This is a genomic window from Micromonospora sp. RTBAU3-60 (genome assembly GCF_054963695.1).
This window is the reverse complement of sequence record NZ_JBUEGB010000011.1, coordinates 111,286-167,139: the sequence shown is the minus strand read 5'-3', so window position 1 is coordinate 167,139 and position 55,854 is coordinate 111,286. Positions and strand designations below refer to the sequence as shown.

At 73.9% G+C, this 55,854-nt stretch carries 52 protein-coding genes (2 of these 52 cut by a window edge); 27 read left to right on the top strand and 25 right to left on the bottom strand.

Going from position 1 to position 55,854, the window contains the following annotated elements; genetic code table 11:
- Window positions 1-90 carry the 3' portion of a hypothetical protein gene (locus ACY34I_RS13940; protein ID WP_462755411.1) on the top strand. Its footprint begins 735 nt before the window's first position, so only the last 90 of its 825 coding nucleotides appear in the window; its start codon lies beyond the left edge, outside the window; the stop codon is at window positions 88-90.
- Between the two features lie 61 nt (window positions 91-151).
- Here the strand turns inward: ACY34I_RS13940 and ACY34I_RS13935 are convergent, their stop codons facing one another.
- Window positions 152-724, bottom strand: a complete 573-nt coding sequence (locus ACY34I_RS13935; protein WP_462755409.1) for a DUF3000 domain-containing protein — start codon at window positions 722-724, stop codon at window positions 152-154.
- A 197-nt stretch (window positions 725-921) separates the two neighbouring features.
- Here ACY34I_RS13935 and hemE point away from each other — a divergent pair, with 197 nt between their 5' ends.
- Genes hemE through hemQ form a run of 3 tightly spaced genes read left to right on the top strand, consistent with a single transcriptional unit; the run spans window position 922 to window position 4,131 of the window.
- Window positions 922-2,013 carry a uroporphyrinogen decarboxylase gene (gene hemE / locus ACY34I_RS13930; protein ID WP_462755407.1) on the top strand — a complete coding sequence of 364 codons (1,092 nt, stop codon included), beginning with the start codon at window positions 922-924 and terminating at the stop codon, window positions 2,011-2,013.
- Window positions 2,014-2,023: 10 nt separating this feature from the next.
- Complete coding sequence (gene hemG / locus ACY34I_RS13925; protein WP_462755405.1) at window positions 2,024-3,433, top strand: protoporphyrinogen oxidase; 1,410 nt, start codon at window positions 2,024-2,026, stop codon at window positions 3,431-3,433.
- Complete coding sequence (gene hemQ / locus ACY34I_RS13920; protein ID WP_462755403.1) at window positions 3,430-4,131, top strand: hydrogen peroxide-dependent heme synthase; 702 nt, start codon at window positions 3,430-3,432, stop codon at window positions 4,129-4,131. Before hemG ends, hemQ begins: the two co-directional genes overlap by 4 nt.
- 67 nt (window positions 4,132-4,198) lie before the next feature.
- Here the strand turns inward: hemQ and ACY34I_RS13915 are convergent, their stop codons facing one another.
- The 4 genes from ACY34I_RS13915 to ACY34I_RS13900 form a co-directional block, all read right to left on the bottom strand.
- Window positions 4,199-4,654 (bottom strand): GNAT family N-acetyltransferase, encoded by a 456-nt coding sequence (locus ACY34I_RS13915; RefSeq protein ID WP_462755401.1) that lies wholly within the window; start codon window positions 4,652-4,654, stop codon window positions 4,199-4,201.
- A gap of 9 nt (window positions 4,655-4,663) precedes the next feature.
- Window positions 4,664-5,587: a cytochrome c biogenesis CcdA family protein gene (locus tag ACY34I_RS13910; protein WP_462755399.1), complete on the bottom strand. Its 924-nt coding sequence runs from the start codon at window positions 5,585-5,587 to the stop codon at window positions 4,664-4,666.
- Between the two features lies 1 nt (window position 5,588).
- Complete coding sequence (locus tag ACY34I_RS13905; RefSeq protein WP_462755397.1) at window positions 5,589-6,173, bottom strand: redoxin domain-containing protein; 585 nt, start codon at window positions 6,171-6,173, stop codon at window positions 5,589-5,591.
- Window positions 6,174-6,278: 105 nt separating this feature from the next.
- On the bottom strand, window positions 6,279-6,539 hold the full coding sequence (locus ACY34I_RS13900) for a Prokaryotic metallothionein (RefSeq protein ID WP_073835399.1): 261 nt from the start codon (window positions 6,537-6,539) through the stop codon (window positions 6,279-6,281).
- A 157-nt stretch (window positions 6,540-6,696) separates the two neighbouring features.
- Here ACY34I_RS13900 and ACY34I_RS13895 point away from each other — a divergent pair, with 157 nt between their 5' ends.
- Entirely contained in the window at window positions 6,697-6,972 is a 276-nt protein-coding gene (locus ACY34I_RS13895) for an isoamylase early set domain-containing protein (RefSeq protein WP_462755477.1), read from the top strand.
- Window positions 6,973-6,997: 25 nt separating this feature from the next.
- On the opposite strand, the gene msrB is transcribed toward ACY34I_RS13895, so the two are convergent.
- Window positions 6,998-7,408 carry a peptide-methionine (R)-S-oxide reductase MsrB gene (msrB, locus tag ACY34I_RS13890; RefSeq protein WP_148795280.1) on the bottom strand — a complete coding sequence of 137 codons (411 nt, stop codon included), beginning with the start codon at window positions 7,406-7,408 and terminating at the stop codon, window positions 6,998-7,000.
- Window positions 7,409-7,455: 47 nt separating this feature from the next.
- Here msrB and ligD point away from each other — a divergent pair, with 47 nt between their 5' ends.
- Entirely contained in the window at window positions 7,456-8,484 is a 1,029-nt protein-coding gene (ligD, locus tag ACY34I_RS13885; protein WP_462755394.1) for a non-homologous end-joining DNA ligase, read from the top strand.
- 4 nt (window positions 8,485-8,488) lie between these two features.
- Here the strand turns inward: ligD and ACY34I_RS13880 are convergent, their stop codons facing one another.
- Window positions 8,489-8,776 carry a hypothetical protein gene (locus ACY34I_RS13880; RefSeq protein WP_462755392.1) on the bottom strand — a complete coding sequence of 96 codons (288 nt, stop codon included), beginning with the start codon at window positions 8,774-8,776 and terminating at the stop codon, window positions 8,489-8,491.
- Between the two features lie 136 nt (window positions 8,777-8,912).
- Here ACY34I_RS13880 and ACY34I_RS13875 point away from each other — a divergent pair, with 136 nt between their 5' ends.
- The 4 genes from ACY34I_RS13875 (at window position 8,913) to ACY34I_RS13860 (ending at window position 16,611) form a co-directional block, all read left to right on the top strand.
- The gene (locus tag ACY34I_RS13875; RefSeq protein WP_462755390.1) at window positions 8,913-12,092 is read left to right on the top strand and encodes an FtsX-like permease family protein; all 3,180 of its coding nucleotides are present in this window, start codon (window positions 8,913-8,915) and stop codon (window positions 12,090-12,092) included.
- Entirely contained in the window at window positions 12,089-14,821 is a 2,733-nt protein-coding gene (locus ACY34I_RS13870; RefSeq protein WP_462755388.1) for an FtsX-like permease family protein, read from the top strand. Before ACY34I_RS13875 ends, ACY34I_RS13870 begins: the two co-directional genes overlap by 4 nt.
- 1 nt (window position 14,822) lies before the next feature.
- Window positions 14,823-15,818 (top strand): ABC transporter ATP-binding protein, encoded by a 996-nt coding sequence (locus tag ACY34I_RS13865; protein ID WP_462755386.1) that lies wholly within the window; start codon window positions 14,823-14,825, stop codon window positions 15,816-15,818.
- Between the two features lie 76 nt (window positions 15,819-15,894).
- Complete coding sequence (locus ACY34I_RS13860; protein ID WP_462755383.1) at window positions 15,895-16,611, top strand: ABC transporter ATP-binding protein; 717 nt, start codon at window positions 15,895-15,897, stop codon at window positions 16,609-16,611.
- A gap of 370 nt (window positions 16,612-16,981) precedes the next feature.
- On the opposite strand, the gene ACY34I_RS13855 is transcribed toward ACY34I_RS13860, so the two are convergent.
- The 4 genes from ACY34I_RS13855 to ACY34I_RS13840 all read right to left on the bottom strand — a co-directional run bounded on the left by ACY34I_RS13855 (window position 16,982) and on the right by ACY34I_RS13840 (window position 20,892).
- Window positions 16,982-17,515: a hypothetical protein gene (locus ACY34I_RS13855; RefSeq protein WP_462755381.1), complete on the bottom strand. Its 534-nt coding sequence runs from the start codon at window positions 17,513-17,515 to the stop codon at window positions 16,982-16,984.
- Between the two features lie 128 nt (window positions 17,516-17,643).
- Window positions 17,644-18,096, bottom strand: a complete 453-nt coding sequence (locus ACY34I_RS13850; RefSeq protein WP_148795267.1) for a GNAT family N-acetyltransferase — start codon at window positions 18,094-18,096, stop codon at window positions 17,644-17,646.
- A 41-nt stretch (window positions 18,097-18,137) separates the two neighbouring features.
- A complete protein-coding gene (locus tag ACY34I_RS13845) occupies window positions 18,138-19,718 on the bottom strand; it encodes an alpha/beta hydrolase (RefSeq protein ID WP_462755475.1) in 1,581 nt (526 codons plus the stop codon).
- A 61-nt stretch (window positions 19,719-19,779) separates the two neighbouring features.
- Window positions 19,780-20,892, bottom strand: a complete 1,113-nt coding sequence (locus ACY34I_RS13840; protein WP_462755378.1) for an ATP-dependent DNA ligase — start codon at window positions 20,890-20,892, stop codon at window positions 19,780-19,782.
- Between the two features lie 136 nt (window positions 20,893-21,028).
- Here ACY34I_RS13840 and ACY34I_RS13835 point away from each other — a divergent pair, with 136 nt between their 5' ends.
- Both ACY34I_RS13835 and ACY34I_RS13830 read left to right on the top strand, forming a co-directional pair.
- On the top strand, window positions 21,029-21,241 hold the full coding sequence (locus ACY34I_RS13835) for a hypothetical protein (protein WP_462755376.1): 213 nt from the start codon (window positions 21,029-21,031) through the stop codon (window positions 21,239-21,241).
- Between the two features lie 73 nt (window positions 21,242-21,314).
- A complete protein-coding gene (locus ACY34I_RS13830; protein ID WP_462755374.1) occupies window positions 21,315-21,815 on the top strand; it encodes a DUF1990 family protein in 501 nt (166 codons plus the stop codon).
- Between the two features lie 22 nt (window positions 21,816-21,837).
- Here the strand turns inward: ACY34I_RS13830 and ACY34I_RS13825 are convergent, their stop codons facing one another.
- The 7 genes from ACY34I_RS13825 to iscB all read right to left on the bottom strand — a co-directional run bounded on the left by ACY34I_RS13825 (window position 21,838) and on the right by iscB (window position 31,595).
- Window positions 21,838-22,749 (bottom strand): DNA-3-methyladenine glycosylase family protein, encoded by a 912-nt coding sequence (locus ACY34I_RS13825; RefSeq protein ID WP_462755372.1) that lies wholly within the window; start codon window positions 22,747-22,749, stop codon window positions 21,838-21,840.
- A gap of 115 nt (window positions 22,750-22,864) precedes the next feature.
- Entirely contained in the window at window positions 22,865-23,722 is an 858-nt protein-coding gene (locus ACY34I_RS13820) for a spermidine synthase (RefSeq protein ID WP_462755370.1), read from the bottom strand.
- A complete protein-coding gene (locus tag ACY34I_RS13815) occupies window positions 23,722-24,681 on the bottom strand; it encodes a hypothetical protein (RefSeq protein WP_462755368.1) in 960 nt (319 codons plus the stop codon). The genes ACY34I_RS13820 and ACY34I_RS13815 overlap by 1 nt, the downstream gene beginning before the upstream one ends.
- 127 nt (window positions 24,682-24,808) lie before the next feature.
- Entirely contained in the window at window positions 24,809-27,283 is a 2,475-nt protein-coding gene (locus ACY34I_RS13810) for an AAA family ATPase (RefSeq protein WP_462755366.1), read from the bottom strand.
- On the bottom strand, window positions 27,283-28,431 hold the full coding sequence (locus ACY34I_RS13805) for an exonuclease SbcCD subunit D (protein WP_462755364.1): 1,149 nt from the start codon (window positions 28,429-28,431) through the stop codon (window positions 27,283-27,285). Before ACY34I_RS13805 ends, ACY34I_RS13810 begins: the two co-directional genes overlap by 1 nt.
- 75 nt (window positions 28,432-28,506) lie before the next feature.
- A complete protein-coding gene (locus ACY34I_RS13800; protein ID WP_148795247.1) occupies window positions 28,507-30,255 on the bottom strand; it encodes an ATP-binding protein in 1,749 nt (582 codons plus the stop codon).
- Window positions 30,252-31,595, bottom strand: a complete 1,344-nt coding sequence (iscB, locus tag ACY34I_RS13795; RefSeq protein ID WP_462755361.1) for an RNA-guided endonuclease IscB — start codon at window positions 31,593-31,595, stop codon at window positions 30,252-30,254. The genes ACY34I_RS13800 and iscB overlap by 4 nt, the downstream gene beginning before the upstream one ends.
- 593 nt (window positions 31,596-32,188) lie before the next feature.
- Here iscB and ACY34I_RS13790 point away from each other — a divergent pair.
- On the top strand, window positions 32,189-33,766 hold the full coding sequence (locus tag ACY34I_RS13790) for an alpha/beta fold hydrolase (protein ID WP_462755473.1): 1,578 nt from the start codon (window positions 32,189-32,191) through the stop codon (window positions 33,764-33,766).
- Here ACY34I_RS13790 and ACY34I_RS13785 read toward each other — a convergent pair.
- The gene (locus ACY34I_RS13785; RefSeq protein ID WP_462755359.1) at window positions 33,696-34,175 is read right to left on the bottom strand and encodes a DUF7144 family membrane protein; all 480 of its coding nucleotides are present in this window, start codon (window positions 34,173-34,175) and stop codon (window positions 33,696-33,698) included. The genes ACY34I_RS13790 and ACY34I_RS13785 overlap by 71 nt on opposite strands.
- Window positions 34,176-34,463: 288 nt before the next feature.
- Between ACY34I_RS13785 and ACY34I_RS13780 the strand changes: the two genes are divergently transcribed.
- On the top strand, window positions 34,464-35,996 hold the full coding sequence (locus ACY34I_RS13780) for a M4 family metallopeptidase (RefSeq protein ID WP_462755357.1): 1,533 nt from the start codon (window positions 34,464-34,466) through the stop codon (window positions 35,994-35,996).
- Between the two features lie 189 nt (window positions 35,997-36,185).
- Here the strand turns inward: ACY34I_RS13780 and ACY34I_RS13775 are convergent, their stop codons facing one another.
- Complete coding sequence (locus tag ACY34I_RS13775; protein ID WP_462755355.1) at window positions 36,186-36,971, bottom strand: pyrimidine reductase family protein; 786 nt, start codon at window positions 36,969-36,971, stop codon at window positions 36,186-36,188.
- Between the two features lie 150 nt (window positions 36,972-37,121).
- Between ACY34I_RS13775 and ACY34I_RS13770 the strand changes: the two genes are divergently transcribed.
- From ACY34I_RS13770 to ACY34I_RS13735, 8 genes are all read left to right on the top strand, one after another.
- A complete protein-coding gene (locus tag ACY34I_RS13770; RefSeq protein ID WP_462755353.1) occupies window positions 37,122-37,667 on the top strand; it encodes a plasmid pRiA4b ORF-3 family protein in 546 nt (181 codons plus the stop codon).
- A 323-nt stretch (window positions 37,668-37,990) separates the two neighbouring features.
- The gene (locus ACY34I_RS13765; RefSeq protein WP_462755351.1) at window positions 37,991-39,301 is read left to right on the top strand and encodes an extracellular solute-binding protein; all 1,311 of its coding nucleotides are present in this window, start codon (window positions 37,991-37,993) and stop codon (window positions 39,299-39,301) included.
- Between the two features lie 124 nt (window positions 39,302-39,425).
- A complete protein-coding gene (locus ACY34I_RS13760; protein ID WP_462755349.1) occupies window positions 39,426-40,409 on the top strand; it encodes a carbohydrate ABC transporter permease in 984 nt (327 codons plus the stop codon).
- A gap of 26 nt (window positions 40,410-40,435) precedes the next feature.
- Entirely contained in the window at window positions 40,436-41,308 is an 873-nt protein-coding gene (locus tag ACY34I_RS13755; protein WP_462755471.1) for a carbohydrate ABC transporter permease, read from the top strand.
- On the top strand, window positions 41,305-42,738 hold the full coding sequence (locus ACY34I_RS13750) for a GH1 family beta-glucosidase (protein ID WP_462755347.1): 1,434 nt from the start codon (window positions 41,305-41,307) through the stop codon (window positions 42,736-42,738). The genes ACY34I_RS13755 and ACY34I_RS13750 overlap by 4 nt, the downstream gene beginning before the upstream one ends.
- Before the next feature lie 92 nt (window positions 42,739-42,830).
- On the top strand, window positions 42,831-42,977 hold the full coding sequence (locus ACY34I_RS13745; RefSeq protein ID WP_462755345.1) for a hypothetical protein: 147 nt from the start codon (window positions 42,831-42,833) through the stop codon (window positions 42,975-42,977).
- On the top strand, window positions 42,974-44,392 hold the full coding sequence (locus ACY34I_RS13740; protein ID WP_462755343.1) for an RNA-guided endonuclease TnpB family protein: 1,419 nt from the start codon (window positions 42,974-42,976) through the stop codon (window positions 44,390-44,392). The genes ACY34I_RS13745 and ACY34I_RS13740 overlap by 4 nt, the downstream gene beginning before the upstream one ends.
- Window positions 44,393-44,405: 13 nt before the next feature.
- On the top strand, window positions 44,406-45,449 hold the full coding sequence (locus ACY34I_RS13735) for a LacI family DNA-binding transcriptional regulator (RefSeq protein WP_462755341.1): 1,044 nt from the start codon (window positions 44,406-44,408) through the stop codon (window positions 45,447-45,449).
- A gap of 133 nt (window positions 45,450-45,582) precedes the next feature.
- Here ACY34I_RS13735 and ACY34I_RS13730 read toward each other — a convergent pair whose 3' ends face one another.
- Together ACY34I_RS13730 and ACY34I_RS13725 are read right to left on the bottom strand one after the other, a co-directional pair.
- Complete coding sequence (locus ACY34I_RS13730; RefSeq protein WP_462755339.1) at window positions 45,583-46,794, bottom strand: acyl-CoA dehydrogenase family protein; 1,212 nt, start codon at window positions 46,792-46,794, stop codon at window positions 45,583-45,585.
- Window positions 46,794-47,864, bottom strand: a complete 1,071-nt coding sequence (locus ACY34I_RS13725; protein ID WP_462755337.1) for a phosphotransferase family protein — start codon at window positions 47,862-47,864, stop codon at window positions 46,794-46,796. Before ACY34I_RS13725 ends, ACY34I_RS13730 begins: the two co-directional genes overlap by 1 nt.
- Before the next feature lie 148 nt (window positions 47,865-48,012).
- Between ACY34I_RS13725 and ACY34I_RS13720 the strand changes: the two genes are divergently transcribed.
- Entirely contained in the window at window positions 48,013-48,714 is a 702-nt protein-coding gene (locus ACY34I_RS13720) for an ACT domain-containing protein (RefSeq protein ID WP_462755335.1), read from the top strand.
- A 79-nt stretch (window positions 48,715-48,793) separates the two neighbouring features.
- Window positions 48,794-49,873 carry a GNAT family N-acetyltransferase gene (locus tag ACY34I_RS13715; RefSeq protein WP_462755333.1) on the top strand — a complete coding sequence of 360 codons (1,080 nt, stop codon included), beginning with the start codon at window positions 48,794-48,796 and terminating at the stop codon, window positions 49,871-49,873.
- 166 nt (window positions 49,874-50,039) lie between these two features.
- On the opposite strand, the gene ACY34I_RS13710 is transcribed toward ACY34I_RS13715, so the two are convergent.
- The 3 genes from ACY34I_RS13710 to ACY34I_RS13700 form a co-directional block, all read right to left on the bottom strand.
- Complete coding sequence (locus tag ACY34I_RS13710; RefSeq protein WP_462755331.1) at window positions 50,040-51,605, bottom strand: aldehyde dehydrogenase family protein; 1,566 nt, start codon at window positions 51,603-51,605, stop codon at window positions 50,040-50,042.
- Window positions 51,606-51,872: 267 nt separating this feature from the next.
- Window positions 51,873-52,397, bottom strand: coding sequence for an isochorismatase family protein (locus tag ACY34I_RS13705; RefSeq protein WP_462755329.1), 525 nt, complete (start codon window positions 52,395-52,397; stop codon window positions 51,873-51,875).
- Window positions 52,398-52,523: 126 nt separating this feature from the next.
- Window positions 52,524-53,279 (bottom strand): LPXTG cell wall anchor domain-containing protein, encoded by a 756-nt coding sequence (locus ACY34I_RS13700; RefSeq protein ID WP_462755327.1) that lies wholly within the window; start codon window positions 53,277-53,279, stop codon window positions 52,524-52,526.
- A gap of 373 nt (window positions 53,280-53,652) precedes the next feature.
- Between ACY34I_RS13700 and ACY34I_RS13695 the strand changes: the two genes are divergently transcribed.
- The 3 genes in view from ACY34I_RS13695 to ACY34I_RS13685 are tightly spaced (at most 29 nt apart) and all read left to right on the top strand, a layout consistent with a single transcriptional unit that may run on beyond the window.
- On the top strand, window positions 53,653-54,183 hold the full coding sequence (locus ACY34I_RS13695) for a SigE family RNA polymerase sigma factor (RefSeq protein WP_462755325.1): 531 nt from the start codon (window positions 53,653-53,655) through the stop codon (window positions 54,181-54,183).
- Window positions 54,180-55,721, top strand: coding sequence for a hypothetical protein (locus tag ACY34I_RS13690; RefSeq protein WP_462755323.1), 1,542 nt, complete (start codon window positions 54,180-54,182; stop codon window positions 55,719-55,721). The genes ACY34I_RS13695 and ACY34I_RS13690 overlap by 4 nt, the downstream gene beginning before the upstream one ends.
- Before the next feature lie 29 nt (window positions 55,722-55,750).
- Window positions 55,751-55,854, top strand: partial view of a DUF488 domain-containing protein gene (locus ACY34I_RS13685; protein ID WP_462755321.1) — the beginning only. 436 nt of this gene lie beyond the right edge of the window; 104 of the gene's 540 nt are visible here — the first part of the coding sequence; the start codon lies at window positions 55,751-55,753; its stop codon lies beyond the right edge, outside the window.

The window sequence follows — 55,854 nt, the reverse complement described above, 5'->3', positions numbered from 1 at the left end:
GCGGCGGCGTCGGCCGGCAACAAGGCGGCCTTCGACAAGGCCAACAAGGGCCTGGACAAGGTCTGCGACGAGGCCGAGAACTACCTCTGACGGCGAACCGTACGGGCCGCTCCGGTCACCCCGGGGCGGCCCGTCGGCGTGCTCCGGCTGGTCAGGCGGCGCCGGCGGGGCGGCGGGACGGCAGGGCGGTCACGCCGGGCGGCGGCAGGCCGGCCGTCGAGGCCAGCAGGGCGCACCAGCCGAGCAGGTGCGGGGCCAGGTCGACGCCGAGCGGGGTCCACGAGGCGCGGATCTCGATGTCCCCGGCGGCGGGCGGCCCGGCCAGCTCGCCGAACCGGGTGGAGAGGGTCTGGGTGACCGTGCCGCCGATGGCCCGGTGCCGGGCGTTCTGCGCGTCCAGCGCGTCGGTCAGCCAGGTCCAGCCCACCCCGGGCAGCAGCGGGTCGCTGGCCAGGTCCACCTCCAGCTCCGCGGTCACGTAGGTGACCAGTCGCAGGGTGCCCTGCCACGCCTCGTGCCCGGCCGGGTCGTGCAGCAGGATCAGCCGCCCGGTGGCCACCTCGTCGTCATCGCGCATGACCGCGGCGGAGAGCGCGAACGCGTACGGGGCCAGGCGCTGCGGGGCGCCGACCTCCTCCAGCACGATCTCCGGGCGGGGGGTCACCGATCGCAACCCCACGACCGCGCGGGCGAAGGTTTCCGGGAGCGCGATCGGGGGGGCCATGTCCGGCAGCCTATGCCGCCGCCCGCTCGCACGGCGGGACGGCGCGCCGAGCGGCGAGCCGCGATCATGCGCCGGGCAGATCTGTCGACCGGGGCCGCGCCCCTGTACTGAAGGCGTTGACCGGGGCCCTTCCTTTCACGTCACAAAAGGTGACGGTGGCGGCGGGGGCGGCCCGGGCGCGTGGCACGATTGCCGCGATGAGCACCGACACCACGGGCACCGCCGCCCGACACGGACAATCCCGCCGTGGCGGGCCGGCCGACTCGCCCTTCGTCCGCGCCTGCCGGCGCGAGCCGACCCCGCACACCCCGGTCTGGTTCATGCGGCAGGCCGGCCGGTCGCTGCCGGAGTACCGGGAGATCCGGGCCAACGTGCCGATGCTGGAATCGTGCCGCCGTCCTGACCTGGTCGCCGAGATCACCCTCCAGCCGGTCCGCCGGCACGGGGTCGACGCGGCGATCCTGTTCAGCGACATCGTGGTCCCGGTGGCCGCCGCCGGCGTCGACCTGGACATCGTGGCCGGCACCGGGCCGGTGGTGGCCGAGCCGGTCCGCGCCGCCGCCGACGTCGACCGGATCCGGCCGATCACCCGCGACGACGTGTCCTACGTGGACGAGGCGGTCCGGCTGCTCGTCGCAGAGCTGGGCGACACCCCGCTGATCGGCTTCGCCGGGGCCCCGTTCACCCTGGCCAGCTACCTGGTGGAGGGCGGGCCGTCGCGGACCCACGCGAAGACCAAGGCGCTGATGTACGGCGACCCGGACCTCTGGCACGCCCTCTGCGCCCGGCTGGCCGAGGTCACGCTGTCGTTCCTGCGGGTCCAGGTCGACGCCGGGGTGTCCGCCGTGCAGCTCTTCGACTCCTGGGCCGGCGCGCTGTCCGAGGCCGACTACCGCCGCTACGTGCTGCCGTACTCGACCCACGTGCTCACCGGCCTGGCCGACGCGGGTGTGCCCCGGATCCACTTCGGGGTGGGCACCGCCGAGCTGCTCGGCGCGATGGGCGAGGCCGGCGTCGACGTGGTCGGCGTGGACTGGCGTACCCCGCTGGACGTGGCGACCCGCCGGATCGGGCCGGACAAGGCCGTGCAGGGCAACCTCGACCCGTGCGTGCTGCTCGCCCCGTGGCCGGTGGTGGAGGCCGAGGTGCGCCGGATCCTCGACGAGGGGCGGGCCGCCCCCGGGCACGTGTTCAACCTCGGGCACGGCGTCCTGCCCGAGACGGACCCCGACGTGCTGACCCGGGTGGTCGCGCTGGTGCACGAGCTCAGCGCGGGCCCGGCCGAGTAGGGGAGGGACCATGGCGCGACCGTGGCGGGTGGCGATCGTCGGTGGCGGCGTCACCGGGCTGGCCGCCGCCGTCCGGTTGCGCGACCGCGCCCCCGCCGGCACCGAGGTCACCGTGTACGAGCAGTCCGGCCTGCTCGGTGGCAAGCTGCGCACCGGTGAGCTGGCCGGGCAGCCCGTCGAGTTCGGTGCCGAGTCCTTCCTGATGCGCGACCCGGCCGGCGGGGAGTCGGCCGCGGTCAGCCTGATCCACCGGCTCGGACTGACCGACCGGATCGTGCACCCGACCGTCGGGCAGGCCGCGCTGGTCGTCGACGGCGGGCTGCGCCCGGTCCCCGGCGGGACGCTGGTCGGCGTACCCGGGGACCTGGCGAAGGTGGCGGCGGTGGCGCGGCCGGCGGCGGACGCCGACCGGGACGTCGGCCGCCCGCTGCTCGACCCGGACGTCGACGTCGCGGTCGGCACGCTGGTCCGCGAGCGGTTCGGCGACGAGGTGGTGGACCGGCTGGTCGACCCGATGCTCGGCGGCGTCTACGCGGGCCGGGCCGACGGCCTGTCCCTGGTCACCACCATGCCGGCGCTGGCCCGCGCGGCCCGGGTCGAGCACACCCTGGTCGGCGCGGTCCGGGCCGCGCAGGCGGCCGCACCCCGCATTCCCGGCGCGCCGGTCTTCGGCACCCTGGCCGGCGGGCTGAGCGTGCTGGTCGAGGCGGCGGCGCGGGAGAGCGGCGCGACGATCCGCCGGGACGCGGCGGTGCGCGAGCTGCACCAGACGTCGGCCGGGTGGCGCCTCACCGTCGGCCCCACCCGCGAACCTGAGCACGTCGAGGCGGACGCGGTGCTGCTCGCCGTGCCGGCCCGCCCGGCCGCCCGGCTGCTCGCCGGCCCGGCGCCCGAGGTGGCCGCCACCGTCGGCGGGCTGGACTACGCCAGCGTGGCCCTGGTCACCATGGCCCTGCCCGCGCCGGAGCTGCCGGAGCTCTCCGGCTTCCTGGTGCCGGCCACCGAGGGCCTGCTGATCAAGGCGGCCACCTTCTTCACCACGAAGTGGGGGCACCTGCGCCGACCCGACGGGCTCGCCCTGCTGCGCGCCTCGGTCGGTCGGTACGGGGAGGAGGCCTCGCTCCAGCTCACCGACGACGACCTGGTCACCGCCGTGCACCGGGAGCTGTCGAAGGTGCTGGGCACCCCGCTGCCCGCCCTGGTCGCCCGGCACGTGCAGCGGTGGGGCGGGGCCCTGCCGCAGTACACCCCCGGCCACGGCGCGCGGGTGGCGGAGGTCCGGACGCGCCTGCGCGCCGCCCACCCGAGGCTGGCCCTGGCCGGGGCCGGCTACGACGGCGTCGGCATTCCGGTCTGCGTCCGCTCCGGCGAGACGGCGGCCGAAGAGATCATCACAGCACTGGGAGGATCGGCAGCATGACCGAGCAGACCAACGCGGCGCGGCTGCGGGAGCTCAACGAGAGCATCCGCTACACCATGTGGTCGGTGTACCGGGCGACCAGCCCCCTCCCGTCGCTGCGCGAGAACGTCGTCGACGAGGTCGAGTCCCTCTTCACCGAGCTGGCCGGCAAGGACGTGACCATCCGGGGCACGTACGACGTGGCCGGCCTGCGCGCCGACGCCGACCTGATGATCTGGTGGCACTCCTCGTCCAGCGACGCGCTCCAGGACGCGTACCTGCGGTTCCGCCGGACCACGCTGGGCCGGGCGCTCACCCCGGTCTGGTCGCAGATGGCGCTGCACCGGCCGGCCGAGTTCAACAAGAGCCACATCCCGGCGTTCCTGGCCGGCGAGGAGGCCCGGGCCTACCTCTGCGTCTACCCGTTCGTCCGCTCGTACGAGTGGTACCTGCTGCCCGACGCCGAGCGGCGCGAGATGCTGGCCGAGCACGGCCGGATGGCCCGCGGCTACCCGGACGTGCGGGCCAACACGGTGGCCTCGTTCGCCCTCGGCGACTACGAGTGGATGCTCGCCTTCGAGGCCGACGAGCTGCACCGGATCGTCGACCTGATGCGGGACCTGCGGGCCGCCCGGGCCCGGCGGCACGTGCGCGAGGAGGTCCCCTTCTACACCGGCCGCCGCCGGCCCATCGCCGACATCGTCACCTGCCTGCCCTGACAGGAAGGGGCCCCGGTTAACGCCTCGCGTTGTGCAGGGGCCCCCTACTAACACGTAGGCCGTGGCGTCAGGCGGCCGGCCGGCCCTCCCGGCGCATCGGGGTGTGCGGGATGCCGTCCTCCACGTACCCGGGGCCGCTGACTGCGAAGCCGTGGCCGGCGTAGAAGTCGACCAGGTGGGTCTGCGCCTCCAGCACGCACGGACCTGCGCCGACCAGGGCCAGCGCCTCGGTCATCAGCCGGCCGGCCAGGCCCGTGCCGCGGGCCGCGGGCGCCACCATCACCCGGCCGATCCGCGCCACGCCGTCCTCGTCGGTCAGGATCCGCAGGTACGCCACCACCGCGCCGTCCCGGGTCAGCCAGAGGTGCCGGGTGCCGGGTTCGACGTCCCGGCCGTCCAGCTCCGGGTACGGGCAGTTCTGCTCCACCACGAACACGTCGATGCGCAGCCGGAGCAGGTCGTGGAAGGTGCGGGCGTCCAGTTCGGCGAAGGTGGCGACGTGCGACTCGATCGGTGACGGCATCCCGCGATGTTAGGTCGCGCCCGGCTCGCCGCCGCGCCCGGCCGGGGCGGGGGTGACCTCGGCGGCACCGGCCCGGACAGTGGCCGCCCGCCGGCGGGCCAGGGTGCCAGCGGCCGCCGCGCCGAGCAGCGCGGCGACGATCGCGGCGACGGCCCACGGGCCCAGCCCGGCCAACCAGCCGCTCACCGCGCCCTGCACCCGACCGGCGGCGGCGATCACCGGGTCGTCGGCGTCGCCGCCGGCGAACAGCCGCACCTCGTACCAGCCGTACCAGGCCACGTAACCGCCGGTGAGCACGAGCAGCAGGCCGGCGAGCCGGCCGAGCAGCGGCGCGGCCCGCCGGGTGCGCCGGATCAGCGACTCGCGGGCCAGCGCGACGGCGAGGGCCGCCGCGCCGACCGCGAGCCCCATGCCGAGGGCGTACGCCACGAAGAGGCCGGCCCCCGCGGCCGGGCTGCCGGCCCGGAAGCCCGCCACCACCACGGCGAGGAACGGGCCGACCGTGCAGCCGAGCGACGCCACTGCGTAAGCCACCCCGAAGAGCGCCATTGAGCCGAACCGTGCCCGGACCGTCGGGCCGGCCGCCGGTCGTGGGGTGAGGGCCGGCAGCTGCCGACCGGCGAGCAGCCAGCCGCCGGCCGCCACCAGCGCCACCCCGATCAGCACCGACACCCACGGCAGGCGGCGCGCGACGGCGTCCGCGGCGGGCCCGGCGAGCAGGCCGAACGCGCCGAAAACCGCGACGAAGCCGAGGGTCATCGCGCCGGTCAGGGCCAGGGCCCGGCCTACCGGCGCGAGCGGTCCGCGGCCCGCCGCCACGCCGTCGCCGAGCACCAGCACCGACAGGTACGCGGGCAGCAGCGCGAACCCGCACGGGTTCACGGCGGCGAGCAGGCCGGCGGCGAGGGCGAGACCGTAGGGGGCGTCGGGCATGTCAGGACAGCTCCGCCACCCGCCGGCGCAGCTCGGCCTGGGACAGCGCCCCGGAGTGCACCACCTTGCCTGCGGAGTCGAGCAGCACGTACCACTCCTGGGTGCTGACGCCGAACCGGCGCCAGACCGTGCCGTCGTCGTCGGCCAGGTTCGGGAAGGCCGCGATGCCGGTGTCCCGGGCGAACCGCCGCATCGCGTCCGCGCCGCTGCCCAGCCCGGCCACGCCGATCAGGTTGATCCGGCTCGCGTTGTCCCGCCGCACCGCGGCCACGTCGTCGGCGACGCCCCGGCAGCGGGTGCACCAGGCCGCCCAGAACCACAGCACGGCTGGCTTGCCCGCGAGGCTGCCGCCGGTGAACTGCCCGCCGTCGATGGTGCGCGCGGTGAAGTCCAGCGTGGCCGGCACCGGCGCGGTCGTGCCCGTCGGCGTGGCGGCGACCGTACCGGTGGGCGTCGGAGCGGAGGTGGCCGGTGCGGAGCCGGCCGGGGCGGCGTCGTCGGTCGAGCGTTCCGCCCCCGCGCAACCGGCAAGGGCGAGAACGGTGGTCAGCGTGAGCGGCAGCAGCGCCGATCTGGTGGCGGGCATGGCGGGATGCTAACCAGGACCGAGCAGCCGTGACCCTTACCGCTCACTTACGAGCTAGGAGGGTCCTGTACAACCGAAGGCATTAACAGCGGCCCTTCCCTCACGTCAGGACGGGCGGGCGCCCACCGCGTCGCGTACCTCGGCGCCCTGGGCGCCCTCGACGGCGCGGGCGCAGTGGGCGCAGCAGAAGAAGCGGCCGTTGACCTCGACGCCATGGCCGGCGATCTTGATCTGGCAGTGCTCGCAGATCGGCGCCATCCGGTGGATGGCGCACTCGAAGGAGTCGAAGGTGTGCACCGCCCCGCTGGCCGTGCGGACCTCGAACGCCCCCCAGTAGTCGTTACCGCATACCTCGCAGGTAGCCATTACAAATCCCCCCGATATGGACACGTCACCCCAGCGTCGAGCAAGCGACACAGGCGGGCAACCGGAATCGGGGAATCTGGTCCGGCTCGACGGCGAGTCGCTCCCGGCGTGTCGGACGTTAGGCCTGGTGACCGCCCCGGCACCCCCGGAGGACCACGTGATCAAGCGCAACAAGCTCTTCGGCACCCAGACCCGGGTCACCTTCTGCCTGCCGCGGGACACCCCGGCCGGCGCGGTGAGCGTGGTCGGCTGCTTCAACGACTGGGAGCCCGGCCGGCACGAGCTGGTGCCCCGCCGGGACGGCACCCGGACGGTTACCGTCCGGCTCGGCCCCGGCGAGCACCACTTCCGCTATCTCGCCACCGGCGGTGTCTGGCTGGACGACGAGTCCGCCGACGCGGTCGACGAGCGGGGCCGCCGGCTGCTGCTCTGAGCGCCCGGCGCCACCGGGCGGCCCCTCAGCCCTGCTTCGGCTCCAGCCGGATCGAGACCGAGTTCACGCAGTGCCGGATGTCCCTGGGGGTGAAGCCCTCGCCCTCGAAGACGTGCCCAAGATGGCTGTCGCACCGCGCGCAGCGGATCTCCGTACGCCGCATGCCGAGGGTGTTGTCGGGAATCTCCTTCACCGCTCCGGGGATCGCGTCGTCGAAGCTGGGCCAGCCGCAGTGCGAGTCGAACTTGTCCTCGCTGCGGAACAGCTCCGCCCCGCAGGCCCGGCAGTGGTAGACGCCGGGGGTCTTGGTGTCGACGTACTCGCCGGTCCACGGCCGCTCGGTGCCGTGCTCGCGGAGCACCCGGAACTCCTCGGGACTCAGCCGGACCCGCCACTCTTCCTCGGTGGTGGGCAGTTCGCTCTCGGAAAGACTCACCGGTCAACGGTACGTCGGGTGTCACTGGCATCGCATATGGTCGCCCAATGGCTGGCACCAAGGCCGCAGCCGAGGAGATCGAGGTCGCCGGGCACACCGTCCGGCTGAGCAGCCCGGACCGGGTCATCTTCCCGCAGCGCGGCTTCACCAAGGCGGACGTCTTCCACTACTACCTGTCGGTCGGCGAGGGGATCATGCGCGCCCTGCGCGACCGGCCCACCACGCTGCAACGCTTCCCCGAGGGCATCGAGGGGGAGATGTTCTTCCAGAAGCGGGTGCCGGCCCGGGGCGTACCCCCGTGGATCCAGACCGCGGAGATCAGCTTCCCCAGCGGCCGGAAGGCGGCGGAGCTCTGCCCGGCCGACCTGGCCCACGTGGCCTGGGCCGCGCAGATGGGCACCGTGGTCTTCCACGCGTGGCCGGTCCGCGCCGCCGACGTCGACCGCCCCGACGAGCTGCGGATCGACCTGGACCCGCAGCCCGGCACCGACTTCGCCGACGCGGTCACCGCCGCCGGTGAGCTGCGGGCGCTGCTGGACGAGCTGGGGGTGCCCGGCTGGCCGAAGACCTCCGGCGGCCGGGGCGTGCACGTCTACCTGCGCATCCAGCCGCGCTGGACGTTCGTCGAGGTGCGCCGGGCCACCATCGCGCTGGCCCGGGAGCTGGAACGCCGCCGCCCCGAGCTGGTCACCACCGCATGGTGGAAGGAGCAGCGCGGCAGCCGGGTGTTCGTGGACTTCAATCAGATGGCCCGGGACCGGACCATCGCCTGCGCGTACTCGCTGCGCGCCAACGGGCGGGCCACCGTCTCCACCCCGGTCGACTGGGACGAGCTGACCCAGGTGGACCCGGACGACTTCGACCTGCGCAGCGTGCCGGCCCGGCTGGCCGAGCGGGGTGACCCGCACGCCGGCATCGACGACGCCCAGTGGGACATCAGCCCGCTGCTGGAGTGGGCCGAGCGGGACGCCGCGGCCGGGCAGGGCGACCTGCCGTACCCGCCGGAATACCCGAAGATGCCGGGCGAGCCGAAGCGGGTGCAGCCCTCCAAGGACCGCGACCGGCCGCGGAGCTGACCACTCAGTGCTGGCCTGCGAGCGCCTCCACCGCGGCCTTGGCGGTGCGTAGGTCCGCGCCCGTCGCCCGGCGGTACGCCGCGATCGCTTTGATCGTCTCGCCCCGGGCCAGGTGCGCCCGCACCTCGGGCAGCTCGGATCCGGGGTCGGTCACGCCCAGGTGCGCCATGACCAGGTCGAGCCGGCGCTCGATCTCCGCCAGCCGATAGTCCGTGGGGGTGCGCTGCCGGCTCCCGGCGAACTGCACCACGAGCAGCAGCAGAATTATGGCGAGCAGGATCTCGGTAACCATGGCGCCATCGAAGCAGGCCGCTGTCAGGTCAGCCCTTCCGCGCCAGATAACGATCATGTAACGGGCGCGAACCTTTCCCGCCCCTCGACCGCTCTTCCTTTTCATCGGCCCAACGGGGGCCAGGGGAGGGCGTCGGATGAAGTTGGTGTGGAGGCGGGCCGTCGAGGCGCGCGGGCTGCTGCTCGCCGCCGCCGTCGCGGCCCTGGTCGCGGTGGCGCTGGTCACCGGGCTCTCCGACTACAACCGGCGGGCCGTCGACGCCGGGGCGCGGGCGGTGCTCGACGCCGCCCCGGCCGAGGAGCGCAGCCTGCTGATCAGCGGTTCCGGTGGCCCGGACGCGGCCGCGTACGCCGAGCGGGACCGGGCGGTCCGCGGCCAGTTCGCTGCCGGCCTGGGCGAGGCGCCGGCCACCGTCGCCGCGGCCCGCTACGGCACCGGGCGGGAGCTGACCGGGGATCTCGGCGCTGTCCGGGTCGGCGACGACCCGGTCTTCGCCAACCTCGGCACCCTCGAGGACCTGGCCGCGCACGCCCAGCTCACCGCCGGGTCGTGGCCGACGCCGGGGGCGACGCCGCTGCAGGTGACGCTGCCGGAGAAGGTCGCCGGCCAGCTCGGACTGCGCACCGGCGACCGGGTGCCGCTCTACGACCGCAGCGCCGAGCGGGCCGGCGCCGTGGTGGTCGCCGGCATCTGGCGACCGCGTGACCCGGCCGAGGCGTACTGGCGGCTGGCTCCCGGGGTGGGCGAGGGCGACCCGGGCACGGTCACCTCGTACGGGCCGTTCGCGCTGGACCCGGCGGACTTCGCCCGTACCTTCCCCGGCTCGGTCTCCGCGTCCTGGCTGGCGCAGCCCGACCTCGCGCGGGTCGAGCCGAGCCGGCTGGCGTCGGTCAAGACCGCCGTCGCCACCATCTCGGCGAAGATCCCCGAGAGCACCGGCCTCGGCTCCTCCGCGCAGGCCGTCAGCAAGCTGGACCAGCTGATCGACCGGCTCAGTCGGGCCGACCTGGTGGGCCGGTCCGCCCTGCTCACCCCGCTGCTGCTGATCGTGGTGCTCGGCGGGTACGCGCTGGTGCTGGTCGCCGCGCTGCTCAACGAGGACCGGCGCGCGCAGACCGCGCTGCTGCGCGCCCGGGGCGCCGCCCGCGGCCAGCTCGCCGGTCTCGCCGTCCGGGAGGCGACCCTGGTGGTGGCGCCGGCCCTGCTGCTCGCTCCGCCGCTGACCGGGCAGGCCGTACACCGGCTCGGCGCCGACCTGCGGCTGGCCGACGGCGGCCTCGCCCAGGTCTGGGTGGTCGCGGTCGCTGCCGCGGTCGGCTGCCTGCTCGCCATGGTGGTGCCCGCGCTGCGCCGGGCCGGCACCTACGTCGCCGACATGGCGGCCCGGTCCCGCCCGACCCGGGGCGCGGCGGTGCAGCGGGCCAGCGTCGACCTGGCCCTCGTCGCCCTCGCCGTGCTCGCCTGGACCCAGCTCCGGCAGTACTCGTCGCCGCTGGCCGGGGCCGGCGGACGGCTCGGCATCGACCCGCTGCTCGCCGCCGCGCCCACCATCGGGGTGCTGGCCGGCGCGGTGGTGGCGCTGCGGCTGCTCCCCCCGGCGACCCGGGTCGCCGAGCGGTTCGTCGACCGGCGGCCGTGGACGGCCACCATGTTCGGCATGTGGCAGGCCGGCCGCCGGCCGCACGCCGGGCCGGTGCTGCTGCTCGCCCTCGCCGTCGGCGGGAGCACGCTCGCCTGGTCGCTGGTCGCCTCCTGGGAACGGTCGCAGCGGGACCAGGCCCAGCACACCGTCGGCACCGACCTGCGGCTGGTCGAACGGAGCGGCAGCGCCCCGGCCGACCGGGCAGGCCGACTGGCCGCCGTGCCCGGGCTGGACCGGGTGCTGCCAGCCTGGCGCGACGACGTGCGGCTCGGCCGCGACAACCGGGAGGCGACCGTGGTGAGCCTGGACGCCGTCGGCGCGACCGGGATGCTCCGGCTCGACGACGCCGCCGGCGGGGCGTCCGCTGACGCGCTGCTCGACCGGCTGGCCCGCAAGCGGGTCGCGCCCGCGGGGACCGCCCTTCCGGCCGGCGCGCGGGCGCTCGCCGGCACCGTCCGCACCCCGGTCGAGACGCGGTTCGAGGTGCCGAAGGTGTCCGTGGCCGCGCTGCTCACCACCGACTCCGGCACGGCCTGGCGGCTGCCGCTGGCGGTCGCCGAGGGCGACGGGCGGCCGGTGCCCTTCTCCGTGCCGCTGCCCGACACCGGCGGCGTCCCGTTGCGGCTGGCCGGGTTCGAGGCCGACGGCGGCGAGGCGGTCGGCGAGAGCTACCGGCTACGGATCGACGGACTCCGGCTCACCGACGCCACCGGCGGCAGCCGGCCACTGGCCCTCGACGGCGGGTGGCGGATCAGCGGCGAGGAGGGGGCGCAGGCGGCGGCCCGGGTCGACGGGGGCTCGGTCGACGCCACCCGGCAGTTCGTGGTGCCGGAGGGCCTCCGGGAGTTCATCAGCGCGCCGTCGGCCTGGATCGCCGTGGTGCCCGTCGGGGACGACCCGCCCGTGCCGGCGCTGGTCACGCCCGGCGCCGCCGCGGCGCTGGACGTCCGGACCGGCGACACGGTCACCCTGTCGCTGTCCGGGGTCTCCCTGCCGGTGACGGTGGTCGGGCAGGTCAAGGCCGTCCCCGGCACCGTCGGCGACGGAGTGCTGCTGGACCTGCCCGGCGCCACCAGCCTGCTGCTACGTCAGCAGGGCACGGTCCGGTCGACGGTCGAGTGGTGGCTGCGCACCGACGACAGCGGCCACGCCAACGCGGCGGAGGCCCTCGCCGCGCTGCCCGGGACCACCCTGCTCGACCGGCGCCAGGTGGCGGCGGAGGCGGCTCAGGACCCGTACTGGCGGGGTGCCCGGGTGGGGCTGCTCGCTGCCGCGCTCGGGTCGGTGCTGCTCGCCCTGGTCGGTCTCGCCGTGGACGTCTGGGCCACCACCCGGCACCGGCTGACCGAGTTCGCCGTGCTGAACACGCTGGGCGCGAACGCCGGGCTGCTGGCCCGGGCCCTCCTCGCCGAGCAGGCCTTCCTGGCCGGCATCGGGGTCGGCGTCGGGCTGCTGGTCGGGGCCGGGGTCGCGGCCACCATGGTGCCGCTGGTGATCCTCACCCCGGCCGCCGGCCGGCCGGTGCCGGAGGCGGTCTTCACGATGCCGTGGACGCCGATCGGCCTGACCGCGGCCGGGCTGCTGCTCGTCGCGCTGGCCTTCGCCGCCGTCATCACCACCGGCATCCGCCAGCGGGTGGCCGCCGTGCAGCTGCGGATCGGGGGAGAACGATGAGTCTGTTCAGGGTGGCCCGGCGGGTCCGGGCGTACGGAGGGCATTTCCTCCTCCTCGCGGTGCTGACCCTGGTCACCGCCCTGCTGATCACGGCGGTGCCGCGTCTGGCCGACCGGCTCACCGGACAGGGGCTGCGGGAGTACGTGGCGGCCCAGCCGGTGGCCCGCCGCGACCTGACCTACCAGACAACGGAGGTGCAGATCCGGTCCGGGAGCCGGGAGGTACTCGCCGGCCGGGCGGCCGACCTGGACACCTTCCAGGAGCGGATGCCGCCCGTCGTGCAGCGGGTGATCGGCCAGCGGTGGTTCACCGCGCAGACCTCGTTCGCCCGGCTGAGGGGACCGGCGTTGACCGCCGACAAGGGGCTGATCGATCTCAGCGTGCGGACGGTGAGCGGAATCGAGGACGCGGCGGCCCTGGTCGATGGCCGGTGGCCCGCCCCGGGCAAGCCCGCCGACCGCTCGGTCGAGGTGGCCCTCGCCGACCCGGTCGCCGGCCGGCTCGGACTGCGCGTCGGCAACCGGTTCACGCTCTCCATCCTGGACAGCAACGGCGCGCCGATCAGGCGCCAGAACATCACCCTGGTCGGGGTGTTCCGACCGGTCGACACGCAGGGCGGGATCTGGGACGCGCTTCCCTCGTTGCTGCGGCTCGGCGAGCCCGAGGGGGACGGACAACCGTTCCTGCTGGCCGGAGTGACCTCTGCCGAAGGCGTGGCCACGTTGGCCGAGGCCGGCTGGCCGGTCAGCTTCGGCTGGCGCTACCGGATCGCACCGGACCGCCTCACCCCGGCCCAGCTCAACGCGCTGATCGACGGGTTGAGCAGCCTCGACCGGACCCCCAAGCCGTCCGGGCTCAGCTTCACCCAGGGGGTCGACATCCCGCTGCGGCGGTTCGCCGAATCGCTCGCCGCCGCCCGTACGCTGCTCGCGATCATCGCGGCCGGGCTGCTCGCCACGCTGGCCGGGCTGACGCTGCTCGCTGCCCGCCTGGCGGCGCGCCGACGCCGCGCCGAGTACGTGCTGCTGCGGGCCCGGGGCGGTTCGACCGGCACCGTGCTGGGCCGCGGGCTCGCCGAGTCGGTGCTGGTGCTGCCGGCCGCGGCGGGCGGCGGCTGGCTGCTGGCCGGCCTGCTTCCCGGGCAGGGCACGGAGCTGCGCTGGGTGCTGCTCGTCGCGCTGCTGGTCACCCTGCTCCCGCCGCTCGTCGCGCTGACCGCCGCACGGGGCGGCGCCGGCCGGGCCGACCTGATCAGCACGCGGTCCACCACCGTTCGGCTCACCGTCGAGGTGACCGTGCTCGGCGTCGCCGTGCTCGGCGCGTTCCTGTTGCGCCGCCGGGGTCTCACCCTCGACGGATCGGTGGACCCGCTGCTGGTCTCCGTGCCGGTGCTGCTGGCGGTGGCCGCGGCGCTCGTCGCGCTCCGCGCGTATCCGTGGCCGCTGCGGCTGCTCAGCCGGCTCACCGCCCGGGCTCGGGGCAGCGTCGCGTTCCTCGGTACCGCCCGCGCCGGGCGGGCCGCCACCACCGGCCCGCTCGTCGTGGTCGTCCTCGCCGTCGCCACCGCCGCGTTCTGCGGGGTGGTGGCGGCCGGCATCGAGAACGGCCGGGACCGGGCCGCCGTCCGGGCCGTCCCCGGGGACGTCCTGGTCAACGGGGAGCGGTTCGCCCCGGACACCACCGAGGCGCTGGCCGCGCTGCCCGGCGCACGGGCGGTCGCCCCGCTGCTGGTCGAGCCCAACGTGCGCCCGTACGCCGACCAGGCCGGCCGGTTCGGCGGCGTCGGCGACACCCGGGTACTGCTGGTCGATGGCGCCCGCTTCGCCGAGGTGGCCCGCCGCGCGGGCGTACCGGTGACCGTCCCCGACGCGCTGCGCGCCACGAGCGACGGCACCACGCCGCTGCCGGCGCTGGTCTCCCCGGCGCTCGCCGACGAGTTCACCGACGCCGGGCTCGCCGATCCGCAGGGTCGCCGGCCCGCCTGGCTGGACGTGCAGGGCAACCGGCTGCCGGTGCGCACGGCCGCCACGGTCACCGACTTCCCGCTGATCGACCGGAGCATGCAGCGGTTCGTGGTGCTGCCCTGGCCGGCGCTGCCCGCCGACGGTCCGCATCCGCTGGTCCCCACCGGTTTCGTGCTGGCCGGGGAGCAGGTGGACCCGGCCGCAGTGGCCCGGGTGGTCAACGAGGGGCAGCAGCGCTACCAGCGCACCGGGGCGGTCACCGCCGGGGAGCGGCCCCGCCAGCCGGAGGTGCGTACCCGCTCCGCGGTCCGCGCCGAACTGGGCGGCAGCGGGGTGAACGGGCTGCTGGTCTTCGGCTTCACCATGGGTGCGGCCGGCGGCGGCGCACTGGGCCTGCTCGCGCTCGCGTTCGCGGTGCTGGCCGGGGCGCGGGGCCGGGGGCAGGTGCTGTCCCGGCTGCGCACCATGGGACTGTCCCGCCGGCAGTGGCGCGGGCTGCTGCTGGTCGAGCTGACCCCGCTGGTGCTGGTGTCGGTGCTCACCGGCGCGGTGGTCGGGGCGTTGCTGCCGGTGCTGCTCACCCCGGTGCTCGGCCTGCCCGCGTTCACCGGCGGCGTCGCCGTGCGGGCGCGTTTCGAACCCGGCCTGGTGGCCGGCGTGCTGGGCCTCGCCGTGCTGGCCCTCGGCTTCGCGATCGCCGTGGAGGCCCTGAACAACCGCCGGATGCGCCTCGGCGAGGTGCTCCGGCTCGGAGAGGAGAGCTGAGATGACAGCGATCGCCGAGGCGTCCGCCGTGCCGGACCTGGCCGCCCTTCAGCAGCGCGCCGCGCAGCGCGCCGCCGAACGGGCCGGCGGCCGGGACCGGCTGCGCGGGCACATCGTCTGCGACGGCCTGGTGCGCATCTTCAAGACCGAGGGCGTGGAGGTGGTCGCCCTCCAGGGCCTCGACCTGGTCATCGACCGGGGCGAGCTGGTGGCGATCGTGGGCGCCTCCGGCTCCGGCAAGTCGACCCTGCTGAACATCCTCTCCGGGCTGGACACACCCACCGCCGGCATCGCCCGGGTCGCCGAGTACGACCTGCTCTCCCTGTCGAACCGGCGTCGGCTCGCCTACCGCCGTCAGGTGGTCGGCTTCGTCTGGCAGCAGACCGGGCGGAACCTGCTGCCGTACCTGACCGCGCTGGAGAACGTCGAGCTGCCGATGCACCTGGCGCGCCGTGGCGGCGGCCGCCGGGCCCGGCGCGAACGGGCCCGCGAGCTGCTGGACCTGGTCGGCGTCGGCTACTGCGCGGACCGGAAGCCCAGCCAGATGAGCGGCGGCGAGCAGCAGCGCTGCGCCGTCGCCGTGGCGGTGGCCAACGACCCGGAGGTGCTCTTCGCCGACGAGCCGACCGGTGAGCTGGACGAGGCGACCGGTGCCGAGGTCTTCGCCGCGCTGCGGACCATCAACGCCGAGCTGGGCGTCACCATCGTGGTGGTCACCCACGACCACGCCGTGGCCAGCCAGGTCCGCCGGACCGTCGCGATCCGCGACGGCCGCACCTCCTCCGAGGTACGCCGCACCGCCCGCGTCGCCGCCGACGGCAGCACCGAGCTGGTCAGCGAGGAGTACGCGGTGCTCGACCGGACCGGCCGGATGCAGCTCCCGGCGTCCTTCGTGGACGCGTTGTCGCTGCGCGACCGGGTCCGGCTGAACCTGGAACCCGACCACGTCGAGGTGCGGCCCGGTGACCGGGCGCACACCGAGAAGGAGCAGGCATGAGCGAGCGTCAGCGAGCGAATCATCAGTGCAGCGTCGTGGTGCCTCGTGCCGGCGCCGAGCGGAGCGAGGTGGCGGCATGAGCGAGCAGCTGTTCGTGGCGCCGGCGCGCGTCGCCACCGACGACGTGGTCCGCGTCGAGGCGGTGAGCCGCACCTTCGGGCGGGGCGAGCACGCGGTGCACGCCGTGCGGGACGTCTCCTTCTCTGCTGGGCGGGGTGAGCTGGTCGCGGTCCGGGGTCGCTCCGGCGCCGGCAAGACCACGCTGCTCAACCTGGTCGGCGGCCTGGACCGGCCGGACCGCGGGCGGGTCCAGGTGGCCGCGCACGACGTGACCGCCGCGAGCGAGCGGGACCTGCTCGCGCTGCGCCGGGGCACGGTGGGCTTCGTCTTCCAGACCTTCGGCCTGGTGCCGATCCTGTCGGCGGCCGAGAACGTGGGGGTGCCGCTGCGGCTGGCCAGGGTGCCGGCCGCGGAGCGGGAGCAGCGGGTGGCCGTGCTGCTGGAGCTGGTCGGGCTGGGCGGGCACGCCGCGCAGCGCCCGTATGAGCTGTCCGGCGGGCAGCAGCAGCGGGTGGCGGTGGCCCGCGCCCTGGCGAACGAGCCGGACCTGCTGGTCGCCGACGAGCCGACCGGCCAGCTGGACTCGGAGACCGGGCGGTCGATCATGGACCTGCTCCGGGCCGTGGTGCACGCCCGGGGCATGACCGCCCTGGTCGCCACGCACGACCCGGCCCTGATCGAGATGGCCGACCGCGTCCTCACTCTCCGCGACGGCCGCCTGGCCACCGACTGACTCATCACCGGCGTCGCGCAGCGGAAGCCCGCAGGCACGGCCGGCGTGCCGGCGGGTCGGCGCCGGGCACGACGGCCGACCGCGAGAAACGTCCGCTGTCACCCACTACGAACTTGATGACGTGAACGGATCAGCCCGCCATTCGCCCTTGAGCGGTGCTCCCCCGATTTCTCCACGTCATCAAGTTCGTAGCGGCTCATCCCCGCAACGCACCGATCGCTCACGTGAATGGTCCACGTCATCAAGTTCGTAGCGGGCCAGCCGCACCCAGTGAGCGCCTGCCGGTCCGGGGCGGACCGCGGTGCATCAGCGGACCGGGCAGCGCCGCCGGCACGAGCAGGGCCGTTCGGCCTGCCCGTCGGGCAGCCGGTCAGTCGCGGCAGCGGCGGCGGTGGTAGGCGACGGTGACGGCCAGCAGCAGCGGGCCCCAGAGGAGCAGCGGGGCGTAGCAGGTCAGCAGCAGGGCGAAGCCGGTCGGCGAAAAGCCCAGGATGCCGCCCCGCACAATGATGCCCCAGGCCGCGTACGCCCAGACGAGGGTGACCCCGACGGCGCCGGCGGTGGCGACGGTGACCGCGAACGGCGGCGGCACCCGGCGCCCGCCCACCAGCGGCAGCCAGCGGGGGAACACCTCGCCCCACCGGCGGACCAGGCCGAGACTGAGCAGCGCCAGCGCCTCGGAGACCACGGTCAGCGAGACGACGTACACGCTCTCCCAGCCGTGCGTGCGGGCCGGCGCGCCGTGCTCGTACGCACCGAGCGGCACTCCGGCGACCAGGGCGAGCCGCCACAGCCCGGACGGCAGGACGGCGAGCGGGATCAGGTGGGCGGCGCGGACCGCCCAGGTGGGCGCGGGCCGGCCGTCCCGCGGGTGGGCGGTGGCCGGTGCGACGGCAGTGGACATCTGACTCCCCGTTCGTCGGCTGCCCGTCCACCCTGCCCGTGCCGGTCGCCGGCGATCATCCCGCAGGGTGGGGAGTCAGCTCCCTCGGGTGGGGGAGCGGTCGTCCGGCCGCAGCCCGCGAGCCGGGGTCAGAGCGCCAGCTTCATCCCCTCGTGGCTGGCCACGAAGCCGAGGTTGCGATAGAAGCGGTGCGCGTCGGCGCGGGTCTTGTCGGTGGTGAGCTGCACCAGCGCGCAGCCTCGCGCTCGGGCCTGGTCGATGGCCCAGGTCATCATCTGCCGGCCCAGCCCCCGGCCGCGCTGGTCGGAGCGGACCCGGACCGCCTCGATCAGCGACCGCTCGGCGCCGTGCCGGCCCAGCCCCGGGATGTACGTGATCTGCATGCAGCCGACCAGTTCACCGCCGGCGTCCGCGACCACCAGGTGGTTGCGCGGGTCGGCGTCGACGTCGGCGAACGCCTTCTCGTACGCGTCGTCCACCTCGGTGAAGTCACGGGCCTTGCCCAGCACGTCGTCGGCGAGCAGGGCGATGATGGCGGGCAGGTCCGCGCGGACCGCCTCCCGGAAGATCACGCCGGTCATGCCGGCAGCCTCGCACAGCGACAGCCGGCGATCTGCGGTGGTCAGCGGGCCGGGCAGCGCAGCCCGGCCCGGGGCACGGTCAGCGCGACCAGGTACGCGTCGACGGCGTCGGTGATGCAGGCGGTCTGCGGATACGCCGTGTGCCCCTCGCCCTCCCAGGTGAGCACCCGCCCGACGCCGAGCATGGAGGCCAGCGCGGCGGTCTGCTCGTAGGGCGTGGCCGGGTCGCCGGTGGTGCCGACCACCACGATCGGCGGGGCGCCGACCGCCTTGCCGGTCGGGTACGGGTCCCGCCCGCCGGGCCACTCCACGCAGCCGAACATGCTCACCGCGAGGGCCGGACCGAACAGCGGGTACTTCGCGCGCCACTGCGACTGGAGCTGGCGGATCTGCTGCGGGCTCGGCTTCTCGGTCTCGTCCGCGCAGTTCACCGCCATGTTGGCGTCGAACAGGTTCGAGTAGTGCCCGTCGTCGCCGCGGCCGGCGTACGCGTCGGCGAGCTTGAACACCCCGGTCGGGTCGCCGCCCTGCAAGGCGTCGATCGCCCGGGCCAGCTCCTGCCAGCCGGCCTCGGTGTAGAGGGACGAGATGACCGCGTAGAACACCCAGCCCGCGGTGGCCTCCCGGCCGTCCCGGCTGCGCGCGGGGGAGACCTTGGCCTTGTCGATGGCGCTGGTGACGGCGCCCCGGGCGTCCGGCGCGATCGGGCAGCGGCCGGCGTTGTCCGCGCACCAGCGGGCGAAGTTGTCGAAGGCCCGCTCGAAGCCCTTCGCCTGGCTCTCCGACCCGGCGACGAGCTTCTGCTGCGGGTCCACCGCGCCGTCGAGCACCAGCGCCCGCACCCGCTGCGGGTAGAGCTGGGCGTACACCGCGCCGAGCAGGGTGCCGTACGAGTAGCCGAGGTAGGTCAGCTTGTCGTCGCCGACCGCCGCGCGCACCGCGTCCATGTCCCGGGCGGCCTGCTCGGTGCCGTAGAGCGCCAGCTGGTCACCGTATTTGGTGCCGCAGCCGGTGCCGATCCGCCGGTTGAGCGCGGTCCACGCGTCGAACGACGCCTGGCTCTGCGGATCGGGGTCGTAGCCGAAGCTGGCGTCCAGGTCGGCGTCGGAGATGCACTTGACCGGGCTGGACCGGGACACCCCGCGCGGGTCGAACCCGACGATGTCGAAGCGGTCGGTCACGGCGGCCGGCAGCCCGCCGAACGCGGGGCCGAAGGAGAGGTAGACGGCGGTGTCCACGCCGGAGGCGCCCGGGCCGCCGGGGTTGACCACCAGCGAGCCGATCCGGTCGTGCTGCTTGCTCGACCGGATCCGGATGAGCGCGATCTCGAAGGTCTCCCCGGCGCCGGGCCCGGCCGTCGCGCCGCTGGCGGCCCCGTTGCCCCAGTTGCGAGGCACGGCGATCCGGGCGCACTCGTAGCGCATGCCGGACGCGCCCCGGCCGACCAGCTCGTCTGGGACCTCGGGACAGGCGCGCCAGGTCGGGGCGGTGCCCGGGGCCGCCACCGAGCCCTGGCTCTCGGTCCGCGGGGCGAGGGCCGGCAGCGTGCAGCCGGCGGTGAGCACCACCGCGGCGACGAACCCGGTGAGGATACGCCCTCGGGCGGGCCGGACCCGGCGGATCCGGATCCGGTCGGAGAAGCGGGTCACGTGGCAGCCTTCCGTGATCGTGTCGACGGCCAGGCTACGCCCGACCGGACACGCTGCCGGCGGTCGCCGCCGGATCGCCGCGCAGCACCTGGTCGACGTCGTAGCGGATGGGGCGCTCCAACTGATCGTAGGTGCAGGAGCGGGGATCACGGTCGGGGCGCCAGCGGACGAACTGGGCGGTGTGCCGCAGCCGGTCGCCCTCCATGGCGTCGTAGCCGACCTCGACCACCAGCTCCGGGCGCAGCGGCTCCCACTCCAGGTTCTTGTTGCCGGTCCACCGGCTCACCCCGCCCGGGATGCGCTGGCCCCGCTCGTGATCGCCGTGCACCCACGGGTGGTCGCCGCCGACGTCGCGGTAGGGCGCCAGCTCGTCCAGCAGCTCCTTGCGTCGCGCTGCGGTGAACGACGAGCTGACCCCGATGTGGTGCAGCACGCCGGCGTCGTCGTAGAGGCCGAGCAGCAGGGAGCCGACCACCGGGCCGGACTTGTGCCAGCGGAAGCCGGCCACCACCGCGTCGGCGGTGCGGGCGTGCTTGACCTTGAACATCAGCCGCTTGCCCGGCTCGTACGGGAGGTCGGCCGGCTTGACGATGAGCCCGTCCAGCCCGGCCCCCTCGAACACGTCGAACCAGCGCCGGGCCGTCTCGGCGTCGGTGGTGATCTGCGTGACGTGCACCGGCGGCCGGACCTTGGCGAGAGCCTGCTCCAGTCGGGCCCGCCGCTGCGGGTAGGGCCGGTCGGTGAACAGCTCGTCGTCGAGGGCGAGCAGGTCGAACGCGACGAAGTCGGCCGGGGTGGTCTCGGCGAGCAGCTTCACCCGGGAGGCGGCCGGGTGGATCCGCTGGGCGAGCAGCTCGAAGTCGAGCCGGGGCTGGCCACTGGGGCCGTCGCGGCGGATCACGATCAGCTCGCCGTCGACCGCGCACCGGGGCGGAAGCTGGCGCCGCGCCTGCTCGACCACCTCCGGGAAGTAGCGGGTCATCGTCTTGCCGCCGCGGCTGGCCAGCTCGACCTCGTCGCCGTCGCGGAAGATGATGCAGCGGAAGCCGTCCCATTTCGGCTCGTACGTCATACCGGGAGCGGTGGGGAGCTGGGGCACGCTCTTGGCCAGCATCGGCTCGACCGGGGGATTGATCGGCAGGTCCACGGCGACCAGTCAATCAGACGCCACTGACAGTGGTGAGGCAGATCACCGGTGGCGGCGGGCGGCGTGTCCCCGGACCGGCTGGTTCGTCACCCTCGCCCGGATGGTGAAACCGCAGGTCAGGGCTACCGTTCGCCGCGTGTCGGAGTGGATCTGCGGATGTTGCGGACGCTGGCGGGTCAGCGTGCAGCTGATCCGTGGGCGGTACCGCTACCGGCTCGTGCACCGCTACCGCCCGGAGCAGGGCGGCGGGGCCAATGTCATCGGCGAGGTCGCCTCGGTGGCCGAGCTGGAGGAGCTGCTCCGCCGATACGCCCCGGTGAGCCTGGCCGACCTCCGCGAGGCCGCGTAGCCCCGGCCGTCCGCAGGTGGGGCGGCCGCCCCGGCCGTAGGCTGGCCCTGTCCCGCGCGAGGAGGTGGCCACCGTGCCGGATCTGACGTACCCCGAGGTGGGGGCGACCCGCGACGGGCGGCTGCCGGCCGGCTACCACCACCTGCGGCGCCGGGTCCGGCTGCCGGACGGCTGCTTCCCGACCGCCGGCGAGGCGGTGCTCGGGTGGCGGCTGCACCGGGCCGCGGGGGTGGTGATGCGCACCGACGCGCCCCGGGCCGCCGCGGGCGTGCGGGTGACGCCGGGCCTGGGCGTCGGCCCGCTGCGGATCTGGGGCCCGACCGAGGTGGTCTGGGCGGTGGACGAGCCGGACCGGGTCGGTTTCGGCTACGGCACGCTGCCCGGGCATCCGGAGACCGGCGAGGAGGCGTTCCTGGTCGTCCGCGACGGCCCGGCCGTCTGGTTCGAGGTGACCGCGTTCAGCCGCCCGGCCCGCTGGTACACCCGCGCGGCCGGGCCGCTCGCCGGCGCCGTCCAGCACGCGTACGCCTGGTGGCTGGGCCGGACGCTGCGCCGCCTCTGCGCCCGCGGCTGACCCGTCCGGCCCCGCGGAGCGGTCAGTAGCGGGCGAAGGAGCGGATGCTGGCGCGCGGGCCGTACCGCGGCGCCTGGATGCCGGCCGCCTCCAGCAGCAGGCAGACCCGGCCCCGGTGGCCGCGGAACGGCTCCAGCAGCGCCAGCATCCGGGCGTCGTCCCCGCGCGGCTCCCCGGCCAGGGCCCAGGCCACGGTGTTCGGGATGTGGTAGTCGCCGACGCTGACCGCGTCCGGGTCGCCGTACGCGATCCGGACCACCTCGGCGGCGGTCCACGGGCCGATCCCGGGGATCGCGGTGAGCCGGCGGGTGGCCTCGACGGTGTCGGCGCACTGCTCCAGCCGCTCGGCGGCGGCGGCCGCGCGGCGCAGCGTGTCCGCGCGCCGCTGCTCCACGCCGAACGGGTGGAAGACCCAGTACGGGGTGGCCGCCACGGCCGCGGCCTCCGGCGGCAGCAGCAGCGGCACGGGCCCCGGCGCCGCCTCCCGGAAGTGCCGGACCGTCGCCGCGTACGCCCGGTACGCCTCCTTGCCGGTGACCTTCTGCTCCAGCACGGCCCGCAGCAGCCGGGGGAAGACCTGGCCGGTGGCCGGCATCCGCAGCCCGTGGTGCTCGCGGGCCAGCCGGGCCACCAGCGGGTGCGCGGCGGCGAGGTCGGCGAAGCCGGTCAGGTCGTCGCCGAGGCCGGCGATCGCCTCGGCCCGCTCGGCCACCCAGTCCGCTCCCGGCCCGTACCCCTCGGCGACCAGCTCGTCCCCGGCGGGGCGCAACGCGAGGGTGGCCGGCCCGACCGGGGTGCGGGTGGCCCACCAGAACGTGCCCCCGGCGATTCGCGCGCACGGATCGTAAGCGCTGAAGGTGAGCGCCCGGACCGACCTGGCCAGTCGGTAGCCGGCCGGGGGGCGCAGCGTCCGGCGAGCGGCGGGGGAGGTCACCCGGTCACTCTGCCACGCGGGCCGGCCGTGACGGGCGACACCGTCGCCGCGCCGGCCGCCGGCATCCGGCCCCCACAGGCATGGCCGGGTGATACGGAGCGGTCCGCCGGACGGATCAACGGCGCACGGAAAAAATCCCGGGCGGGGGCGGAGTGGAATCCCGGGCGTCGGCGTCCCGCACCACCGGGGCGCCCCCGGCGAACCGGTCCAGCTCCTCGCCGGCCAGCACCCGGCCCGGGAACCAGTCGCCGGCGGCCCGTCGGGACAGGTCCGCCACCGGCGGATCGACCCGGGACGCGACCAGCACCAGGTTGCCGTACCGGCGCCCGCGCAGCACCGCCGCGTCGCTGACCAGGCAGGCCCGGGGCAGCACCGTGCGGACCGTGGCGACCTGGGCGCGGGCGTGCCGCAGCGGCGGGCCGTCGGCGATGTTCGCCAGGTAGAACCCGGCCGGGCGGAGCACCCGGGCCACCTCGGCGGCGTACTCCACCGAGGTCAGGTGGGCCGGAGTGCGGGCGCCGGCGAAGACATCGGCAACCACCAGGTCGTAGCTGGCCTCCCGGCTGGCGGTGAGGGTGGCCCGGGCGTCCGCCACCCGCACCCGCAGCCGGGCGTCGGCGGGCCACGGCAGCGCCCGGCGGACCAGCTCCACCAGGGCGCCGTCCACCTCGGACACCCGCTGCGTCGACCCGGGACGGGTGGCGGAGACGTACCGGGGCAGGGTCAGCGCGCCCCCGCCCAGGTGCAGCACCCGCAGCGGTGCGCCAGCCGGGGCGACCAGGTCGATCGCGGCGGCCAGCCGCCGGACGTACTCGAATTCCAGATGGGTCGGATCCGCCAGGTCCACATGGGACTGTGGGGCGCCGTCGAGCAGCAGCGTCCAGGAACCCGGCCGGTCCGGGTCGGGCACCAGCTCGGCCTGCCCGGTGTCGACCTGCTCGACGACCCGGTCCGTGCCGCGTCGGCGGCCCATCAGCGCCGGATCCCCCGGGCGGCCGCGATCAGCACCCGGTGCAGCAGGCGGGCGTCGCCGAGCAGCCCGCGCAACCGGCGCTCCAGGCCGGCGATCGGGACCAGGTTCTGCGGGGCCCGCGGATCCTTGTACGGGGTGGAGGCGAACCGGGGCAGGGTGACCAGGGAGAGGTCGGCCAGCTCGATCGCCTCGGCCGCGGTCAGCTCGGCGGAGCACTCCATCCGCACGATGCCCGCCCACGGCGCGCCCCCGGCCACCGGCAGCCGCAGATACCAGGAGTAGCCGCCCCACGCGGTGTCCAGCCGGAACACCGGGCAGCGCTGGCCCGGCGCCAGCCCGGTGACCACCGCGGTCAGCCGCGCGTCCAGATACTGGCTGTGCTGCGTCTTGATGTAGCCCAGGGTGCGCGGCAGGTGCCGGCGGCTGCGCAACGGCCCGTCCACCACCAGCAGGTCACCGTCGGTACGCGCGGCGTCGGAGACGGCCACCTCCAGCGCGGTCAGCGGGGCCTGCACCGCGGCCGGCAGCTTGCTCAGCTCACCGGTGCCGCCGACCCGGTGCACGGGGTAGCGGATCTGCCCGGCCACCACGTCCTGCGCGGAGGGACTGGCGGTGAACAGCCCCCGGCCGACCCGGGCCCCGGCCAGCTCCGCCGCGCCGCGTTCCAGGTCGCAGCGGACCACCCCGGCGGCGTACGAGGCGGCGATGCCCGGGAACGAGCCGCCGTCGTCCTCGGCCGTCCACACGCTCGCGTCGATCCGGCGTACCCCGTCGACCAGCAGCACCACGTCCGGGGCGAGCACGTCCCGGCGGACGTCGATCGCCCGCCAGTCCGTCGCCGGCAGCTCGACGCCGGCGTCGACCTGGGCGCTGCTCGGCGCCGCCGGCCCGCCCCCGCCGGCCGCCTCGAACGACGCCCCGTACGCCGGATCCCAGGCGTCGACGTAGAACCGGGTCACGCCGCCCCCGCCCCGCGCACCGGCGCCGACCCGTCGTTCGCGGCTGCGGGGCTCCGCTGCGCTGCGCCTCGCACTCCCGCGCGACCGTGTCCCACGCGAGCCGCCCAGGAACGCTCGCTCCCCGCGGTCACAGGCCGGTCCGTTCGACGCGGGCCGTGCGGGCGTCCTTGCGGACCTCGAAGCGGACCGGGATCCGCTCGGCGAGGGCCGGCACGTGGGTGACCACGCCGACCATCCGGTCACCCCGGGCGGCCAGGTTTTCCAGGGTGGCGGCGACGGTGTCCAGGGTGGCCGCGTCCAACGTGCCGAAGCCCTCGTCCAGGACGATCGACTCCAGGCTCGCCGCGCTGGTGGACATCCCCGCGAGCTGCTCCGACAGCGCCAGCGCCAGCGCCAGCGAGGCCTGGAAGGTCTCCCCACCGGAGAGGGTCCGCACCCCCCGGCGCAGCCCGGCGTCGTGGTGGTCGACCACGAAGAACTCGCCCTTGTCGTGCACCAGGTCGTACTGGCCGTTGGAGAGTTCCCGCAGGATCCGCGACGCGCCGTCGACCAGCAGGTCCAACGCCTCGGCCAGCAGCCACCGCTCGAAGTTGTTGGCCCGCAGGTGCCCGGCCAGGGCCCGCGCCACCCGGGCCTCCCGCTCGTGGCCGGCCCGCTGCTCGCGCAGCTCGGCGGCCTGCTCGCGGCGCTCCGTCAGCCGGCGCAGCTCCGCCTCGGCGCGCTCGACCGCCACCGCCGCGTCCCGCAGCGGATCGTCGGGCACGTCCAGCCCGGCCGCGGTGAAGAGCCCGCCGATCCGCTCCTCGACCTCGGCTGCGGCGGCCTCGGCCGCACCGACCGCCGCACCCAGCCCGCCCCGGTCGGCCCGCCGCCGGTCGGCCTGCTCCCCGGCCCAGCCAGCGAGCGCCGCCCAGGCGGCGCCCACGTCGTCGCGGTCGGCGGCCGGCGGACCGAACCGGGCCAGCCCGTCCCGGGTCGCGTCGAAGTCCCGCCAGGCGCGGCGCAGCCGCTCCTCCGCGCCGTCCAGCGCGCCCCGGGCCCGGCGGGCGGCGTCCCGGCCGGCACGGACCGCCCCGGCCGCCTCCTCCAGGCCGCGACGCAGCCGGGCGTGCTCGTCCAGTGCCTCCCGCAGCGCGCCGGGCGCGGCGGCATCGGCGAGCTGCTCGTCCAGTTCGGTCAGCCGGGTCCGCAGCTGGTCGTGCTCGGCGCGGGCGCGCAGCAGCACCCGGTCCAGCTCGCGGGCGGCGGCGTCGCGCTCCTGCACCACCCGCTTCGCCGCCTCACTGGCCGTGCGGGCAGCCTTGCCCGCCGCGATCGCCCGAGCCACCGCCGACCCCTTCGGCACGGCCGGCACCCGCGGGACGACCTGCTCGCAGACCGGGCACGGGCCGCCCTCGACCAAGTGGGCGCGCAGCGCCACGGCCTGGTCGGTGGCCTTCGCCTCCTCGTGCGCCCGGAACGCCGCCTCCAGCTCCGCCTCGGCCCGCTCGGCGGCCGCCCGGGCCTCCGTCAGGACGCCGACCGCCGCGTCGTGCTCGGTCTGCGCCGCGGCCACCGCCGCGCGGACCGCCGCCACCTGGCCGGTCAGCTTCTCCCGGTCGGCGTGCGCCTTGAGCAGCAGCCGCAGGGCGCTCTCGTCGCCGGCCGCGGCGAGCTCGCCGCGCAGCTTCTCCTCCCGCTCCTCGGCGAGCCCGACGGCCGCCATGGCCTCGTCGGCCGCGACGCGGGCCGCCGCCACCGCCCGGGCCAGCTCGGCGATCCCGTCCGGCGGTCGCACCCCGGCCAGCACCGCCAGCTCCGCGTCCAGCGCGGCCAGCGCCGCCGCCCGCTCGCGCGCCGTCGCCCGGGCCCGGTCCAGCTCGGGTACGGCCACCGCGACCGCCTCGGCCAGCTCGCGCATCCGGTCCACCCGCTGCCGCACGCCGGCCAGCGTCTCGTCGTCGACGTCGGCGAGGCCGCCGAGCAGCTTGTCGACCGTCTCCAGCTTCGCCTCGGCCTGCCCGGCGCGCTCGGTGGCCTTCTTCTGCACCTCCTCGTAGACGCCGAGGCCGAGCAGGTTGACCAGGATCTGCTGCCGGGTGGCCGGCTTGGCGTGCAGGAAGTCGGCGAACTGCCCCTGCGGCAGCAGCACGCAGCTGGTGAACTGCTCGTACGGCAGCCCGACCGCGTCCAGCACCGCCTGCTCCATCTCGGCGGGCGTGCCGGCCACCACCTCGCCCAGGTCCTCCGGGCTAAGCCCGGTGTCGAGCTTGGTGACGTCGAAACCGGCCGGCATCAGCTGCAGCCCGGCGTTGGCGGTCTTCACCGTGCCCCGGCCGTCCCGGCGCACCACCCGGGTCGCCACGTAGCGGTCACCGGCGGACTCGAAGACGAGCCGGACCCGGGCCTCGTTCGCCGACGGAGCGAGGGCGTTGGCCAGGCCCCGGGCGCCGCCCCAGCGGGGCACGGTGCCGTAGAGGGCGAAGCAGATCGCGTCGAGCACCGTCGACTTGCCGGAGCCGGTCGGCCCGACCAACGCGAAGAAGTCCGCGTCGGTGAAGTCGACGGTGGTCTCCTCGCGGAAGACGGTGAACCCGGCCATGTCCAGTCGCATCGGTCGCATCAGTGATCGATCCCCTCGAGCAGTTCGTCGAAGAGTTCCTGGACGCCGTCGTCGGCGTGACCCCGGCTGCTCAGGTAGTCGGCGAAGAGCTCCCGCGGCGAGCGGCCGGCCCGCTGGGCGGTGCGGGTGGCGCTGCCGGGGGCCGGCACCAGCTCCGGGTCGATCCGGATCTCCAGCGCCCGGGGCAGCAGCTCCTGCACCTCCTCCCGCAGGCCGGCGCGGGGCTGCTCGCGGACGTAGACCCGCAGCCACCCCTCGGGCGGGTCAAGCTCGGCGAGCTGGGCCAGGGTGCCCCGGACGGTGCGCAGCGGCACCGCCCCCGGCACCGGCACCTCGCGGATCTGGGCGGCGGTGGTCGCGGTCACCTCGACCAGCGTCACCGAACCCACGTTCTCCTGCTCGCCGAAGTCGACGGCGAGCGGGCTGCCGCTGTAGCGGATCGGGCACGGGCCGATGACCCGCTGGGACCGGTGCAGGTGGCCGAGCGCCACGTAGTGCGCGTTGCCGGGAAAGACGGTGGCCGGCACCGCGTAGCCGAGGACGGTGTGCGCGTCCCGCTCGCCGCCGCCGGTGCTCGCCCCGACCACGGTGAGGTGGGCGGTGACCAGGTGCACCCGGTCGGGCTCGGTGAAGCCCTCGGCCAGCCGGGCGAGCACCCGCCCGAGGTGGTCGGCGTACGTCTGGTTGGCCTCGGCGGCAGTCAGCTCGTACATCTCCACGGCACGGACGGCATACCGCTGGGACAGGAAAGGAAGCGCGGCCAACTGCCAGCGCTCGCCGCCGGCGGTGACGCCATCGATGACGTGCTCGGCCGGGTTGTCCCGGACGCTGCCCCGCAGGGTGATGCCGGCCGCCTCGGCCCAGGGCCGCAGCGCGTCCAGGGCCGCCCCGTTGTCGTGGTTGCCGCCGATCGCCACCACGTCGGCCCCGGTGCGCCGCAGCGCGGTCAGCGCCCGGGTCACCAGGCGGGTCGCCTCCGGGATGGGCGCGGCGGTGTCGTAGAGGTCGCCGGCCACGATGACCAGGTCGGGCCGCTCGACCCGGGCGATCTCGATCACCTGGGCGAGCACCTGCTTGTGCTCCTCGCCGCGGGACTGCCCCTTGAGGACCTTGCCGACGTGCCAGTCGGAGGTGTGCAGGATCTTCACCGTGCTGGCCTTTCGCTCGCGACTGCGGGGCTCCGCTGCGCTGCACTCCTCGCGCTCACCGGTCGGTCACCGCCCTCAGAACGGGATGTCGTCGTCGGAGCTGCCGGAACCCACCACGGCGAACGGGTCGGCCGCCTGGGTGATCGAGCGCAGCGTCTCCGACGGCGCCCGGCCGGCTTCGGAGACCCGGGTGGCCCAGGCCGGGAAGGGGAACTCCAGACAGAGCGGCACCGGGATGTCGGGCTGGTTGACGAACATGGTGCCCGGCTTGGCCAGCAGGGCCCGCTGCCGCTGGGCGGGCGGGAGGAAGCCGTATTCCGGGCGGGACGCCTCGGCCGGGTCGAGCCGACCGACCACCCGGATCGCCGAGTTGGTCACGATCCGCCGCTCCACCTCGCTGGCGGTCTGCTGCGCGCCGACCAGGATCACCCCGAGCGAGCGGCCCCGCTCGGCGATGTCGAGCAGCACCTCCTTGATCGGGGAGGAGCCCTCGCGCGGCGCGTACTTGTTGAGCTCGTCGAGGACGACGAAGAGCAGCGGCTTGGCGGTGCCGGCCTTCTCCTTGCGCTCGAACTCGCTCTTGAGCGTCACCCCGACCACGAAGCGCTGCGCCCGGTCCGGCAGGTTGTGCAGGTCGACCACGGTGACCTGGGCGCTCTCCGCGGTGTTGATCGAGTGCGGGCGGCGCATGGCCAGGTCGCCCCGGATCAGCCGGCCGAGGTCCTTCTTGCTGCCGATCAGCCGGCGGGCGAACGCGTTGACCGTGCCCAGGCCGACCGCGCTGCCCGCCCAGTCGCCCCGGGTCTCGTCGTCGTTGAGCTGCTCGACGATGTGGTCGACCAGGTCGGCGTAGGACCCCAGCCGGACCCCGTCGATGCTCACCCCGCCGTCGGCGGGCTGGGCGTACCGGGCCAGGTGCGCGGCGACCGAGTGGACCACCATCGTGTACTGCTGCCGCTCGTCGTCGGCGTCGGCGAAGACGTAGGGCAGCAGGCGGTCGGCGCAGAACTCGCTCAGCGTCCAGTAGAAGCTGTCCACGCCGGTGAGCCGGCTGCTCACGTCCGGCGTGCCGGAGGAGTCGCCGACCCGGGGCGGCGCGTAGACCCGCACATCGGGGAAGGCGCCCGCGTCGAGCCCGAGCTTCGCATACCCGGCCCGCGTGTCGTCGTCGAGGCGGGCGTTCGGGTGGTCGAGGAAGAGCAGGTCCTCGCCCTTGACGTTGAAGATCAGCGCCTTGGCGTTGACCGCGTCGCCGCCGAGCACGCCGGAGCGGAACACCGAGTAGAGCAGGAAGGTGGCGAAGCTGGTCTTGGTGGCCACCCCGGAGATGCCGGAGATGGACACGTGCGCGCCCCGGGTGCCGTCGAGGAAGTCGGCGTTGAGGTAGACCGGCACGCCGTCGCGGCCCATGCCCATCGGGATGCGCCGCTCCATCCGGTCGAAGTGCAGCGCCCGGGCCCGGGCGTCGCCCTCGGCCCGGTGCACCACCGCGCCCGGCGTGGGTGGCACGTAGAACTCGGGGTCGACCCGGGTGGTGGTGACCTCGGCGGCCTCCTGCACCTGAGCCGGGAGCGTGCCGTCGGCGATGGCGAAGACGTCGGAGTCGAACTGCGCCCCCTCGTGCCGGGCGCGCACCTGGGTGACCACGCCCGCGATGGTCACCGGCTCCCGGTCGGGCAGCTCGCGGCGGGTGACCACCACGTCGTCGAGTTGCAGGTAGCTGCCGGGGGCGACGGCGGTCCAGAAGGTGAGCGGGGTGGCGTCGGCGGTGCCGAGCACCCGGCCGACCCCGTCGCCGGGGCCGTCGATCAGGTCGTCGGTCATCGGCGTTGCGGCGTGGAAACCCGGCCGTTCAGGGCCGGGAGGAAACGCCGCTCCTCCTCTCGGGTGTAGGCCCATCCGTCGGCGCGTTGCAGCAGCCGGAAGTGCCGGTGATGGATGCCCTGCAAAAGGCCATGGCTGGTGCGGATGTTGCACTTCCCGGTGGTTCGCACAGCGACCCGACCCACGTGCCGGCCCTTGTTCTTGCCGGCGGGTACGACAGCGCGCACCAGGTCGCCGGTTTGGAACCCGTACACCGATTTGCTCCTTGGCAATCGCAGCCGGGGGAACCGGTACCGGTTGCAGCGTGTGCGGGCGTACGAGCCGCGGCCGGTAACGGTGGCCACCAGCACCTGCCCGGGGCAGGACCGCACGGCGGAGATGGTCCCGACGTGAAGGGCGTCAAGGGTGTGGGTCTTCGGCGCGCCGGTCTGGTGCCGGTTCCACTTGGTGCGCCCACCGGTGCCAACCTCAACCGGCAGGCCGGTGGCGGACAGCGCCTGCCACAGCGCCCGCCGGGTTGCCGACACGGCCGCAGCATCGGCCAGCGGCAGTTTCGCTTGGCGTCGGATCCGGGCCAACACAGCGGGCCGGTCCGCGAGGAAGACCTCGACCGGGGTGGCGCCTTTAGCCAAGTTGCATGGGACGCAGGCCAGGGTCAGGTTCGACACCCGGTCTGAGCCGCCCCGCGAGCGTGGCACGATGTGGTCGATGTTCAGCGGCACCCCCGTGGCGCCGCAGTAGGCGCACTTGCGTCCCCACTTGGCCAGCAGATACTCGCGGACCTCGTACCCGTGCAGGGTGCCGTGCTGGTACTCGACCCCGGCGATGTTCGGGGTTTGCATCAGCTGCGTGTCGAACGCGACCCGCTCCAGGTGCAGGCCGGCCACGGGGGCCCACCGATACAGCCGCTGGACCCAGGACATGGCGTTGTCGATCCGGTGCCGCAGCGATGGCGCTAGCCACCCATCCGACCGGCGGCGGTTGAGGAACCGGGGTGCCCGATAGCGCAGGTTCCGCGACCGGCGAGCACGGCGGAAGGCGGCGCGAGCAGTCAGCTTGTCACGAATCTGCCCGCCCCGATGGCGGACTTCGATCGCGAACAGGCCGGCCCGAACCATGTTGTCGGCGCGGAAGACGGCGATACCGGTGAACTTCGAACCCGGGTCAATGCCGAGCTCAACCCCGTCCACCTGTGAGTCGGCGACCTCACGGTCTTTGAGCCGGATCACGAACGGGGTGTGCCGGTGCACCACCGCACGCCCGGCGGCGAGCAACTTCCGAGCCCGTGCCGGGGCGGACGGTTGGAGCGGCCGGTGATGCCGGTCAACAACGAACACCACCGGATGGGTGTGGGCCTCACGGCCCGCTCCGGTCCCCGCCGAAGCGGGTTCCGGGTGACGCCGGCTTGCGCCGGTCTCCCCTCGCCCATGTTGCACACCGGCTGCCTTGCGGCGTCCGTGTCCCGTTTCGTGGCATCTCGGGGCCGTGTCTGCTGACGCGGATTCCAGAGTCCGGGGCTGAGGAAGCACCCCGGAGTGGGTCTTCTGGCCTGTATGCAACGTAGTCACCTCCCTTTCAGGGGTTCCTGGGGCTGGTCAACCATCCCGACGAACCGAGCAAGCTCGGTGCTTCAGGGCCGAGAAGTTGACGGGCGGTCTCCGGTCGGCTGGTCGTCCCGTTCGCGGCGCACGAGGTGCATCCTGCCCGAGGGATGCGACAGGTTGCCACGCGACGCGGCGGACGCCACGGCCCTCGTCCGTCGAGCTTGCCCAGCGGGGTCGGCTGACCACGGACCGTACGCCTCTTCGCGCGATTCCCATCCCACCGGCGACTGATCCGCGAGATCCTCGGAAGGCTGGGGAAGCGGGGAGTGGACGTGGGATCGACACGGCGCCGGGTGGTCGCGCTGCTCGTGCTCGCCGCGCTGCCGCCGATGCTCGAGGACGGGCTGCTGTTGGCGCTCGGCTTCCGCGCCGCTCGGGGACTCGCCCCGCAGGCCACCGCCGTCTGGCCCTACGACTCGTACCACGACCTCCGCTGGCTGCTGGTGTACCACGACTCGTGGGCGACCTTCCTGCTCGGGTTGGTCGTGGTCACGGTGGTCCGCGGGCTGCTCTCCGCCGGGCTGACCGCGTTGGCTTGGCCGGAAGGCGTGGCGCGTCCCGCCTGGAGCTGGCTGCTGCGGCGCAACCTGGGGGTCGCGCTGCTGGCCGCGCTGGTCATCTCGCCGTGGGCCGCGCTCTCCGTCGCCTTCTCCGCGGTGTCGCTCTCCTGGTACCTGTTCGGCTCGCTGGCCCCGATGCTGGTGCTCGCCCCCTTCCTGGCCCGGGCCGGCGTGGTCGCCGGCTGGTGGCGGGGGCTGCCCACGATCGAGCTGTTCGGCTGGTCGTCGCTGAACTTCCTGCTGCTGACCCTGTCCGGTGCGTTGATCTCCAGCGCCCCGGGCTGGTGGGCGGTCGGGGTGGCCGCCCTGGCCGGGGCGGCGAACGGGCTGCTGTGGTGGCGGGCGGTGGCCGCCGCCGTGCTGCCGGCCCGGGTCCGGTTGCCCCGGGTGCCGGTGGCCCCGATCGCGATCACGCTGACGGTGCTGGGTGCGATCTGGGCCGAGGCGCTGGTCGGGATCGCCGGGGGTGGCCGGCACGGCGCGTGGATGCCCCCGATCCTCGCCGACCGGCTGCCCGACCGGGTGCCGTACGCGATCATCGTCCTCAGCGGGCACGACTCGCGCTGGGACGGCGAGCCGTCCGCCGATCCCCGGGTCGAGCGCTTCTCCTACCGCGGCCTGGACGCGCAGGGCCGACCGTTGCCGTACCCGCCGGACGCGACCCACCGGTCGCTCGACTCCAGCAGCGCCCTGCTCGCCGCGCAGGTCGACGCGCTGCACCACCGTACCGGCCGCCCGATCGCCCTGTTCGGCAACAGCGAGGGGGCGATGGTGGCGCGCACCTACCTGGAGCGGCTGCCCCGCGGCCCGGTCAGCGCCGTGGTGATGTTCAGCCCGCTGGTGCAGGCGGGGCGGACCTACTACCCGCCGCCGGGACACGAGGGCTGGGGCGTCGCGGCGGGCTGGGAGCTGCGGGTGCTGTTCTGGCTCGCGAATCTCCCCCGGCCGGTGAAGGACCATCCCGACGAGCCGTTCGTCCGCTCGGTGCTGGTCGACGCGCCGTTCTACCGCAACCGGATCCTCTGCCCGGTGCCGGGGGTCCGGATGATCGCCTTCCTGCCCACGGTCAGCGCCGCCGAGGCGCCTCCCGGCGAGTACAGCCGGATCCCGGTCTATCAGGAGCCGGCGTTCCACGGCGGCCTGATCGGGCGGCGGATGGTGGAGGACCGGGTGGAGGCCTTCCTGGCCGGCGAGCCGGTGGCGCAGCCCCGCCGGGAGTACGTGCTGCTCCAGCGGCTGGGCGCGGCCTGGCAGGCGCCCCCGCTGGTGCTCGCGCTCAACCCCCTGTGGTCGGCGACCCGGGAGGGGGATCCGGCGCTGACGGGCCGGGTCTGCGAGCCGCGCTGACCGCACCGGGTCGGGCACCGGCCCGGGCGTGCCGGAACAGCAGGCGCAGGGCCGCACCCTCGAGCGCGACCACCATCAGCGCCCGGATCGGCGCGTACGGGAAGAGCAGCACGTCGACGACGATGGCCGGTAGCGCGCAGCAGACGGCGAACAGCACGGTGCCGCGTCGCCCGGTGAGGACCAGCAGCCCGGCGAGCGTCAGCGCGATGCCGATCGCGACGTGCAGCCAGGCCCACGCGACGATGTCGACCGCGTACGTCCCCTCCGGCGTCTGCGTCACGAACTGGTCGCCGGCGGTATGTGCCCAGGCCGTCAGCACGTCGACCAGCCCCGCCCCGGCCAGCAGGCCGCCGGCGAGCAGCGGGCGTCCGGGCCGGCCGGCCGGCGCGACCCACCCCGTGGAGTCCATTTTCCCAGGCTACGGCCCCCTCTGGCCGGCGTGGCCGGTCACCCGCGTGAGCCGGTGGTGAACGGGCCACGAAAAGTTCTGGAAAAAAATCTTGGCCGCAAGTCGTGACAGACGAGGGCCCCAGGGCGCAAGAATGTGCAACAACGCATCGAGGATCTTTCCTCCGTCGATACCTCGTGCGGTCGTCACGTCCGGTCACCACCGGGCGTGCGGATCCGTCGTCCACCGGCGGGTCGCCCGTCGGTCGGTACCCCCCCGGCCGACAGTCCTAGTGAAGGTAGGGACTACATGCGTCGTACCACTCTCCTCGGCGGCCTGGCCACGGCCGCGCTGCTGGCGGCCGGCCTGCCCGCCACCGCCTCGGCCGCCCCCGTCTCCACCGACGCGTTCACCCGCGCGGTGGCCCAGCTCCGGGCCCACTCGGGCAGCGCCCTCGTCACCGATGGTCAGACGTTCACGCTGCGTAACGTCCAGACCGACGCCGACGGCAGCGAGCACGTCCGGCTCAACCGCTACCAGGACGGCCTGCCGGTCCTCGGCGGCGACACCGTCGTCCACCTGGGCAAGGGCAACACCTGGCGGGGCGCCAGCCAGAGCCTCGCCGCCGCCCCGACCCGGGGCGCGAAGGCCCGGGTCGGTGCCGCGGCGGCCGGCCGCACCGCACTCGCCGCCTCCTCCGCCGCCGCCCGCCGCGTCGACGGCAGCCAGCTGGTGTACGACGCCGACTCCGCGGGCACCGCCCTCGCCTACGAGGTTGTGGTGGGCGGCGCGTACGCCGACGGCACGCCGAGCGAACTGCACGTGCTGGTCGACGCCACCACCGGCCGGGTCCGCGACTCGTGGGAGGGCGTGCAGCGCGACGGCACCGGCAACACCTTCCACTCGGGCACGGTGACGGTCGGCAGCACCCTCTCCGGCGGCACCTACCAGCTCGCCGACGCCACCCGTGGCGGCCACCGGACGTACGACCTGAACGGCGGCACCAGCGGCACCGGCACCCTGGTCACCAGCGCCTCGAACGTCTTCGGCGACGGCACCCTGGCCAACCGGCAGACCGCCGCGGCCGACGCCGCGTACGGGGCCCAGATGACCTGGGACTACTACAAGACCACGTTCGGCCGCAACGGCATCCGCAACGACGGCGTCGGCGCGTACAGCCGGGTGCACTACAGCACCAACTACGCCAACGCGTTCTGGAGCGACTCCTGCTTCTGCATGACCTACGGCGACGGCGGCTCCGGTTGGTACCCGCTGACCTCGCTGGACGTGGCCGGTCACGAGATGAGCCACGGCGTCACCAGCAACACCGCCGGCCTGCGCTACAGCGGTGAGTCCGGCGGGCTCAACGAGGCCACCAGCGACATCTTCGGCACCCTGGTGGAGTTCTACGCGAACAACGCCAAGGACCCGGGTGACTACCTGATCGGCGAGAAGCTGCGCACCAGCGGCGCCCCGCTGCGCTACATGGACAAGCCGTCCAAGGACGGCTCGTCCGCCGACTGCTGGAGCAGGTCCGTCGGCCGGCTGGACGTGCACTACTCGTCCGGCGTGGCGAACCATTTCTTCTACCTGCTCGCCGTGGGCAGCGGCTCGTCGTCGTACGGCAACAGCCCGACCTGCAACGGCAGCACCGTGACCGGCATCGGCAACGCCAAGGCCGGCGCGATCTGGTACCGCGCGCTCACCACGTACATGACCTCGCGGACCGACTACGCCGGTGCCCGCACCGCCACCCTGTCCGCCGCGACGGACCTGTACGGCGCCGGCAGCGTCGAGTACAACACCGTGGCCGCCGCCTGGTCGGCCGTCTCGGTCAACTGATCCGCTGAACCCGGGCCGGCGGTCTCCTGCACCGCCGGCCCCGGTCCGCCGCGTCGCCCAAGGGCGCGGGCCCACCCCTCCCGGGTGTGCCCGCGCCCTTCGTCGTGCGCGCAGGGCGTGTCGCGTCGCCGATCTGGCGGCATCCGACCGCCGCGGACCCCACCACGTCGCCGACCGGGGTCGGTCCGGTCAGGCGGCAGGGGCGGACCCGGCCGATGCCGGCTCGCCCGGGTCGCGGGCGTAGCGCAGCATCAGCACCCCGTCCTCGGCGGCCAGCACGTGGCGCAGCGGCAGCTGCCGCGGGGCGCTGCCGTCTCCGGCGGTGATCCGGCCCGGGCCGGCCCCGGCGAGCAGCGGCGCGACGGTCAGGCAGAGTTCGTCGACCAGGTCGGCCGCGGTGAGCGCGCCGAACAGGTAGGGGCCGCCCTCGCAGAGCAGCTGGCCGAGCCCGCGGCGGCGCAGCTCGGCCAGGCTGGCGCTGAGGTCGACCCGGTCCTGGCCGCACCGCACCAGGTCCGCCACGTCGGTCAGCCCGGGTGGCGGCTTGGCGGTGGTCCGGGTGAGCACCAGCGGTCGGACCGGCGCGTCGGCGAAGGCCGCCTGGGCCGGGTCGAGGTCGAGCGAGGCCGAGACCACGATCAGGGTCGGGTACTCGGTCAGGCCGTGCTCCCGCCGCCAGGCCCGGCGAGTCTCGTCCAACCGGACCGCCCGGTAGCCCTCGTGGCGCAGCGTGCCGGCGGCCACCACGAGGCCGTCGCAGAGCATCCGCAGCAGCCCGAAGACCCGCTTGTCCGGCTCGCCGGAGAGGCCGGCCGAGTAGCCGTCGAGGGATACCGCCCCGTCAGCGCTGGCCACGAAGTTCACCCGCAGGTGAGGCCGGGTCGCGCGGCGGTAGAGGGCGGCCAGTTCCGGGTCGGTCAGCGGCCCGGTCGCGGGTGCCGGCCAGACCCGCGAAATCGGCGTCCCGGCGGTCATTCGCTGGCCGGACCGGTGACCGGAGGGGTGGGTTCGGGGGTACGGTGCTGGCAGTCGCACCACTTCCGGCCTGGACAGTCGTCGTGCCGCCGCTCCCGGCACGCTCGGCAGATCATGCTGGCAGCCTATGCCGAGGAAGGATGGGACAGCATGCCGCGTCAGATCTTCCAGCTGAAGGTCTCCCTCGTCGGGGTCCGGCCGCCGGTGTGGCGGCGGGTGCAGGTCCCCGGCGGCTACACCCTGGACCGGCTGCACCGGGTGGTGCAGCACGCGATGGGCTGGCGCGACTGTCACCTGCACTCGTTCGAGATCGACGGCCGCCAGTACGGCGAACCCGACCCGGACGGCGACCTCGCGCTGCGCGACGAGTTGGACGTGCGGCTGGACGAGGTGCTGGGCAAGGGCAGCCGGTTCCGCTACACCTACGACTTCGGCGACTGGTGGGAGCACGACCTGGTGGTGGAGGACTCCTGCACCGCCGACCCGGACGAGCGCTACCCGTCCTGCCTGGAGGGGGAGCGGACCTGCCCGCCGGAGAACGTGGGCGGCCCGTCCGGGTACGCGGTCCTGCTGGCCGCGCTCGCCGACCCGGCCCACCCCGAGCACGAGGCGATGCGGGAGTGGGTCGGCGACACCTTCGACCCGGATTCCTTCGACGCCGCCCGGGCCACCACCCTGCTGCGCCGCTTCTGCTGACCGGCTGACCGCAGCCGGCCCGGGCCGGGCGTCCCGGTCCTGCGCACCTCCCCCCGCTGGCGAAGAGTCCCCTGTGCCCGGCTCGACCGGCCAGGGCGGAGCCGCTGCCGGTAACAATCTGGGAACGCTCCCATCGCGTCGTTGACACTCCTGAAACGCGTCGGCAAGCTCATGGGAGCGCTCCCGGCGGCCTGTGGCCTGAACCACATCGCTCGTCCCGGCGGCGCCCCAGAACCGGAACCCCACCACGTGTCCGGCCCGGCCAACGGGCGGGCGCCAGTCAGCAACCACCACACGAGTTACCCACCTGAGAGGGGTCAGGGATGAGCGTCATCAGGCGCCGACTCCGAACTGTCGCGGTCGCCGCGCTCGCCGCGGGCGTGGCTCTCGTCAGCACGGCGTGCAGCAAGAGCGACAACGACGGGTCGACCGGCGAGGGCGGCCAGGTCAAGCTGGTCCTGCAGACCTTCCAGAACTTCGGCTACGACCAGGCCATCAAGGACTTCGAGGCGGCCCACCCGGACATCACGGTCGAGCACCAGAAGATGGGCGAGCTGCGCGACTTCCAGCCGAAGCTGGTGCAGTGGCTCGCCGCGGGCAGCGGCGCCGGCGACGTGGTCGGCCTGGAGGAGGGCGTCCTGCTCGGGTACGTCCAGAACCACGACAAGTTCACCAACCTGCTCGACCTGGGCGCCGGTGAGCTGAAGGCCAACTTCCCCGAGTGGAAGTGGAACAACGCCCTGACGCCGGACGGCAAGAAGCTGATCGGGCTCGGTACCGACGTCGGCGGCCTGGCCATGTGCTATCGCAAGGACCTGTTCGCGCAGGCCGGCCTGCCCACCGACCGGGAAGAGGTCGCGAAGCGGATCAGCACCTGGCCGGACTACATCGCGCTGGGCCGGCAGTTCAAGGCCAGCGGCAAGGTCAAGGCGGCCTGGCTGGACAGCGCGACCAGCCTGATGCAGCCGTACGTTATGCAGAACTCGGAGACCTTCTTCTTCGACAAGGACAACAAGTTCATCGGTGACACCAACCCGCTCATCAAGCAGACCTGGGACCTGGGCCTGCAGATGGCCGCTGACGGGCTGACCGCCAAGGCGCAGCGGTGGAGCGCCGACTGGGACGCGGCTTTCAAGAACTCCGCGTTCGCCACCCTCCCCTGCCCGGCCTGGATGACCGAGGGCGTCATCGCCCAGCGCTCGGGCCCGGCGAACGCCGGCAAGTGGGACATCGCCAGGATCCCCGGCGGTGGCGGTAACTGGGGTGGCTCCTACCTCGCCATTCCGGCGCAGACCAAGCACCCGAAGGAGGCGTACCTGCTGGCCAAGTACCTGACCAGCAAGGAGGGGCACCTGGCGGCGTTCAAGGAGGCGGGGGCCATGCCGTCCGACATCGCCGGCCTCGAGGACCCGGCGTTCAAGGACAAGACGAGCGACTACTTCAGCGGCGCGCCCACGGGGCAGATCTTCGGGGAGAGCGTCAAGAACATGAAGCCGGTCTTCCTCAGCGCCAAGCACCAGCAGGTCTGGGAGACGATCTTCGAGCCGCAGATGCAGGCGGCCGAGCGCGGCCAGCTCAGTTCGGATGCCGCCTGGAAGAAGGCGGTGGACGAGGCCAGGAAGGCAACCAGCTGAGTCGTCGGTGACCTGCCGGGTCCGCGGGCGTCCAGGGCGCGCGGGCCGGTGGCGACGCCCACATCCGGCCCGGGTGTGGGCGCCGCCGCGACGTCACGACGCCCAACTCCCGGAAGGACCCGCAATGAGTTCCACCGTCGGTGCGGTGCCACCGTCGCGCGCCGCCTCGCCACCCCCGACCAGCCCGCCGCGCCAGCGCCCGTCGTACCGGCTCGGCCGTTGGGACATCAGGTACTCCCCGTACCTCTACATCGCCCCGTTCTTCGTACTCTTCGGGATCTTCGGCCTCTTCCCGGTCCTCTACACCGCCTACGTCTCGCTCTTCGACTACGAGTTGCTCAGCGGCACCAAGGAGTTCGCGGGGCTGGAGAACTACCGGGTACTGATGGCGGACGCCCAGTTCTGGAACGCGGCCTACAACACGGTCGGGATCTTCATCCTCAGCACCGTGCCGCAGCTCATCGTGGCGCTGCTCCTCGCCAACCTGCTGAACCGGCAGATGCGGGCCCGCACGCTGCTGCGGATGGGCATTCTCATCCCCAACATCACCTCGGTGGCCGCGGTCGGGATCATCTTCGCGCTGATCTTCGCGGACCGGTACGGCCTGATCAACTGGTTGCTCGGCACCGTGGGTGTCGACCCGGTCGCCTGGCGGGACAACCGCTACGCCTCCTGGTTCGCGGTCGCCTTCATGGTCGACTGGCGGTGGACCGGCTACAACGCGCTGATCTACCTCGGTGCCATGCAGGCCATCCCGAAGGACCTGTACGAGTCGGCGTCGCTGGACGGCGCCTCGGCCTGGCGGCAGTTCTGGGCGATCACCGTGCCGCTGATCCGGCCGACGATCCTCTTCACGGTCATCATCTCCACCATCGGTGGCTTCCAGATCTTCACCGAGCCCCTGATGTACGGGTTCGGCCTGGTCCGCGGTGGCGCCGATCACCAGTTCCAGACCCTCGCCATGTACATCTACGAGCGGACCTTCACCGGCAACGCCGAGTACGGATATGGCTCGGCGATGTCCTGGCTGCTCTTCATGATGATCATCATCTTCGCGCTGATCAACTTCGTGCTCGTACGCCGGTCGGTGAAGGGGGACGAGAAGTGACCACCGCGCAGACCCTGCCCCGGTCGGTGGCCCCGCTCCCGCCGGCCCCGCGACGTCGCCGGCGTACCCCCGGCGCGCGGCTCTGGCAGGCCAGCCCACTGACCTACCTCGCGCTGATCATCGGCTGCGTGTTGTCGATCTTTCCGATCATCTGGTCGTTCATCATCGCTTCCCGAGACAACAGCGCGGTCTACGAGATGCCGCCGACCCCCGGCGATCAGTTGTTCACCAACCTCGACCGGATGCTCGCCAACGAGGACGCCGCGTTCGTCTACGGTCTGGTCAACTCGGCCATCGTGTCGAGCGTGGTCACCATCTCGGTGATCTTCTTCTCCAGCCTGGCCGGCTTCGCCTTCGCGAAGCTCAGGTTCCGGGGCAGCAACGCGCTGCTGCTGGTCATCATCCTGACCATGATGGTGCCGACCCAGCTAGGCGTCATCCCGCTCTACCTGATGATGGTGGATCTCGGGTGGACGGGCACCCTGCAGGCGGTCATCGTGCCGTTCCTGGTGCAGGGCTTCGGGGTGTTCATGATGCGCCAGTACGCGATGTCCGCGATCAGCGACGAGCTGATCGAGGCGGCCCGGCTTGACGGCTGTTCCACCTGGCGGATCTACTGGAACGTGGTGCTGCCGGTGCTGCGGCCGGCGGCGGCGGTGCTCGGCCTGCTGACCTTCATGCAGACCTGGAACGAGTTCCTCTGGCCGTTCATCGTGCTCACCCCGGACACTCCGACGGTGCAGTACTCCCTGAAGATCCTCTCGTCCGGGCCGTACCAGACGGATTATGTGGCCCTGTTCGCCGGCACCGCGCTGGCGACCCTGCCGCTGTTGGTCGTGTTCCTCATCTTCGGCCGCCAGATCATCGGCGGAATCATGGAAGGCGCCGTCAAGTCGTGAGCAACCCAGCCAGCCCGCCCGCCGGCGGGCTCCTCGACCAGGGTTCGGAACTCACTTTCCCGCCCGGCTTCCGCTGGGGCGCGGCGACCGCGGCGTACCAGATCGAGGGCGCGGCGGCCGAGGGCGGCCGGACCCCGTCGATCTGGGACACCTTCAGCCACACCGAGGGCCGGACGCTGGCCGGGCACACCGGCGACGTGGCCTGCGACCACTACCACCGGATGCCCGAGGACGTGCGGCTGATGGCCGACCTGGGGCTGACGTCGTACCGTTTCTCGATCTCCTGGCCCCGGGTGCAGCCGGGCGGCGCCGGCCCGGCCAACCAGGCCGGCCTGGACTTCTACCGGCGACTGGTCGACGAGCTGCTGGCCCACGGCATCGAGCCGTGGCTCACCCTCTACCACTGGGACCTGCCCCAGCCGCTGGAGGACGCCGGCGGCTGGCCGGCCCGGGACACCGCCGGCCGGTTCGCCGACTACACGCAGCTCGTCGCCGACGCCCTCGGCGACCGGGTGCGGAACTTCACCACCCTCAACGAGCCGTGGTGTTCGGCCTTCCTCGGCTACGGCTCCGGCGTGCACGCGCCGGGCCGCTCGCACGGGGCGGACGCGGTCCGGGCCGGGCACCACCTCATGCTCGGGCACGGGCTGGCCGCCCAGGCGTTGCGGGCGGCCCGACCGGAAGCGCACCTGGGCATCACGCTCAACCTCTACCCGGTGACCCCGGCCACCGACTCGCCCGCGGACGCCGAGGCCGCCCGCCGCATCGACGCGCTGGCCAACCGGTTCTTCCTCGACCCGGTGCTGCGCGGGGCGTACCCGGCGGACCTGCCGGGCGACCTGCGTCAGGTCACCGACTTCGGGCACGTGCGCGACGGCGACCTGGCGCTCATCTCGGCCCCGCTCGACATGGTGGGCATCAACTACTACAGCCGGTACGTGGTCGCCGCGCCGGTCTCCGGGACCGGGCCGGACGCCTACTGGCGGGCGCCGTCGTGCTGGCCGGGCAGCGAGGACGTCCGGTTCGTCGCCCGGGGTGTGCCGGTGACCGACATGGGCTGGGAGATCGACGCCCCCGGCCTGGTGGAGACCCTGGAACGCGTCCACCGCGACTACACCGACCTGCCGCTGTACATCACCGAGAACGGCGCCGCGTTCGTCGACGCGGTGGTCGACGGCCGGGTGGACGACCCGGACCGGCTGGCGTACCTCGACGCGCACCTGCGCGCCGCGCACGCCGCGATCCGCGCCGGGGTGCCGCTGAAGGGATATTTCGCCTGGTCGCTGATGGACAACTTCGAGTGGGCCTGGGGCTACACCAAGCGCTTCGGGTTGGTCCACGTCGACTACGACAGCCAGGCGCGGATCCCCAAGTCCAGCGCCAGGTGGTACGCCGAGGTGATCCGACGTAACGGGCTGGCCGCACAATAGGGCGGAAGGCCAGCCAGTAACGGGCGGCCCGGCGCCGACGCCCTAGCAGGTGCCGGTCCGTCCGACGTCGGAGGTGGTTCTCGATCGTCGCCGTGAACCAGGAGGCGTTGTCCCCGCAGCAGGAGTTGGTCGAGGACCTGCTGGCGGTTGTGCACGCCTTCTCTGGCCGGCTGGACGGGCTGCGACGCTTGGAGAAAGAACTCGCAGGGGCGCACCTGGCCGTGGAGGCTGACCGATGAAGGTCACGCGGATTGCATACTCGACGGCCCTGAATAGGGGTAAGTACGCCGGGTTGGTGGAGCAGGCTCGGCGGTTGGGTCGTGTTCGTAGTCAGGTGTGGCAGCGCTACGGGTCGATTCACGGGGTGGGGTCGGGGCTGAGGGATCGGCAGGTGCGGGATCGCTGGTTGGCGGACGGCACGCACCTGCAGTTCGGTTTGTTGGCGAATGCGTGGAAGGAAACCGTCCGCGACGCGATGGCCGACATCGCGGCAAACATGGAGGCGGCCAAGGTCGAGGTCCGGCGGGCGATCTGCCGGCGCACCAAAGATCCGGGCGAGCGTAAGCGGATGTTCACCGCGTTGAAGGCCGACCAGTGGGCCAGTGATCCGTTCCTTGCTCGGCAGATGCGCAAGCATTGGAAGCGTGGCCGCAACCGTACGCACGATCAGATTGTCGTGCGCGCCGACAACTACAACACGGTTGTTGATGGGCGTGGCCGGTTGTGGCTGGCCGTTCCCGGTCTCGAGCCCCGCAAGATGGTCAAGATCCCGCTGTCGACGACTGTCGCACCAAGGGGCACGTTGCAGCTGATCCTGCGCGGCGAGCGGGTCGAGGTGCACTACCAGATCGACGCGTCGCAGATGCGGTCGTCGCAGCGGCCGTGCGGCGAGGCGACGGTCGGTGTGGACAAGGGCTACACCGAAGCCCTCACCGACTCCGACGGTGCCCCCTACGGTGAGCAGCTCGGCTTACTGTTGGCCAGCGAGTCGGATCGGTTGAAGGTACGTAACCGGCGGCGGGCGAAGCTGCGCTCAATAGCCAATGCCGCCGCGCTGCGCGGTGACCACCCGAAGGCGCACCGGATCAAGGTCAACAACCTCGGCACCGTGAAGCGGGAGCGGCAGGCCGCCCGGCACCGGGTGCGGGTGCGTACGGAGATCTTCACCGCCGTGCACGAGGTCGTCGACAAGGCAGCCACCGTGGTCGCCGAGGACCTCACAAAACGCTTTACCGGACGAAAGAAGCTCGGGAAGAACATCAATCGGCGTCTCGCGGCGTGGACCAAGGGGGTCACCGCGGAGGCGCTGAAGAGCGTGTCGGAGCGTAGAGGTTCTGCGCTCGTTCCCGTCAACGCCGCCTACACCTCACAAACCTGTCACCGCTGCGGCGACTTCGGCCGACGTAGCGGGGACCGGTTTCACTGCACCCGGTGCGGGGTGGTGTGGCAGGCCGACGTGAACGCCGCGATCAACATCCTGCAAAGAGCCGGCGACCCCGACATCGCCCTGCACACCCCACACCATGTGGTGAAGCAGATCCTGCAGGATAGGACCGATTGCCACCGGACCAGACTGCCGGTCCAGGACTCCAGCCCGGCATTAGCCGAGCGGAGAGCGAATTATCCGAACCGCTCAGCAATGAGCAACGAGTAGGAAGCAGCACACGATGACAACGCAGCGCACGCGGTCGCTCGGGCGCCCGACCCTCGACGCGGTCGCCGCCCGCGCCGGCGTGGGGCGCGGCACGGTCTCCCGCGTGGTCAACGGCTCGCCCCAGGTCAGCCCGGAGGCCCGGGCCGCCGTCCAGGCGGCCATCGCCGAGCTGGGGTACGTGCCCAACCGCGCCGCGCGGGCGCTGGTGACCCAGCGGACCGACTCGGTGGCGCTGGTGGTCTCCGAGTCGGGGGAGCGGGTCTTCACCGAGCCGTTCTTCGCCGGCATCGTCCGGGGCGTCAGCTCCGCGCTGCTGGAGACTCCGATGCAGCTCTGGCTGGCCATGGCGCAGTCGCAGCTCGAGCGGGAGCGGGTCGAGCACCACCTGACCAACCAGCACGTCGACGGGGTGCTGCTGCTCTCGCTGCATGACGACGACCCGCTGCCCAGCCTGCTCGAGGAGCGCGGCCTGCCCACGGTGCTGGGCGGCCGGCCGGCCCGGATGCTGCACCCCGACGCCCAGCCGGCGTGGTTCGTCGACGTGGACAACGTCGGCGGCGCCCGGCAGGCGGTGGAGCACCTCTTCGCCCAGGGGCGGCGGCGGGTCGCCACCATCGCCGGCCCCCAGGACATGGGCGCCGGCCTGGCCCGGCTGACCGGCTACCGGGAGGCCGTCCGGGCCGCCGGCGGCGAGGTGGACCCGGACCTGATCGCGTACGGCGACTTCAGCGAGGGCAGCGGCACCGCCTGCATGCGCCGGCTGCTCGAGGTCTGCCCGGACCTGGACGCGGTCTTCGTCGCCTCCGACCTGATGGCCTTCGGCGCCCTGCGGGCGCTCCGCGAGGCCGGCCGCCGGGTGCCCGAGGACGTGGCGGTGATCGGCTTCGACGACGCCCCGATCGCCCGGCAGGCCGAGCCGCCGCTGACCACGGTCTTCCAGCCGGTGGAGGAGATGGGCCGCCAGATGGCCCGCCTGCTGGTCTCCCGCATCCGCGGCGAGCAGGTGTCCCCCCACGTCCTCCTCGACACCAGACTCATCCACCGCGCCTCCGCCTGACCCGCCCGCTCGCGCGTACCCCGTAGACCGGCCCTCGCGTTGATCATGAGGTTAGCCGCGCGGTTTGTCCTTCTTGTCTCGGCTAACTTCATGATCAATCCGGATGCGCCCGGGACGGGGACGGGGATCGGGGTCAGGACCAGCGGCGGAGTTCGCGCTTGGCGAGGGAGGCCCGGTGCACCTCGTCGGGGCCGTCGGCCAGGCGGAGGGTGCGGGCCTGGGCCCAGAGGGCGGCCAGGGGAGTGTCCTGGCTGACGCCGGCGCCGCCGTACCCCTGGATGGCCTTGTCGATCACCCACTCGGCCATGGCCGGCGTGGCGATCTTGATGGCCTGGATCTCGGTGTGCGCGCCCTTGTTGCCGACGGTGTCCATCAGCCAGGCGGTCTTGAGCACCAGCAGCCGGGCCTGCTCGATGCGCACCCGGGACTCGGCGATCCACTCCCGCACCACACCCTGCTCGGCGAGGGGCCGGCCGAACGCCACCCGGTCCAGCGCCCGCCGGCAGAGCAGCTCCAGGGCCCGCTCGGCCATCCCGATCAGCCGCATGCAGTGATGGATGCGCCCCGGGCCGAGCCGGGCCTGGGCGATGGCGAAGCCGCCGCCCTCGGCGCCGACCAGGTTCTCCGCCGGCACCCGTACGTCGGAGAAGTCGATCTCGGCGTGGCCGCCGTGCGGGCCGTCGGTGTAGCCGAACACCGTCATGCCCCGGCGTACGGTCACGCCCGGGGTGTCCCGGGGGACCAGGATCATGCTCTGCTGGCGGTGCCGCTCGGCGCCCGGATCGGTCTTGCCCATCACGATGAAGATCTCGCAGCGCGGGTCCATCGCCCCGGACGACCACCACTTGCGGCCGTTGATCACGTAGGAGTCGCCGTCCCGGGTGATCCGGGTGGCGATGTTGGTGGCATCCGAGGAGGCCACCTCCGGCTCGGTCATGCAGAAGGCGGAGCGGATCTCCCCGTCCAGCAGGGGCTTCAGCCAGCGGTCCCGCTGCGCCGCGGAGCCGAACTCGGCGAGCAGTTCCATGTTGCCGGTGTCCGGGGCGGCGCAGTTCAGCGCCTCCGGGGCCAGGTGCGGGCTGCGCCCGGTCAGCTCGGCCAGCGGGGCGTACTGGAGGTTGGTCAGGCCGGCGCCGTACCGGGGGTCGGGGAGGAAGAGGTTCCACAGGCCCCGCGAGCGGGCCTCGGCCTTCAGCTCGTCCATGACCGGCGGGCGCGCCCACGGGTCGCCGGCGGCGGCGACCTGCTCGGCGTGCACCGGCTCGGCCGGGTACACGCACTCGGTGAGGAACGCCTCCAGCCGGTCGCGCAGCTCGACCGTACGGGCGTCGTACGCGAAGTCCATCACGTCTCCCTGATCACGTGCAGACCGTGCTCGACCAGCGGCGCCACCAGCTCGCCGATCCGGTCGAAGCCCCCGCCGAGCGTCTGCCCGAGGGTGTGCCGGTAGTGGATCCCCTCGCAGATCACCGCGAGCTTGAAGCAGCCGAGCGCCACGTGCCAGTGCAGCGGGCCGACGTCGACGTCGCTGCGCCCGGCGTACCGGTCGATCAGCTCGGCACCGGTCGGGAAGCCGGCCCGCGGGCCGAGGCCGTCGGCGACCGGGTTGCCCTCGGCGGCGTCGCTGTCGCCCAGCACGTCCCAGTAGGTCAGCAGCAGCCCCAGGTCGGCCAGGGGGTCGCCGAGGGTGGCCATCTCCCAGTCGAGCACTGCCCGGACGGCGACCGGGTCGACCGAGGCGAGGAGGTTGTCTAGCCGGTAGTCGCCGTGCACGATCCGCCCGGCGTTGGCGCCCTCCGGCACGCTGCCGGCGAGCGCGTCGCGCAGCTCGTCGATGCCGGGCAGCGGGCGGCTGCGGGACCGGTCGAGCTGGCCGGCCCAGCGGCGTACCTGCCGGGCCAGGTAGCCGTCGGGGTGGCCGAAGTCGGCCAGCCCGACCGCGGCCGGCTCGACCGCGTGCAGCGCGGCGAGGGTGTCCATCATCGCCATCGCCAGGTCGCGCCGCTGCCCGGCGGTGAGCGGGTCGGTCTGCGACCGGCTCCGGTAGACCTCGCCGTCGACCTTCTCCATCAGGTAGAACGGCGCGCCGATCACCGAGTCGTCGGGGCAGAGCAGCAGCGCGGCGGGGACCGGCACGTCGGTGGGGGCGAGCGCGGCGATCACCCGGTGCTCCCGGGCCATGTCGTGCGCGGTGGCCAGCACGTGCCCGAGCGGCGGGCGGCGCAGCACCACCTCCCGGTCGCCGGTGCGCAGCAGGTAGGTCAGGTTGGACTTGCCGCCGGCGATCAGCCGCGCCGACAGCGGCCCGGCGGCCAGGTCGGGCCGGTGCGCGGCCAGGTACGCGGCGAGCCGTTCAAGATCGAGCCCGCGGGGAGCCGAACCGGTCGGGGGTACGTCGACGGCCGGATCGGTCATCGGATCAGTTGATGGCAGCTCGGCTTTCTTGTCAAGGTCGCATTTTTCCGGCGGGACATGGCGCTGCAACCGGGGCGAAATGGTCAACCGGCAGGCTGGGACCAGCCTGCCGGCCGCCCGGCCGGCCCGCCGAGCGGAGGGATCAGACATGCTGCTGAGAGTTCGGGTGACCCTGCCGGACCGACCCGGCACGCTCGGCCAGGTGGCCCGCACACTCGGCGTCTCCGGTGCCGACATCGTGCAGGTGGTGGTGCTGGAACGGCTCGGCGGCCGGGCGGTGGACGACTTCACCGTGGTGTGGCCGGGTGCGGCGCGGGTGGAACGCCTGCTGGCCGGGTTGGCCGCGATCCCCGGCGTGCGGGTGGACGGGCTGTGGCGGGCGATCGGCGCGCCGACCACCAGCGGTCAGGACGCCGAGCTGCTCGCCCAGATCGCGGCGAACCCGGTCGACGGGGTCGCCACCCTGGTCGACGCGGTGCCCGGGCTGCTCGCCGCGGACTGGGCGGTGGCCGCGGTCGTACCGCTGGACTGGGCCGCGCGCAGCGGCGCCGGCGGGGCCACCGTCGGGCACGCGAGCTGGCGGGCGCCGACCCCGCCCCGGCTGCCGGAGGTCACCCCGCTGCGGGCCCGGGCGATGACCGGCCCGGACGGGCGGCACCACGCGGTCGCGCCGTTCGGCCGCGCCGGCCTGGTGCTGGTGGTGGCGCGGGACCACACCGAGCCGCTCGCCGCCCCGGCGTTCCACTCCACCGAGGTGGACCGGCTCGCCCAGCTGGTCCGCGCCAGCGCGGTGATCCTCGGCGACCGGCTCGACCTGGTCGGCGCGCCGCCGGTGACCAGCGTCACGTGAGCGGTTCCCGCCGCGTCACCGTCGGGCAACGGACGCGCAACAGCCGCGCGGCAGCCTGGTGGTGAGGAAAGGAGCAGACATGGCGCTGTGGCGGATCCGAGCCACCGTGGACGACCGGCCGGGCTACCTGTCGGTGCTCACGGCGAGCCTCGCGTTGCGCGGGGTCAACATCCTCACCGTGCAGGTGCACACCACCGAGGTGGGCGCGGTCGACGACTTCCTGGTCGACGCGCCCGACCAGCTGACCGAGGCCGACCTGCGGGCGGCCGTCGAGCGGGGCCGCGGCCGGGACTGCTGGGTGGCGCGCAGCGAGGCGCGCGGCCTGGCCGACCAGCCCACCCGGGTGCTCGGCCTGGCCACCCGGCTGGTCCGTGACCCGGAGGCGACCAGCGAGGCGCTGCGCACCCTGCTCGGCGCGGATGCGGTGACCTGGCGGCCGACGCCGGCCGGCCCGCTGGGCGGGGTGGGCGCGACGACGATGCTGCTGGCCGACCCGTCCGGCGGGTCGTACGAGCTGCGCCGCCGGGAGCCGAGCTTCACCCCGGCCGAGTACGCCCGGGCCCAGGCGCTGGTGGAGTTGGCCGCCACGGTCGCCCGGCGCGACGCCGACCAGGTGACCCTGGTGCTGCCCGACTCGGCCGAGGTGCTGGTCCGGCCGGCCACCGTCGACGACCTGCCCGGTGTGCTGGAGCTGCACCAAACCTGCTCGGCGCGGAGCCGGCAGCGGCGCTACCTGAGCGGTGCGGCCCTGCCGTCACCGGCCCGGTTGCGGCGGCTGCTGGAGCCGGCCCAGGGGCTCACCCTGGTCGCCACGGCCGGCTCCGACGGGGAGGCGGAGCCGGTCGTGGCGCTGGCGAACCTCCTCGGCGAGGGGGACGAGGCGGAGGTGGCGCTGCTGGTCCGCGACGACTGGCAGCGGCGTGGCCTCGGCTCAGCGCTGCTGCGCCGGCTGCTCGGGCATGCCGAGCGGGTCGGCTACGCCGCCGTGCTGCTGCACGTGCTCGCCGAGAACGCCGCGATGCTGCGCACCGTACGCCGGCTGGACCGGCCCACGGCGGTGGACCGGGACGGCACCGTGCTGACCGTGACGGTGCCGCTGGGGGCGCGCCGGGCGGGGCTGCCCCGGCCGGCCGACGCGGCCGTCCGACCGTCGCCCTGACTCGATGGTCGCCCGCCGGCGCCGGGTGCCGCAACGGCGCGGTACGCCCACGACGGCCGGCGGATGACCGGTACCGGCGCCGACCCGGCGCCACCTGGCCGACCTCCCGTGCGGGGGACGGTGACACGGCAGGGCCCCCGGTTCGGGGGCCCTGCCCGTGTCGTTGTCAGGTCGTCGGGTAGCTGCTGTAGTCGGGGAAGTTGCCGTAGAGCCGGCCGTCGCCGCCCACGGTGACCGCCTGCACCAGCAGGTCGCCGCCGACGAACGCGCCCTTCCAGGACGCGCCCCGGCCGCCGAACGGCTCCTCCCGGTCGCCGCGCGAGCGGGGCTTGTTGATGCCCACCTTGAACGCTTGCAGGTCGACCGCGAGTTTGCCGGCCAGTTCCTCGTCGTCGCAGGCGAGGGAGGCGACCAGCGCGCCGTTGGAGGCGTTCATCTGGGCCAGCAGCTCGTCGGTGGTGTCCACCACGACGATGGTGTCGACGGGGCCGAACGGCTCGGCGTGCATCAGCCGGGACCGGCCGGGCGGGGCGAGCAGCACGGCCGGCGCCACGTACGCGGAGGTGTCCTGCCCGTCGAGGAAGGGCGCGCCGTCGAGCTTGCCCCGGTGCAGCGGCACGGCGCCGCCGCGTACCGCCTCGTCCACCTTGCGGCGCAGCTCCTCGGCCTTGGCGGCGCTGATCAGCGGGCCGAAGTCCAGCTCGGGCAGCGGGTCGCCGGCCGACCAGTCGGCGCCGACGGCGAGCGGGTGGCCGAACCGGACGGAGCGGACGACCGGCAGGTACATGTCGAGGAACTCGTCGACCAGGTCCCGCTGGACCACGAACCGCGGGTACGCGGTGCAGCGCTGCTTGCCGTACTCGAAGCCCTTCTTCAGGTGCGCGGCGAGCAGGTCCCACTGGGAGAAGTTCCAGATGCCCCAGGCGTTGAGCCCCTCCTGCTCGATGAAGTGCCGCTTGTCGGAGTCGAGCAGCGCCGCGGCCACCTTGCCGCCGTTGGACCGGCCACCGACGAACGCCACCGCGCCGATTTCCGGGGCGCGCACCAGGACCTCGGAGAGCTCTTCGCCGCTGCCGGAGAGCAGGGTGGCGGGCAGCCCGGCGCGGCGCATCAGGGCGTGCGCCACGGTGAGGCAGACCGCCCCGCCCTGGGACGGGGTCTTGGCGATCACCGCGTTGCCGGCGAGCAGCTGCACCAGTTCGGCGTGGACCAGCACGCTCATCGGGTAGTTCCAGGAGGCGATGTTGCTGACCGGGCCGGGCAGCGGCTCGCGGCCGTCGGCGAGCATCCGGTCGATCTCCTGCACGTACCAGCGCACGCCGTCCAGGGCGCGGTCGACGTCGGCGCAGGCCAGCCGCCACGGCTTGCCGATCTCCCAGACCAGCAGCATGGCGAGCAGGTCCCGGTGGGCGGTGAGCGCGTCGAGGGCCTCGGTGACCCGGGCCTTGCGGTCGGCGAGCGGGGTCCGCGCCCAGTCCCGGTGCGCGGCGGCGGCGTGTTCGACGGCCCGGCGCGCCGCGTCGGCGTCGAGCCGGGCCAGGTTCACCAGAACGGTGTTGTCGACGGGGGTGCGGACCGGGGTCGGCGCGCCGACCGCCCGCCACCCGCCCTCGATGAGGTTGTGCAGCGCAGCGCCGCCGTCCGGCGCCGTGCCGAAGGCTTCCGGTGCGGCGGCCACCGCGCGGGCGAGGGTGTCGGACCAGGAGGTGCCGTCGGCGAGTGTGAGGGCCATCGCGATCTCCTCAGGGTTGTCCGGGGAGCGGCGGCGTCGATGGCACCGCTGGTGAGGCGTACTGTCCCGCGCGGTCGAGCGGGCGGGCAACCGTACGCTCGTATGCCAGGACGGCGGGTCCACCGGTTGGCATCGGCTGCGGCCGACCGGAACCGGTCCTGACCTGGGAATACGTGGACAATCTATCGAGCGACGTCGATGATGTGATCCACGTCCGGGTGGCGACGACCGGGTTGCCCGTCAGTACGGATCGATGCGCGCCGCGGTTCAGCCGCGCAGCGCCGCGATGACCTCCTCCGTCGTGCAGACCGTGCCGAGCCGGCGGAAGACGTAGTCGACGGCGAACTCGTGCGCGTAGCCGTCCAACCCGGACATCGCGTCGTGCGGCAGCACCACCCGGTAGCCGATCTCGTCGGCGATGCGGGCGGTCTGCTCGACGCCGAAGTTGGTGGCCAGTCCGCCGATCACCAGGGTGTCCACCCCTCGCGCGCGCAGCGCCTCGTCCAGGCCGGTCTCGTGGAACGCGCCCCAGCTGTGCTTGACCACCGACACGTCGCCGTCGCGCGGCGCGACCTCGGCAAGCAGTTCGCTCCCGGCGGGCTGCGGATCGGGGCCGGGCCGGTCGACGCGGACCACCACCACGGTGGCGCCCGCGGCGCGGGCCGCCTCGGCGAGCGCGACGCACCGGTCGACGACCTCGGGACCGGTGTGCGGAGCGGTGGGCAGGTCCACGATGCGGCGCTGCAGGTCGATCAGGACGACGGCGGTCCGGCGCGGGTCGAGAGCATCCACTTCAAGATCGTACCGAAGGTCCGGCCGCTCCTGGCCCGCTGCGGGTGCCCCCGCCGCTGTCGCGCTGGCGGATACGCGAACCGGCCGCCGGAGGAGGTCCGGCGGCCGGTCGGGAGCTGGCGTACGTCAGCTGGTGAAGGTGATCTTGTCCCGGCGGCGGCGCAGCGCCGTCAGGACGACACCGCCGACGATCAGCGCGAGGCCGGTGAGCGCCATGCTGGTCGCGGCCACGCCGGTGATCGGCAGGTTGCCGCTGTCGGTGCCGCTGCCGCCACCGCTGCCGCCACCCACCGAGGTGCCCGGCGACGGGGCCTCCGAGGGGTTCTCCGAGCCGCCCGGGGTCGGCGACTCCTCGCCGGGGTTGGACGGGTTCGGCGACGGCGACTCCGACGAGCCGCACGGCTGGATCCAGAAGACCTTGTGCTTGGCCTTGCCCTTGCCGTCCGTCAGGTCGACGGTGAGCTTGACATGGTAGCCCTGCTTGGGGTGGGCCTGGATGCCGGCCAACGCCAGGTCGTTGGCGGAGAACTTGATGACCGCGTCGTGGTCGTTCTCGGCGCCGGAGGCCGGGTCGTCGCTGATGACGTAGTTGTCGAGGAACTTGACCGTCTTGAACTGCCCAGAGGGCGGCTGTGCGGCGAGCGTGATGTCAGCCGTGTCGCCCTCGTCGAAGTTGAAGAACTCGAGCTCGAACTCGCAGCCGACGTGCGGCTGGTTGTCGACACTGTCCTCGAACGGGGTGCCGTCGATCTTGACGGTGCCGTTGTCGCCCGGCGGGTTGTGCGGGTTGCCGGCCGCCCACGCCGGGGCGGCGAAGGCGAGGCAGGCAGTGGCGGCGGCGGCGGTGAGGGCCGTGCGCGCCACGTGCCGACGCTGTGGCATGAGGAATCCTCCGAGATTGGGAGAGGGGACGGCACATGATCGCATATCGGGCGTGCCACCGGCTACACCGGACGGTGACTCTGAGCTGCGACGACATGCCGCGCGGAGCGCCACAAATGGCTCAAGGTCAAGCCACTTCCGGGGCGTGTCGATGTAACGCTGAAGATCTCTGCGGCGCTCCGGCTTCGCCGGTCGGTCGCGTGGCTCGCCTGCCCAAGCCCGGCGCGGCACCGGGCGTGCACCGTCTTCTGCTGGCTACGTCCGGCGGATCGTGGTCGGTTACCGTTCCGCGCGGGCGGTGACCGGCCACATTTTCGGCGGCACACCCACCCGTGCGGCGAGTGGCCGGCGTGTCATCGGGTGGGAGGTGGGTGTGGACCCAGAGGAGTCGTTCCGGGCGTACGTGGCCGCGCGTACCGCCGCGCTGTCCCGGTCGGCGTACCTGCTCACCGGTGACCGGCACCAGGCCGAGGACCTGGTGCAGCTCACACTCGTGCGGCTGGCCCGGCACTGGGAGCGGGTGAGCCGCTCCGGCGACCCGGACCCGTACGTCCGGCGGACCATGTACAGCCAGCACGTGTCGCTGTGGCGTCGGCGTTGGCGTTGGCGGAACGTGGACCTGCGGGCGGAGCCGCCGGAGCGTACGGCACCGGACGAAACGGCTGGCGTGGCACGTGCCCTGGTGGTGCGGCAGGCGTTGGCTCGGCTGGCCCCACGGCAGCGCGCCGTGCTGGTGCTGCGCTTCTTCGAGGACCGCACCGAGGTGGAGGCCGCCGACGCCCTCGGCTGTTCCGTCTCGACGGTGAAGAGCCAGACCCGAGCCGCCTTGGCCCGGCTCCGCACCCACGCCCCGGAGTTGGCCGACCTGGTCGGCGTACCCGTGCGGGCAGGGGAGGACCGATGAGCGACGAACTGCGGAGCGCACTGCGGGACCTCGGGGAGCGGATGCCACCGGCCCGGCTCCCCGCCGACCTGTGGGCCACCGGCCGGCGCCAGCGACGCCGCGCCCGGCTGGCGGCGGTCGCTGCCGCGGCCGCTGCGGTGCTCGCCTGCGTGGCGGTCCCGGTCGCGCTTACCCGGGTCGAGGCCGGTCCCGCACCTGCCGCCGGGCAGGGCGCTGTGCCTGTCGAGATCGGCCTGCCGTACATGTGGCAGGCGACGGTGGCCCAGGACCCGCCGGGTCCGGCCGCCGTGCTGTTCAGCGGCGGCGGGCTCGGGCTGCGCGGGATCGACCCGATCGATGACGAGGGGAAGGTCGCAGTGGTCGGCCGGGACGGCCGCTACCGGACGCTGCTGTACGGCGGCGCCGAGAGCGCCGCCGGGGAGGACGTACAGCTCTCCCCGGACGGCCGGTACGTCGCCGACAGCGGTGAGGCGTGGCTGAGGGTGACCGACCTGACCGACGGCTCCCGCCGGGTGTACGACGGGCTGCCCGACAGCGACCGCTGCTGCCCCGCCCCGGTCACCTGGGCGCCGGATGGACGGTCGATCGTGGTTCTGGACACCGTCGCCGGGTCCCTTGGACTCGACGCCGACGGGCAGGACATCCAGCGTCTTCGGCTGGTCCTGCTCGACCTGGACACCAGCGCGGTCCAGGTCCTGGCCGAGGAACGCAGCGACCGGTGGACGGTGCGCAGCGCTTCGCTGGCCGCGTTCATCCCGGACGGGACCCGGATTGTCACCACCGTCGGCGACACCGTAAGCCTGCGGGACCGTACCGGCCGGGCCGTCTGGTCGCGGAACCTCGGGCCGCGCCGGGTGCTCGCCGGCAGCGGCGCCGTCAGCTCGGACGGCAGCCGCATCGCCACTGCCGAGTTGGATGGCTGCCTCACCCGGTGCGACGCCGCCGCGCTGGGCGCGCGGTCGTGGCGGTTCGGGTGGCTCGACGCCGCGACCGGCCAGGACACCGATGGCCCCGCCCTCGCCCCGGTGCGCGGCCAGGCGGTCCGCGCGCTCGGTTGGCGTACCGGGACCGATCTGGTGGTGCTGCGGTACGAGCCGAACCCGCATGACGGCATGGCCACGCTGGAGTGGAACGACACCGGCTACTGGGAGACGGGGCACGTGCAGCTGATGGCGTTGCGCCCCGACGGTGGCCGGGAACTGCTGCTCGATCCACCGGCGGAGGTCTGTGCGCTGGACGTCGCCCGGGACCTGCTTACCGCAGGCCGGTTCGGCGCGCCCGCGGTTGGTCCGCGCCCGTTTCCGGCGCGACCGGTCATCGTCTTCGCGGCAGCGCCGTACGTCATGCTCCTCGCCGCGCTGCTGGGTGCGGTGCTGCTGTGGCGGCGTCGCCGCCGGCGCGGCCTGGTTGTCCGGTCGTCGCCGGTTCCGGACTGGCAACGCCCGGTGGGCACGGCGGGACCTTCGCGGCGTACCGACCCACCGGACCCGCCGTGGCCGCCGCCGGCTGGTGGAGGATCCGAGCCGAGTCGACGGTAGGAACCTCTGATCGGGGGCAAGCTGGGTGCGTGTTGCTGACGGTGGGGCACGGGGCGGCCGATCGGGAGCGGCTGGGCGACCTGCTGAGCGGCGCGGGAGTGGCGCTCGTGGTGGACGTGCGGCGGTACCCGGC

Coding starts and splice junctions, on each gene's coding strand:
- ACY34I_RS13935 (WP_462755409.1), bottom strand. CDS start 724: ATGGCCCCCCCGATCGCGCTCCCGGAAACCTTCGCCCGCGCGGTCGTG.
- hemE (WP_462755407.1), top strand. CDS start 922: ATGAGCACCGACACCACGGGCACCGCCGCCCGACACGGACAATCCCGC.
- hemG (WP_462755405.1), top strand. CDS start 2,024: ATGGCGCGACCGTGGCGGGTGGCGATCGTCGGTGGCGGCGTCACCGGG.
- hemQ (WP_462755403.1), top strand. CDS start 3,430: ATGACCGAGCAGACCAACGCGGCGCGGCTGCGGGAGCTCAACGAGAGC.
- ACY34I_RS13915 (WP_462755401.1), bottom strand. CDS start 4,654: ATGCCGTCACCGATCGAGTCGCACGTCGCCACCTTCGCCGAACTGGAC.
- ACY34I_RS13910 (WP_462755399.1), bottom strand. CDS start 5,587: ATGCCCGACGCCCCCTACGGTCTCGCCCTCGCCGCCGGCCTGCTCGCC.
- ACY34I_RS13905 (WP_462755397.1), bottom strand. CDS start 6,173: ATGCCCGCCACCAGATCGGCGCTGCTGCCGCTCACGCTGACCACCGTT.
- ACY34I_RS13900 (WP_073835399.1), bottom strand. CDS start 6,539: ATGGCTACCTGCGAGGTATGCGGTAACGACTACTGGGGGGCGTTCGAG.
- ligD (WP_462755394.1), top strand. CDS start 7,456: ATGGCTGGCACCAAGGCCGCAGCCGAGGAGATCGAGGTCGCCGGGCAC.
- ACY34I_RS13880 (WP_462755392.1), bottom strand. CDS start 8,776: ATGGTTACCGAGATCCTGCTCGCCATAATTCTGCTGCTGCTCGTGGTG.
- ACY34I_RS13875 (WP_462755390.1), top strand. CDS start 8,913: ATGAAGTTGGTGTGGAGGCGGGCCGTCGAGGCGCGCGGGCTGCTGCTC.
- ACY34I_RS13870 (WP_462755388.1), top strand. CDS start 12,089: ATGAGTCTGTTCAGGGTGGCCCGGCGGGTCCGGGCGTACGGAGGGCAT.
- ACY34I_RS13865 (WP_462755386.1), top strand. CDS start 14,823: ATGACAGCGATCGCCGAGGCGTCCGCCGTGCCGGACCTGGCCGCCCTT.
- ACY34I_RS13860 (WP_462755383.1), top strand. CDS start 15,895: ATGAGCGAGCAGCTGTTCGTGGCGCCGGCGCGCGTCGCCACCGACGAC.
- ACY34I_RS13855 (WP_462755381.1), bottom strand. CDS start 17,515: ATGTCCACTGCCGTCGCACCGGCCACCGCCCACCCGCGGGACGGCCGG.
- ACY34I_RS13850 (WP_148795267.1), bottom strand. CDS start 18,096: ATGACCGGCGTGATCTTCCGGGAGGCGGTCCGCGCGGACCTGCCCGCC.
- ACY34I_RS13820 (WP_462755370.1), bottom strand. CDS start 23,722: ATGGGCCGCCGACGCGGCACGGACCGGGTCGTCGAGCAGGTCGACACC.
- ACY34I_RS13810 (WP_462755366.1), bottom strand. CDS start 27,283: ATGCGACCGATGCGACTGGACATGGCCGGGTTCACCGTCTTCCGCGAG.
- ACY34I_RS13800 (WP_148795247.1), bottom strand. CDS start 30,255: ATGACCGACGACCTGATCGACGGCCCCGGCGACGGGGTCGGCCGGGTG.
- ACY34I_RS13790 (WP_462755473.1), top strand. CDS start 32,189: ATGCTCGAGGACGGGCTGCTGTTGGCGCTCGGCTTCCGCGCCGCTCGG.
- ACY34I_RS13785 (WP_462755359.1), bottom strand. CDS start 34,175: ATGGACTCCACGGGGTGGGTCGCGCCGGCCGGCCGGCCCGGACGCCCG.
- ACY34I_RS13780 (WP_462755357.1), top strand. CDS start 34,464: ATGCGTCGTACCACTCTCCTCGGCGGCCTGGCCACGGCCGCGCTGCTG.
- ACY34I_RS13775 (WP_462755355.1), bottom strand. CDS start 36,971: ATGACCGCCGGGACGCCGATTTCGCGGGTCTGGCCGGCACCCGCGACC.
- ACY34I_RS13770 (WP_462755353.1), top strand. CDS start 37,122: ATGCCGCGTCAGATCTTCCAGCTGAAGGTCTCCCTCGTCGGGGTCCGG.
- ACY34I_RS13765 (WP_462755351.1), top strand. CDS start 37,991: ATGAGCGTCATCAGGCGCCGACTCCGAACTGTCGCGGTCGCCGCGCTC.
- ACY34I_RS13760 (WP_462755349.1), top strand. CDS start 39,426: ATGAGTTCCACCGTCGGTGCGGTGCCACCGTCGCGCGCCGCCTCGCCA.
- ACY34I_RS13740 (WP_462755343.1), top strand. CDS start 42,974: ATGAAGGTCACGCGGATTGCATACTCGACGGCCCTGAATAGGGGTAAG.
- ACY34I_RS13735 (WP_462755341.1), top strand. CDS start 44,406: ATGACAACGCAGCGCACGCGGTCGCTCGGGCGCCCGACCCTCGACGCG.
- ACY34I_RS13730 (WP_462755339.1), bottom strand. CDS start 46,794: ATGGACTTCGCGTACGACGCCCGTACGGTCGAGCTGCGCGACCGGCTG.
- ACY34I_RS13725 (WP_462755337.1), bottom strand. CDS start 47,864: ATGACCGATCCGGCCGTCGACGTACCCCCGACCGGTTCGGCTCCCCGC.
- ACY34I_RS13720 (WP_462755335.1), top strand. CDS start 48,013: ATGCTGCTGAGAGTTCGGGTGACCCTGCCGGACCGACCCGGCACGCTC.
- ACY34I_RS13715 (WP_462755333.1), top strand. CDS start 48,794: ATGGCGCTGTGGCGGATCCGAGCCACCGTGGACGACCGGCCGGGCTAC.
- ACY34I_RS13710 (WP_462755331.1), bottom strand. CDS start 51,605: ATGGCCCTCACACTCGCCGACGGCACCTCCTGGTCCGACACCCTCGCC.
- ACY34I_RS13700 (WP_462755327.1), bottom strand. CDS start 53,279: ATGCCACAGCGTCGGCACGTGGCGCGCACGGCCCTCACCGCCGCCGCC.
- ACY34I_RS13690 (WP_462755323.1), top strand. CDS start 54,180: ATGAGCGACGAACTGCGGAGCGCACTGCGGGACCTCGGGGAGCGGATG.